A 57,671-nucleotide genomic window follows, 5' to 3' on the forward strand; every position below is an offset into this window, starting at 1 on the left:
TCGGCACGGTCCGAACCCTGAAGGGTCTTCCCCGCCCGGGGTCAGTCATGCAGGGGGAGTTGGACGACCAGAAGCTTTCCGGCCATGGTCACTCCGCCGTCCATGGCGATGGCGAGCCCGTCCGCGTACACGTGCGGACCGTTCACCACCGGACCCGAGCCGTTCTCGCCGTCCTCCGTCCCGACCTCGCCGAGGAGATACGGGATGGGGCTGTGACCATGGACGACGCGCTGTCCGCCGTACGTCGCCATCAGCTCGCGCACCGCGTCGGCGCCGCCCTCGTCGCGGAAGGCGAACCGCTTGGTGAGCTTGCGGAAGAGGTCCCAGCACTCGTCGGCGTCGTTGCGCGTGAGGATGGCGGTGATGGTGTCGTTGACGTCCTCGATGGTGGAGCCGTAGTCGAGGTAGGCCGTCGTGTCGGAGTGCATCAGCAGATGCCCGTCCTCCTCGACGACCGCGTCGAGCCGCGACATCCACTGGAGGTGCACGTCCTGGAGGCGGTCCATATCGCTCTTCTGGCCGCCGTTGAGCAGCCAGGCGGCCTGGAACGTGGCGGTGCCGGCACCGGAGTTGACGGGGGTGTCCGCGAACCGCTTGGCGCCGATGAGCAGCAGCTCGTGGTTGCCCATCAGGGCCTTGCAGTAGCCGCCCGCCGCCGCCGCCTCGGCGGAGAGCCGCATGACGAGGTCGATGACGCCGATGCCGTCCGGACCGCGGTCGGTGAAGTCGCCCAGGAACCAGAGCCGGGCGTTGCCCGCGGCCCAGTTGCCCTCGGCGTCGATGAGGCCCTGGGCGGCGAGGGCGGCCACCAGCTCGTCGAGATAGCCGTGGACGTCGCCCACGACGAAGAGCGGGCCGCGCCCCTCCTCGGTGACGGGGCGGGGTTCGGGGACGGTCTGCATCTTGACGGTGTCGCCGCGGTTGATGACGGGGAGGTCGCGCTCGGTGGGCGTGTACCCCTCCGGGGGCTCGTCGGCGACGGCCGCGTTGCCGGGGTGCGGCAGGTGGGGCGGGGCGGGCGCGTGGGGCGGGGCGGGGGTGTGCGGCGGCACGGGGGCGTGCGGTGCCGGAGGCGGTGGCGCGTGCTGCGCCGGGGCGGGCGCGTGCTGCTCCGGCGTACGCGGGGGCAGCGACGGGTGCGGCGTAGCGCCGGGCGTCTGCGGTGGTACGGGCGTCTGCGCGTACGGCGGAACCCGGAAGTCACGCAACGTCGCCGTCCGCACCACGGGTTCCTGACCGGCCCCCTGTGTCATCGACCCCTCCACCACCGTCGCGCCGCCGCACACCTGACGGGCCCTGCCTGGTAGAGGTGGTCCGCGGTGTCGTGCGCCCATCATAGGAATGCGGATCGATCTGTGTGACGCACCAGGGGTGGTGAATCCGGGCGCACGTACGGTTCACCGGCCTATTAGTCCGAAAAGAGATGATCAGTCCCCGCTGGGGGAACGCGGCGCGGAGACCGTGGTGCGCGGCGGACGGCGTTGCGAGGACGTCCGGACGATGAGCTCGGTCGGTATCACCTGCTCCACCGGCCCGTCGTGCTCGACCCCTTCGATGGCGTCGATGAGGAGCTGGACGACGGCCGTGCCGATGCGGCGGGGCTTGAGCGAGAGCGTCGTGATGGGCGGTTCGGTGGCCGCGTACACGGTGGACTCGCTGCAGCAGACCAGCAGCAGGTCCTCCGGGACGCGCAGACCGTAGCGGCGGGCGGCCGCGAGGAGATCGGTCCCGTTGGGGTCGAAGAGCCCGTAGACCGCGTCGGGGCGGTCCGGGCGGGCGAGCAGCCGGTCGGCGGCGACCGCGCCCGCGCAGGGGTCGTGCGCCGGGTAGGACTCGTAGACGGGGTCCTGGCCGACGCGCTCGCACCAGTGCAGATAGGCCGTGGTGGAGAGCCGGGTGTAGGTGTCGGTGGTGGTGCCGGTCAGCAGGCCGATACGGCGGGCTCCGGCGGCGGCGAGGTGGTCGAGGAGGTCGAGCACGGCGGCCCGGTGGTCGTTGTCGACCCAGGCGGTGACGGGGAGCGTCCCGGCCGGGCGGCCGTCCGAGACGACGGGCAGCCCCTGGCGGACGAGTTCGGTGACGACCGGGTCCTGGTCGGAGGGGTCGATGACGACGGTCCCGTCGAGCGCGACGTTCGACCAGACGTCGTGGCGGGAGGTGGCGGGGAGGATCACGAGGGCGTAGCCCCGGGCGAGCGCCGCCGAGGTCGCGGCTCTCGCCATCTCCGCGAAGTACGCGAATTCGGTGAAGGTGAAAGGTTCATCCCCGTACGTGGTCACGGTCAGGCCGATCAGGCCCGACTTGCCGGTACGGAGGGTTCGGGCCGCTGCGGAAGGGCGGTAGCCCAAGCGCTCTGCGACCTCGCGGACATGGCTGCGGGTGGCGTCCGGGAGCCTGCCCTTGCCGTTGAGCGCGTCGGAGACGGTCGTGATCGAGACGCCGGCCGCGGCGGCCACGTCACGGATCCCCGCCCGTCCTGGCCGGCCGCTGCGCCGGGGGGTCTCCGTCCGGCTCACCTGGTGCTTCCCTGCTGCTGTCATGGCGAGCCGATAGTAGGGCTCCGGGGCATGGTCGGTCCGGTCGCATATGCACGCATCGACAGGCACGTTTCTGCATGGTCACATGCCGTCAAATAACTTGTAAAACAAGGGCGTTGGATGCTTGGACATTAGTGTGTCATGTGTTGGCGGCTGACGGCCTGCTGAATGGTCGATGTCTCGAAGAGGTCTCAACTCACCACTTCGGGGGACGCGCGCCACGGCGTGAGACACGGGCGTGCGCCAGAACGCGAAACGCTCCCCCCGGGGCGGCTCCGTGGGACGGGCCGCCCCCAGCACCGCGCGAGATTCCTCGCCCCGGCCATTCGCAGCGGCGCTCAATCCTCATAAGGTGAGCAGTATTGATGTGTACGGACGGTCGAGACCGATGTCTGCGGATGCCTACGGACGGTCGAGACTGATGTGTACGGATGGTCGAGGAGGACCTGCGGTGAGCGAGACGAGCCCCAAGCTGCGCGCCGAGCTGGACGGCGTTCCCGCCTATGTGCCGGGCAAGCCCGCCGCGGCCGGCGGACCGGTCGCCTACAAGCTGTCCTCCAACGAGAACCCCTATCCGCCGCTGCCGGGGGTCCTGGAGTCGGCGCTCGCCGCGGCGCACAGCTTCAACCGCTACCCGGACATGGCGTGCACCGGGCTGATGAACGAGTTGTCAGACCGGTTCGCCGTGCCGCTCTCGCACCTGGCCACCGGAACCGGATCGGTCGGCGTGGCCCAGCAGCTGCTTCAGGCCACCTCGGGCCCGGGCGACGAGGTCATCTACGCCTGGCGGTCCTTCGAGGCGTACCCGATCATCACGCAGGTGAGCGGCGCGACCTCCGTGAAGGTGCCGCTGACCGCCGGTGAGGTGCACGACCTCGACGCGATGGCCGCCGCGATCACCGACCGGACCCGGCTGATCTTCGTCTGCAACCCGAACAACCCCACCGGGACCGTGGTGCGCCGGGCCGAGCTGGAACGCTTCCTGGACCGGGTGCCGAGCGATGTGCTCGTCGTGCTCGACGAGGCGTACAAGGAGTTCATCCGCGACGCCGAGGTGCCCGACGGCATCGAGGTCTACCGGGACCGGCCCAATGTGGCGGTGCTGCGGACCTTCTCCAAGGCGTACGGCCTGGCGGGGCTGCGGGTCGGGTTCGCGGTGGCCCACGAGCCGGTGGCCGCGGCGCTGCGCAAGACCGCCGTGCCCTTCGGCGTCAGCCAGCTCGCGCAGGACGCGGCGGTCGCCTCCCTGCGCGCCGAGGACGAGCTGCTGGGCCGGGTCGGCTCGCTGGTCGCCGAGCGGAGCCGGGTGAGCGAGGAGCTGGTGCGGCAGGGCTGGACCGTTCCGGAGTCGCACGCCAACTTCGTCTGGCTGCGCCTCGGTGAGCGGACCCTCGACTTCGCCGCCGCCTGCGAGCGGGCCGGTGTGGTGGTGCGCCCCTTCAAGGGGGAGGGCGTACGGGTCTCGATCGGGGAGAGCGAGGGCAACGACCTCTTCCTGAAGGCGGCGGAGGCGTTCCGCGCCGAGCGGTAGGCGGCCGGTACGCCGCGCCCCGGCGGCTGTGCGGCCGGGTGGCCCCGGACTCTCGTTCTACGAGGTCCGGGGCCCTTTGCGTGGGGCCCGCGGCCTCCTGCGCGGGCCCCTGGCCGAAAAGGGGTACCCCCGGCGAACGGCCCGAAAGCGTGTGCGCCATAATTTGCTTGTGAATGTGAACGCGTTCACAAGCGTGCCCCGTTTGGTCCCGTGATCAGTGGGATTAATGGGGCGGAGTGCCGGTGTCACCACGGCGACGTGGTGCGACCACGGCGACGTAAGGAGAAAGACGACGTGGACCTCGCTCTGGCGCCCGAGACCCTGGCGCGATGGCAGTTCGGCATCACCACCGTCTACCACTTCCTCTTCGTCCCGCTGACGATCTCGCTCGCCGCGCTCACCGCCGGCCTGCAGACCGCCTGGGTGCGGACGAACAACGAGAAGTACCTCAGGGCGACCAAGTTCTGGGGCAAGCTGTTCCTGATCAACATCGCCATGGGCGTCGTGACGGGCATCGTCCAGGAGTTCCAGTTCGGCATGAACTGGTCCGACTACTCGCGCTTCGTCGGTGACGTCTTCGGCGCTCCGCTCGCCTTCGAGGCGCTGATCGCCTTCTTCTTCGAGTCCACCTTCATCGGACTGTGGATCTTCGGCTGGGACCGGCTCCCGAAGAAGATCCACCTGGCCTGCATGTGGATGGTCTCGCTCGGCACGATCCTCTCCGCCTACTTCATCCTGGCGGCCAACTCCTGGATGCAGCACCCGGTCGGCTACCGCATCAACGAGGAACGCGGCCGCGCCGAGCTCACCGACTTCTGGAAGGTGCTCACCCAGGACACCGCGGTGACCCAGTTCTTCCACACCATCACGGCGGCCTTCCTGGTCGGCGGGGCCTTCATGGTCGGCATCGCCGCCTTCCACCTCGCGCGCAAGAGGCACATCCCGGTGATGCGGACCTCGCTGCGGCTGGGCCTGGTCACGGTCGTCGTCGCCGGAATGCTCACCGCCGTCAGCGGCGACAGCCTGGCCAAGGTGATGTTCAAGCAGCAGCCGATGAAGATGGCCGCCGCCGAGGCGCTGTGGGACGGCCAGGAACGCGCGCCGTTCTCGATCTTCGCGTACGGGGATGTCAGCGAGGGCCACAACTCCGTCGAGATCTCCCTCCCCGGGGTGCTCTCCTTCCTCGCCGACAACGACCCGAACTCCTACGTCCCGGGCATCAACGACATCAACAAGGCCCAGGAGGAGAAGTACGGCCCCGGCGACTACCGGCCCAACATCCCGGTCGCGTTCTGGAGCTTCCGCTGGATGATCGGCTTCGGGATGGCCTCCTTCGGCCTCGGCCTCCTGGGGCTCTGGCTGACCCGGAAGAAGTTCCTGCTGCCACCGGCTCTGCGGACCGGCGAGGACGAGGTGCCGAACCTGGTCCTCTTCCGGAACAAGGCGCTGAGCCCGAAGTTCACCAAGCTCTACTGGCTCACCGCGCTCTGGACCCTGCTCTTCCCGCTCATCGCCAACTCCTGGGGCTGGATCTTCACCGAGATGGGCCGCCAGCCGTGGGTGGTCTACGGGGTGCTCCAGACCCGCGACGGGGTCTCCCCCGGTGTATCGCAGGGCGAGATCCTCACCTCGATGATCCTCTTCACCCTGGTGTACGCGGTGCTCGCGGTCATCGAGGTCAAGCTGCTCGTGAAGTACATCAAGGCCGGGCCGCCGGAGCTCACCGAGTCCGACCTCAACCCGCCCACCCGGATCAACGGCCACGACGACGAAGACGCCGACCGGCCCATGGCCTTCTCGTACTGAGCGCACAGGAGCTGAGAGATGGAACTCCACGACGTCTGGTTCGTGCTCATCGCCGTCCTCTGGATCGGCTACTTCTTCCTGGAGGGATTCGACTTCGGCATCGGGGTCCTCACCAAGCTGCTCGCCCGAGACCGCAAGGAGCGGCGCGTTCTGATCAACACGATCGGGCCCGTCTGGGACGGCAATGAGGTCTGGCTGCTCAGCGCGGGCGGCGCGACCTTCGCGGCCTTCCCCGAGTGGTACGCCACCCTGTTCTCCGGCTTCTACCTGCCGCTGCTGATCATCCTGTTCTGCCTGATCGTGCGCGGGGTCGCCTTCGAGTACCGGGCCAAGCGGAACGAGGAGCGGTGGCAGACCAACTGGGAGACCGCGATCTTCTGGACCTCGCTCATCCCCGCGGTGCTGTGGGGTGTGGCGTTCGGGAACATCGTGCGCGGCGTGAAGATCGACGCCGACATGGAGTACGTCGGCACCTTCTTCGACCTGCTGAACCCGTACGCGCTCCTCGGCGGGCTCGTCACGCTCTTCCTCTTCACCTTCCACGGCGCGGTGTTCGCGGCGCTCAAGACGGCCGGGGACATCCGGGTCCGGGCGCGCTCCCTGGCGCTCAAGCTGGGACTGGGCACGGCGGTGCTCGCCCTGGGATTCCTGCTCTGGACCCAGGTCGTCAGCGGTGACCGCTGGAGCCTGGCGGCGATGATCGTGGCGGTGGTGGCCCTGGTGGCCGCGATCGGGGCCATCGCCAAGGGGCGCGAGGGCTGGTCGTTCGCGTTCTCGGGGCTGACGATCGTGGCGGCGGTGGGGATGCTCTTCCTGACGCTGTTCCCGAACGTCATGCCGTCCTCGCTGAACGACGCGTGGAACCTCACGGTCACCAACGCCTCCTCGACCCCGTACACGCTCAAGATCATGACCTGGTGCGCCGGCATCGCCACGCCGATGGTGCTGCTGTACCAGGGCTGGACGTACTGGGTGTTCCGCAAGCGGATCGGCACCCAGCACATCGCGGACGCGCACTGACCCGTACCGGCCCCGCCGGGCCGTGTTTCACGTGAAACACGGCCCGGGTCCCTTCGTTGACCTTGCTGATCCCGACGATCCCGCTGCTGGGGGATGTTTCACGTGAAACCGATCGACCCGCGCCTGCTGCGGTACGCCCGCGCCACCCGCTTCTTCCTCGCGGCCGTGGTGGCTCTCGGCCTGGTCGGGGCCGCGCTCGTGATCGCCCAGGCGATGCTCATCGCCGAGATCGTGGTGGGCGGTTTCGAGGACGGGCTTACGGTCGCCGAGCTCCGTACCCCGCTGATCCTGCTCGCCGCCGTCGCCCTCGGCCGCGCCCTGGTCGCCTGGCTCACCGAGCTGGCGGCCCACCGGGCGAGCGCGGCGGTCAAGTCGGAGCTGCGCGGCCGACTCCTGGAGCGGGCCGCGCACCTGGGTCCCGGCTGGCTGAGCGGGCAGCGCACCGGCTCCCTGGTGGCGCTGGCGACGCGCGGGGTCGACGCGCTCGACGACTACTTCGCGCGCTACCTCCCGCAGCTCGGGCTCGCGGTCGTCGTGCCGGTGGCGGTGCTGGCCAGGATCGTCACCGAGGACTGGGTCTCGGCGGCGATCATCGTGGTCACCCTGCCGCTCATCCCCCTCTTCATGGTCCTGATCGGCTGGGCCACCCAGTCCCGGATGGACCGGCAGTGGCAGCTGCTCTCCCGGCTCTCCGGCCACTTCCTGGACGTCGTCGCCGGGCTGCCGACGCTCAAGGTCTTCGGCCGGGCGAAGGCCCAGGCCGAGTCGATCCGGACCATCACCTCGCAGTACCGCCGGGCCACCCTGCGCACCCTGCGGATCGCCTTCCTCTCCTCGTTCGCCCTGGAACTCCTCGCCACGCTGTCGGTCGCCCTCGTCGCCGTCACCATCGGGATGCGGCTCGTGCACGGGGAACTCGACCTCTACACCGGGCTGGTGGTCCTGATCCTGGCCCCGGAGGCGTATCTGCCGATCCGGCAGGTCGGGGCGCAGTACCACGCGGCGGCGGAGGGGCTCTCGGCCGCCGAGGAGATCTTCGCGGTCCTGGAGACCGAGCCCCGCGCCACCGGCGTCGAGGACGTCCCGGACTCGACGCGCCTCGAACTGGCGGCGGTGACCGTACGCCACGAGGGCCGCGCCGACCCGTCGCTGGACGCCGTCTCGCTCACCGTCGAGCCGGGGGAGACCGTCGCCCTGGTCGGCCCGAGCGGCGTCGGCAAGTCCACCCTGCTGAACGTGGTCCTCGGGTTCGCCGTACCCGACGAGGGGCACGTCAGGGTCGGCGGCCGGGACCTCGCGGACCTGGACCTGGAACGCTGGCGGAGCCGGATCGCCTGGGTCCCGCAGCGCCCCCACCTCTTCGCGGGCACGATCGCGGAGAACGTACGCCTCGCCCGGCCCGACGCCGACGACGAGGCGGTGGTGGCGGCGCTGCGGGACGCGGGGGCGTACGACTTCGTCGCGGAGCTGCCGGACGGGGTGCGGACCCCGCTGGGTGAGGACGGCGCGGGGCTCTCCGCGGGCCAGCGCCAGCGCCTCGCCCTGGCCCGCGCGTTCCTGGCCGACCGGCCGCTGCTCCTGCTGGACGAGCCGACCGCGAGCCTGGACGGGGAGACGGAGGCGGGGATCGTCGAGGCCGTACGGAGACTGGCGGCGGGCCGGACCGTGCTGCTGGTGGTCCACCGCCCCGCACTGCTCGCGGTCGCGGACCGGGTGGTGACGCTGGAGCCGCGACGGGCGGAGGCCGATGTGCCGGGGCCGGTCGCCGATGTGCCGGCATCGGTCAGGGCGGCCGTGGCCCCGGGCCCACCCGTCCCGCAGCCCCCGGCCGGCGGCGAGCCCCTGGACGCGCGCCGCCCCGGGGACGTACTGGAGGCCGAGGACGCGCCGGGAGCCGTGACGCCGCTGCGGGAGACCGGTGCCCGCTCCGGCCGGGTCCTCGCCCGGGTCCGTGCGGCGGCGGGGGCGCAGCGCGGGCAATTGGCCCTGGGGCTGCTGCTGGGCAGCCTCGCGGTCGGGTCGGCCGTGGGACTCATGGCCGTCTCCGGCTGGCTGATCTCCCGCGCCTCCGAACAGCCGCCGGTGCTCTATCTGATGATGGCCGTCACCGCGACGCGCGCCTTCGGCATCGGCCGGGCGGTCTTCCGGTACGCGGAACGCCTCGTCTCGCACGACGCCGTGCTGAAGCTGCTGGCCGAACTCCGGGTCGCGGTGTACCGGGGCCTCGAACGCGTCGCGCCCGCCGGTCTGCGCACGGTGCGCCGGGGCGATCTGCTCTCCCGGCTCGTGGCCGACGTGGACGCGCTCCAGGACTACTGGCTGCGCTGGCTGCTGCCGGTCGGCACCGCGCTCACGGTCTCCGTGGCCGCCGCCGGGTTCACCGGCTGGCTGCTGCCCGAAGCGGGCCTGATCCTGGCGGCCGGGCTGCTGGTCGCCGGGGTCGGCGTACCGCTGGTCACCGGCGCGTGCGCCCGCCGCACGGAACGCCGGCTGGCCCCCGCGCGCGCCGCCCTGGCCACCCGGGTCACCGACCTCCTCGGCGGCACGGCCGAGCTGACCGTCGCCGGCGCGCTCCCCGCGCGGCAGACGCACATGCGCGCCGCCGACGCGCTGCTCACCCGGATCGCCTCCCGAGCGGCCACCGCGACGGCCTTGGGCGGCGGGCTCTCCGCCCTGGTCTGCGGGCTCACGGTGGTGGCCGCCGCGCTCGTCGCCGTGCCCGCGGTGAACGACGGCCAGCTGGCCGGGGTCGCGCTCGCGGTGGTGGTGCTGACCCCGCTCGCCGCCTTCGAGGCCGTCGCCGGACTGCCGCTCGCGGTGCAGTACCGCCAGCGGGTACGGCGGAGCGCGGAGCGGGTGTACGAGGTGCTCGACGCCCCCGTACCCGTACGGGAGCCCGCGACTCCGGCCGATCCGCCCGCATCCCCGTTCCCGCTGGAGGCACGGGGGCTGAGGGCCCGCTACCCGGGCGCGCACCACGACGCCCTGGAGTCGCTCGACCTGACGCTGACGCCCGGCCGCCGCGTCGCGGTCGTCGGCCCCTCCGGCTCCGGCAAGACCACGCTCGCCCAGGTCCTGCTCCGCTTCCTGGACGCCTCGTCGGGGACGTACAGCCTCGGCGGTGTGGACGCGACGGCGCTGGACGGCGACACGGTGCGGCGCAGCGTGGGCCTGTGCGCCCAGGACGCCCATGTCTTCGACAGCTCGATCCGCGAGAATCTGCGCCTCGCCCGTACCGGAGCCACCGACGCGGAACTGGACGACGCGCTCGCCCGGGCCCGCCTGCTGGACTGGGTCCGCTCCCTGCCCGAGGGGCTCGACACCCCGGTGGGCGAGCACGGCGCACGGCTCTCCGGCGGCCAGCGCCAGCGGCTGGCCCTGGCGCGGGCGCTCCTCGCCGACTTCCCCGTACTCGTTCTCGACGAGCCCGCCGAACACCTCGACCTGGCGACCGCCGACGCGCTGACCGCCGATCTGCTGGCGGCGACCGAGGGGCGGACGACCGTGCTGATCACCCACCGGCTGGCCGGAGTCGAAGCGGTCGACGAGGTGCTGGTGCTGGACGCGGGCCGGGTCGTACAGCGCGGACCGTACGCGGAGCTCGCCGCCGAGGACGGTCCGCTGCGCCGGATGCTGGAGCGGGAGAAGGAGACGGTGGGGGCGGGGGTGGGGTGAGGGAGCGCCCGCACGGGTGAGGGAGCGCCCGCATTGGGGCGCATTCCCGACTTTCCTCCCCCATCGGTACTAACTACTCTCGGGTCATGGCAGAGCCGGACCCGCAGGACTCACTCGACGCCGCGACGCGGGCCACCCACAGCCTTCAGGGCCTGTCCACCGAGGTCACCGCACGGGTTCCGCAGCTTCTGGAAGCGATGCGTTCGATCGGCACGGGACTGGAGCTGCACTCCACGCTGGAGCGGATCTGCGCGACCGCGGCCGAACTCGCGCACGCCCGGTACGCGGCGATCGGCGTCGTCGACGAGACGGGCGAGGGACTCGCCGACTTCGTCGCCCACGGTGTTCCGGAGGAGGTCGCCCGGGAGATCGGGCGCAGACCCGATGGACACCGGGGCCTGCTGGGCGCGCTGATCCATGACCCCGACCCCGTACGGCTGGCCGATCTGACCGTGGACCCCCGGTTCGCCGGATTCCCGCCGGGACACCCCCGGATGCGGACCTTCCTGGGAGTGCCGATCCGGGTCCAGGGGGAGGTCTTCGGCAACCTCTATCTGACCGGGAAGCAGGACGCGGCCGAGTTCAGCGAGGACGACCTGCACATGGTGCGGGTGCTGGCCACGGAGGCCGGGATCGCCATCGGCAACGCCCGTCTGTACGAGGCGGCGCGGCAGCGGGAGCGCTGGATCGACGGGTCGGTGGCGGTGACGACCGCTCTCCTGTCGGGCGGGGACGCCGACGAAGCGCTCTCCGTCGTCGCCGAACAGGCCCGCCGCCTGGCCGACTCCGCCGCCGGGGTCGTGCTGCTGCCCGCCGACGGGGGCGGCCTGGAGATCGTCGCCGTCTCCGCCGACGACTCCTCGGCCCTGCTGGGGGTGATCATCCCGGCCCGGAGCCCGGTGGTGGCGAAGCTGCTGGCCGGCGAGGCGGTGTTCATCGACGACTCCGCCACCGACAGCCGCATGGTCACCGGGCCGGCCCGCCTGTTCGGCCCGAGCATGCTGCTGCCGCTGCACAGCGGCGGCCGGGTGCTCGGCGCGCTGGCCACACCCCGGGCGCGGGGCGCGCGCCCGTTCACCGGCACCGAGCGGACGCTCGCCGCCCAGTTCGCCTCGCAGGCCGCTCTCGCGTTGATGATGGCGCAGGCGCAGCGGGACCGGGAGCGGCTCGCGGTGTACGAGGACCGCGACCGGATCGCCCGCGACCTCCACGACCTCGTCATCCAGCGCCTGTTCGCCACCGGGATGATGCTGGAGAGCGCCCAGCGGCGGTCGGTGGTCCCGGAGGTGCGGACGGGGGTGGGCCGCGCGGTCGACGAGCTGGACGTGACCATCCAGGAGATCCGTACGGCCATTTTCGCGCTCCAGCAGGAACCGGCCGAGGCCCCTTCGGGGCTCCGCACCCGTGTCCTGCGGGAGATCAACATGGCGGCGGTCCCGCTCGGCTTCAAGCCCTCGCACCGCTTCGTGGGCGCGGTCGACTCGCTCGTCGGCGAGCTGACCGGCAAGAACCTCGTCGCGGCGCTGCGCGAGGCGCTCTCCAACGCCTTCCGGCACGCCGGGGCCGGCGTGATCGACGTGGTCGTCGACGCCACGGCGACCCTGCCGGACGGCCGGGCGGCGGTGCGCCTGTCGGTCGCGGACGACGGGGTGGGCATCCCGGAGGGCGGCCGCCGCAGCGGTCTGCGCAACCTGGCCCGCCGGGCCGAGTCACTGGGCGGGGCGAGCTGGTTCGGCCCGGGGATCGGGGAGGACGGCGGGGGTACGACGGTGGTGTGGGAGGCGCCGCTGTGACCGGGGTGCGGGCGGGGGTGTGACCGGAGGCGTGCGGGGTGCGGTGGGTTCGGGCGGGGGTGGGGCCGGGGGTGCGCGGGATGCTGCGGGTTCGGGTGACGTTGTGGCCGGGGTTCTGTGCGCGGCGGGGTTCGGGCGGCGCCGGCACGGCGTCCGGGGAGGGGCTCAGCGGGTGGCGCGTGACCGGGTGGGCTGAACGATGATCAGCGGGTAACGATGATCAGCGGGTGGCGAGGATCCGCTCGATGACCACGGCCACACCGTCCTCCTCGTTGGTGACGGTCCGCCCGGAGGCGGCGGCCAGCGCGGCGGGGTGGGCGTTGCCCATCGCGTACGAGGCGCCCGCCCAGCCGAGCATCTCGACGTCGTTGGGCATGTCGCCGAAGGCGACCACCTCGGCGGCCGAGATGCCGCGCTCGGCGCAACAGGCGGCGAGGGTAGTGGCCTTGGAGACCCCGAGCCCGCTGACCTCCAGGAGGGCGGACGGGCTGGACCGGGTGACGGAGGCCCGGTCCCCGGCCGTCGTACGGGCCAGTGCGAGGAAGGCGTCGGGGGGCATCTCGGTGTGGTGGGCGAGGAGTTTCAGTACGGGGGCTCCCTCACCCGGGACGTCCTCGTACAGCAGCTTCTCGGCGACGGCGACCGCTGCGCCCGGGTCCAGGTGGAAGGGCGGGTAGGACGGTTCGTAGTTGATGCCGGTGGTCAGCTCGATGGCGAAGGAGGTGCCGGGGGCGGCGTCGCGCAGGGTGTGCACGACGTGCAGGGCGTCCTCACGGTCCAGCGGCCGTACGGTGAGCAGCTCGCGGTCGGCCCGCAGATCGGTGACCACGGCCCCGTTGGCGCAGATCGCCAGCCCGTGGCCCTGCACATGATCGCTGACGACGTCCATCCAGCGAGCCGGCCTGCCGGTCACGAAGAAGACCTCGATCCCGGCCTCCTCGGCCGCGACGAGGGCGGCGACGGTCCGCGCGGACAAGGTCTTGTCGTCGCGCAGCAGGGTGCCGTCGAGGTCGGTCGCGATCAGCCGGGTCACGGCGGGCAGAGGCGCATCGGTAGCTGAGGTCACCCCGCCATTCTCGCCCACCGGAGTGCACGTGCGTGCGGAGGGGCGCACATCTGAGTGGGTCGCGCCCCTGATCTGCGGAACATTCCTCAGGCATATGCCAAGGGGTTTGAGGTGCTGCGGGCCAATCCTTCCGCAGGCACCGGGGGGAGGCGCGAAAGGTTCCGGCACGCCCACGTGCCCGAGGAGCTCTCCGAGCGGGCGCCGCGCATCCGCGCGATGGCCGAGCCGGCGCGGGAGGCCCACGTCCTGTTCGGCAACCGCCGCGGTGACGCCGCCGTCCGTGCCGCCGAGGCGGTGCGGCGGTTGCCCGGCCTCTCGTAGGGTCGTCCTCATGCGACTGAGCACTGTGATTCTGCCGATCGACCGCTGGCACGACGGAGGCCGCGACAAGTGGCGGCGTGCCGAGGAGCTGGGTTTCCACACCGCCTACACCTACGACCATCTGTCCTGGCGGAGCTTCCGGGACCGGACGTGGTTCGGGGCGATTCCCACGCTCACCGCCGCCGCGACGGCCACCCGGCGGTTGCGGCTGGGGACGCTGGTCACCTCGCCCAACTTCCGGCACCCGGTGACCCTCGCCAAGGAGCTGATCTCCCTGGACGATGTCTCCGGCGGCCGGGTCACCCTCGGCATCGGCGCCGGGGGCAGCGGGTTCGACGCCACCGCGCTGGGGCAGGAGGCGTGGACCCCGCGTGAGCGTGCCGACCGGTTCGGGGAGTTCGTGCCGCTCCTCGACCGGCTGCTCACCGAGGGCGCGGTGACCCAGGAGGGAACGCACTACTCCGCCGTGGAGGCCCGCAACATCCCCGGCTGCGTCCAGCGTCCCCGGGTGCCCTTCGCGGTCGCCGCGACCGGGCCGCGCGGGCTGAGGCTCGCCGCTCGCCACGGACAGGCGTGGGTGACCACGGGCGACCCGAAGCTGTACGCGGAGGGGACGCCGGAGCAGTCGGTGGCCGCGCTGCGGGGCCAGAGCGAGAGGCTCGTCGCCGCCTGCGAGGAGGTCGGCCGGGACGCGGCCGAGCTGGAGCGGATCCTGCTCACCGGCTTCACGCCCGATCGCAACGCCCCGCTGGAGTCGGTGGACGCCTTCGTCGACTTCGCGGGCCGGCACGCGGAGCTGGGGTTCACCGAGATCGTCGTCCACGACCCGATCCCGGACTCCGACTTCGCCATCGATCCGGCCGTCTACGAGCGCATCGCGACCGAGGCGCTCGCCCAGCTGGCCTGAGCCTTCCCGGTCCTTCGCGTGCCGTCTCAGTCGCGCGGGCGCAGGAACTGGGGCGGTACGGAGTCGGCGAGCCAGACCCCGTTGGCGCTGACCCGGAAGACATGGCCGGCTCGGTGCATGGCGCCCGCGTCCACCGTGAGGACCAGGGGGCGGCCGCGTCGGGCGCCGACCCGGGTGGCCGTCTCGCGGTCGGGGGACAGGTGGACGTGGTGGCGGGTCATGGGGCGCAGGCCCTCCGCCCGGATCGCGTCCATCGCCCCGGCGACCGTGCCGTGGTACAGGTACGCGGGCGGCTGTGCGGGCGGCAGGTCCAGGTCGACGGTGACGGTGTGGCCCTGGTTGGCCCGGATGCGGTCGCCGGCCACCGTGAAGCGGCGCTTGTCGTTGACGGCCACGACGTGATCGAGCTCGGCGCGGGTGATGGGGAAGCCGTGCCGGGCCGCCGCGCTCAGCAGGGTCTCGACGGTCACCCAGCCGTTGTCGTCGAGGGTGACGCCGATGCGGTCCGGCTGATGCCGCAGATGTTGCGAGAGGTACTTGGACACCCTGACGGTGCGACGTTCGTCCATCGCGCCAGAGTGCCCGTAGGGAGTCGGCCGGTGCATCCGTATTTCGTCCGGGTTTTTTTCGGTTCTGACCCTGCCGAGGTTTGATCCACAGCCAACTTGACTTATCCACAGGGTATTTGGCGACTCTGTGGACAACTAGTGGGCAGTTTAGGGCTTTTTGTCAATGGCTGGGCTTTTTGAGGGGTTTGCGGCGAGTGTGTCCAATGTTCTTGCCTGAACCTCGCGTTCGGCCGCCGCCGTCACGAACGCCGCCACCTGGTCCGCGCCAACCAGATCTTCCACGGCTCGCGTTGTCCGGGAGGGGAGCAGCACCGGACGGGTGTCGCTGCCCTCGATGGCCTCCTCCTGCGAACCGAGGTGGTGATGCAGGTGCCGGGTGGCGAACATCCTCATGGCTCGCGCCAGTTCGGCATCGACCGTCTGCTGGGCGAGGGGTCGCAGGCGGCGCACCATGGACGCCGCCTCCGCCGCGTCGGAGTCGGTCGGCGGGCTGTGGCCGAGGTAGCGGGCGAAGACATGCTCGGTGGTGAACTCCAGGAAGCGGGACGCTATGTGCTCCACCTGTCCGCGAAGTTCTTTGAGGTGGCCGGAGATTGCCAGGAGCGGGACGCCAGCAGCGTGCAACTCCACCGCCACCGCTAGCTCTTGCGGGCTCGGTACGAGGAACTCGTCGGCCCTCCCCGGGACGCGCTCCAGCACGCCGAGCTCCACCGCCTCGGCGATCGCCTCCTCGTCCTGCGCACCGCCGAACCTGGCGTCCAGCTCCTCGCGGGTGATCCGGTCGGCCTCCTCGTCGGTCCAGGGCCCGTGCACCTCGGCGACCAGGCCGAGCACTCCGCCCAGTCCCCGCCCCGCGTCCCACGCCTCCAACAGCTCCTTGATGCTGGCCAGGGTGTAGCCCCGGTCGAGCAGGTCCGCGATCTGGAGCAGGCGGGCCAGGTGCGCCTCCCCGTACACATTGGCCCGCCCGCGCCGCTCGGGCGTCGGCAGCAGCCCCCGGTCCTGGTACGCCCGGATCGTGCGCACCGTCGCCCCGCTGGCATGGGCCAGGTCCTCGATCCGGTACTCGACGGCGCTCGGGCCCTCCGCCACCGGGGCGATGGAAGCGGACCTGGGCCCCGGCCGGGTCCCGGCCCCCGGTCCCGCGCCGGTCCCGCTCACAGCGGCGGCTTCAGCCGGGCGACGGACCGCAGCATCCCGGGGCTGACGCGCGAGAGCAGCCGGGCGCCCCGTGCCTCCGGAGTCACCGGCACCACGGCCTGGTTGCGTATGACGGCCTTGAGGATGGCCTCGGCGACCTTCTCCGGCGGGTAGTTGCGCCGCCCGTAGAGCCGGGTGGTCCGCTTCCGCAGCCGCTGCTCCTCCGCCGTGTCGGTCCCGGCGAAGCGGGTGGTGGCGGTGATGTTGGTGTTGACGATGCCGGGGCAGATGGCGCTCACCCCGATCGACTTCTCCGCCAGCTCGGCCCGCAGGCATTCGCTGAGCATCAGCACGGCCGCCTTCGACGTGCTGTACGCGGGCAGGGCGCGTGAGGGCTGGAAGGCCGCGGCGGAGGCGGTGTTGACGATATGGCCGCCCTGGCCACGGTCGGCCATCTGCTTGCCGAAGATCCGGCAGCCGTGGATGACACCCCAGAGGTTGACGTCGAGGACCTTCCTCCACTCCTCGCTCGTGGTCTCCAGGAAGGAGCCGGAGAGGCCGATCCCGGCGTTGTTGACCAGGACGTCGACGATGCCGTATTCGGCGGCGACCCGGTCGGCGAGCTTCTCCATCGCCGTCTCGTCGCTGACGTCGACCGCTTCGCCCCAGGCCGCCGGCGCCCCGACCAGCCGGGCCAGCTCCGCCGTCCTGGCGGCCCCCTCCGCGTCACGGTCCACGGCCACCACACGGGCGCCCGCCTCGGCGAAGGCGAAGGCCGTGGCCCGCCCGATACCGGAGGCCGCACCCGTCACCAGGACCAGCTGACCGCCGAACCGCTCCGCGTACGGCCCCTTCGCCGCCTGCTGCTGGGGCGCCGGACCCTCCTGGCCGTCCGCCTCGTTGGCGGCGGCGAACTCACCGATCCACGCGGCCAGCTGATCGGGCCGGGTGCGCGGCACCCAGTGCTTGGCCGGCAGCGACCGGCGCACCAGGCGGGGGACCCACTGCTCCAGGTCGTCGTAGAGCCGCTCGGAGAGGAAGGAGTCGCCGGTCGGCGTGATGAGCTGGACCGGTGCGTGGGCGTAGGCGTCGGCCCTCGGCCGGCCCAGCCGGGCACGGACGTTGTCGCGGTAGAGCCAGGCCCCGTGCGCCGCGTCGTCGGGCAGGGAGGCGGTCGGGTAGTCGCCCGCGGGGACCTTCTCCAGTCGCTCCAGGATCCGGGGCCACCGCTTGCCGAGCGGCCCGCGCCAGGCCAGCTCCGGCAGCACCGGCGTGTGCAGCATGTACACATACCAGGACTTGGCGCCCTGGCCGAGCAGTTGGCCGACCCTGCGCGGGGTCGGCCGGGTCATCCGCTGCTTGATCCAGTGCCCGAAGTGGTCCAGGGACGGGCCGGACATCGAGGTGAAGGAGGCGATCCGGCCCTCGGTCCGCCCGACCGTGACGAACTCCCAGGACTGCACGGAACCCCAGTCGTGCCCGACCACATGCACCGGCCGGTCCGGGCTGACGGCGTCGATCACCGCGAGGAAGTCGTCGGTCAGCTTCTCCAGCGTGAAGCCGCCGCGCAGCGGTTTGGGCGCGGTCGATTCGCCGTGGCCCCGGACGTCGTACAGCACCACGTGCCAGTCGTCGGCCAGCTTCAGGGCGACCTGGGTCCAGACCTCCTTGCTGTCCGGGTACCCGTGGACCAGCACCACCGTGGGCCGGTCCCCGTCGCCCAGCTCGGCGACGCACAGCTCGACGCCACCCGTACGTACCCTGCGCTCGCGCGCTCCCGGCAGATTCACGCCGCCACCCTCTCCTCGGCCCAGCGCCGCACATGCGGCAGATCGTCGTCCAGCCAGAAGGCGCTCTGCTCGGGGTCCCTGGAGTCGGTGACGACGAGGATCTCCTCGAACTTCGCGCCCGTACCCCGGAATCCGAGGTGCGGTTCGACCGCCCACAGCCCGGGCCGCGGGGGATGGTCGGAGAAGCGGTACGGACTCCACAGCGGGGACCAGCCGTCCCGGTGGCCGTGCACCGCGTCGCTCACCAGCCCCTTGAGGGACTGCGTGCCGAACCCGAACACCTGCGGCGACCAACGCCGTTCGGCCACGCGGTCCACCTTGTGGGCGATCACGCCGAAGGGGTAGGCGCGGTGCCTGTTCGCGTATCCCTGGGCGGTCATGAGGTGTTCGACGTCCTCATAGATCTCGCGGAGCGAACGGCGCTCGCGCACCTCCCGCAGGATCAGCTCACGGTGCGCCTCAAGGTCCGCGAGCAGCTTGTCGTGCAGCGGGTTGAGGCCCAGGCAGCCCGAATAGCCGATGTCAGCGGTGAAGCCCTTGTAGACCGGGGCCATGTCCAGGATGAACGGCATGCCCGGCTCCAGCTTCCGGTTGGTCGGGAAGAACTGGAGCGGCACCTTGAACCCGGCGAAAGCGGTCCGGTCGCCGAACCAGGCGAACGGGAGATGGAACCAGTCCCGCACTCCCCGCTCCCGCAGCCACACCCGCTGCATCCGGGCCGCCTCGCGCTCGGTCACCCCTGACCTGAGCTGACCGGCGACGGCCTCGGCGCAGGCGTAGGCGAGGCGCTGCACTTCCCTGAACCCCCGCAGTTCCGGGGCGTTTTCGTCCTGCGCTGCCGAGGTCATGCCACCGTCCGTCCCCTGTCGTGTGCGGTACGTGCCCGTAACCTGACACTGATGAATGTGACAATGTCCAGCGGCTACGTCAAGGGGTGTGCACGGCCTGTGGACAACTCCGGGCCGGGCGGTTCCTCCCGCGCCCGGAGTCCGGGGCTCCTCCTTCGCGGGGCCCCCCTACGGGGCCGTACGCCTGGAGTCTGATGCCGATCCAGCCGTCAGGGCTGACGATCCCTGTGGCCCGCGCCACTACCGTCGTCCCTGTGACTGCCGTTATCGCTACCGAAGCCCTGAGCAAGCGGTTCCCCCGGGTGACCGCGCTCGACCGGCTCACGTTGGACATCGGACCAGGTGTGACCGGTCTGGTGGGGTCCAACGGAGCCGGCAAGTCCACGCTGATCAAGATCCTCCTGGGGCTCTCCCCCGCCACCGAGGGCCGGGCCGCGGTGCTCGGGCTCGATGTGTCGACGAGCGGCGCCGCCATCCGGGAACAGGTGGGCTACATGCCGGAGCACGACTGCCTGCCCCCCGATGTGTCGGCGACCGAATTTGTCGTGCACATGGCTCGAATGTCCGGGCTGCCGCCCACCGCGGCCCGCGAGCGCACCGCCGACACCCTGCGCCACGTCGGCCTCTACGAGGAGCGCTACCGCCCCATCGGCGGCTACTCGACCGGCATGAAGCAGCGGGTGAAGCTGGCCCAGGCCCTGGTCCACGACCCCCGGCTGGTGCTCCTCGACGAGCCGACCAACGGCCTCGACCCGGTCGGCCGCGACGAGATGCTCGGCCTGATCCGCCGCATCCACACCGACTTCGGCATCTCCGTCCTGGTGACCTCGCACCTCCTGGGCGAGCTGGAACGCACCTGCGACCACGTCGTCGTCATCGACGGCGGCGCCCTGCTGCGCTCCAGCTCCACCAGCGACTTCACCCAGATCACCACCACCCTCGCCGTGGAGGTGACCGACAGCGACACCCATCCCGACGGCACCGACGCCCTGCGCCGGACCCTGACCGAGGCCGGGGTCGCGCTGATCGGCCACGACGGACTCGACGCACAGGGGCTGCCGGGCGCGGGCCACATCCTGCTCGTCGAGGCCACCGGCGAGGAGACGTACGACCTGGTCCGCGACAGCGTCGCCGGGCTCGGTCTCGGCCTGATCCGCATGGAGCAGCGCCGCCACCACATCGCCGAGGTCTTCCGTACCGAACAGGAGGGGGCGCGCACCGCCTCCGGGGGCGTACAGCAGGCCACCACCACCGCCGTCCCGGTCCAGACCGCCACCGCCGGGGCCGGTGCCGGAGCCGAGGCCGCCACCGCCACCGCCGAGGCCGGTGCCGTACAGCAGGCCGCGACAGCCGGGGCGCCGCAGCAGACCGGGGCCGTACAGCAGAAGGGAAGCGGTCGCGATGAGCACTGAGACCAGCACCGCGGCCGGGCGCGACACCTCCCGGATCCACAACATCGGCTACCGCTCCTACGACGGCAGGCGGCTCGGCCGGGCCTACGCCCGCCGCTCGCTCTACTCGCAGACCCTCCGGGGCTCCTTCGGACTCGGCCGTTCCGCCAAGTCCAAGGTGCTTCCCATGCTCCTGTTCGGCGTGATGGCCCTGGTCGCGGCGATCCTGGTGGCCGTCTCCATGGCCGCGCCGGACGCCACGAAGCTGGTGGTCAAGTACACCTCGTACGCGATCTACCTCCAGGCGGTCATCGGCCTGTTCATCGCCGCGCAGGCCCCGCAGGCGGTCTCCAGGGACCTCCGCTTCAAGAGCGTCCCTCTCTACTTCTCGCGGCCGATCGAACGGGCCGACTACGTCGTCGCCAAGTTCGCCGCCATGGCCTCCGCGCTCTTCATCCTGACCGGCGCGCCGTTGCTCATCCTCTACGCGGGCTCCCTGCTCGCGAAGTTCGACTTCCTCGACCAGACCAAGTGGTTCGGCCAGGGGCTGGTGTCGGTGGCGCTGCTGTCCGTGCTGTTCGCCGGGCTCGGCCTGGTGATGGCCGCGCTGACCCCGCGCCGCGGCTTCGGCGTCGCCGCGGTGATCGCGCTGCTGACGATCTCCTACGGCGCCGTCTCCACGATCCAGGCCATCGCCTGGGAGACCGGTTCGACGGGGGCCGTGGAGTGGCTGGGCCTCTTCTCGCCGATCACCCTGATCGACGGCGTACAGACCGCGTTCCTCGGCGCCACCACCGCCTTCCCCGGAGGGGAAGGCCCGGGGGCCGGGACCGGCGTGGTCTACCTGTTCGTTGTTCTCGCGCTCGTCGCCGGCTCGTACGCCGTCCTGATGCGCCGCTACCGGAGGGTCGGGCTGTGACCACCATCGAGATCGACCACACCTCGCGCTGGTTCGGCAATGTGGTCGCCGTCAACGACGTCTCCATGACCGTGGGCCCCGGCGTCACCGGACTGCTCGGCCCGAACGGCGCCGGAAAGTCCACGCTCATCAACATGATGGGCGGATTCCTCGCCCCCTCGACGGGAAAGGTCACGCTCGACGGGCGGACGATCTGGCGCAACGAGAGCGTCTACAAGGAGATCGGCATCGTCCCGGAGCGGGAGGGGATGTACGACTTCCTGACCGGCAAGGAGTTCGTCGTCGCCAACGCCGAACTCCAGGGCCTGGGGGCGGCCCAGGCGCAGAAGGCGCTGGCCACGGTCCAGATGGAGTACGCGCAGGACCGCAAGATCTCCACGTACAGCAAGGGCATGCGCCAGCGCGTGAAGATGGCGTCCGCGCTGGTCCACGAGCCGTCCGTGCTGCTGCTGGACGAGCCGTTCAACGGGATGGACCCGCGGCAGCGGATGCAGCTGATGGAGCTGCTGCGGCGGATGGGGGCCGAGGGCCGTACGGTCCTGTTCTCCTCCCACATCCTCGAAGAGGTCGAGCAGCTGGCCTCGCACATCGAGGTGATCGTGGCGGGGCGGCACGCGGCCTCCGGCGACTTCCGGAAGATCCGCCGGCTGATGACGGACCGGCCGCACCGCTATCTGGTCCGCTCCAGCGACGACCGGGCCCTGGCGGCCGCGCTCATCGCCGACCCGTCGACGGCGGGCATCGAGGTCGACCTCACGGAGAAGGCCCTGCGCGTCCAGGCCGTCGACTTCGGGCGGTTCACCGAACTGCTGCCGAAGGTCGCCCGGGAACAGGGCATCCGGCTGCTGACCGTCTCCCCGTCCGACGAGTCCCTCGAATCGGTCTTTTCCTACCTCGTAGCGGCCTGAGTAGTGGCCTGAAAGGAGCTGTGCACCGTCATGTACGACCCCACAGTCGCCCGGCTCACCTACCGGGCCCTGCTCGGCCGGCGCCGGGCCGCCATCCTGTTCGTCCTTCCCGCGTTGCTGCTGGCCATCGCGGTGGCGGTCCGCACGTTCGCCGGAGTCGACGACCAGGTCGCCTCCAGCGTCCTCGGCGGGTTCGCCATCGCCACGATGGTGCCGCTGATCGGGGTGATCGCCGGGACCGGGGCGATCGGCCCCGAGATCGACGACGGCTCGATCGTCTACCTGCTGGCCAAGCCGGTGAAGCGGCCCACGATCATCTTCACCAAGCTGATCGTCGCCATCGCGGTGACCATGGCCTTCTCCGCGCTGCCCACCCTGATCGCGGGCCTGATCCTGAACGGCAACGGGCAGCAGATCGCCGTCGCCTACACGATCGCGGCGCTGGTCGCCTCGATCGCGTACAGCGCGTTGTTCCTGCTCCTGGGCACCATCAGCCGCCACGCGGTGGTCATCGGACTGGTGTACGCGCTGGTCTGGGAGGCCCTCTTCGGCAGCCTGGTGCCGGGCGCGCGGACGCTCAGCGTCCAGCAGTGGTCCCTGGCCGTCGCCGAGAAGGTGGCCGGTCAGGGGATGGTCACCTCGGACGTGGGCCTGCCGCTCGCGACGATCCTGCTGGTCGGCGTCACGGTGGCCGCCACCTGGTACGCGGGCCAGAAGCTGCGCGCGCTGAAGCTGGCCGGCGAGGAGTGAGCCCGGGCTGAGGCCCCGGACAGCTTGTACGACGACCCCCGCCCCGGAAGAAACCAGGGGCGGGGGTCGTCGTATGAGCCGTCGCCCTGGGGGCTGTCGTCGTATGAGCCGGTGATCCGGACGGATGTGCGCGTAACCGTACGTTTATCGGGTCGTTGGTCAGGGTGCGTGGAGGCAACTGGAATCCGTGGCGTCGTAGCGTTCGTGAAATCGGGGAGTGCCGGACCCGGGTGAGGCAGAGCCCACCGGTCCGGTCATCGAGTGAGTGGCAACCGTGAGCGTCCTCCACCCCCGCAGCCCGGGGTAGGGGCCGTCCCTTGTCATTCCCTCGTACGGAAGGCATGCCCATGCCCACGGAAGTCGCCCTGCTCGAATCACGCGCGCTGCGCGTCGAGCAGATGGGGCGCGTCGACATCCTCGACAAGGTCAAGAGCCTTGTCATGCTCCCGGACGGAATTCACGTTCGCACAGAGGGCGTGGCACGTTACTTCGAAGTATCCACAGCCTCGGTCAGAAGGCTCACAGATCGCCATCAGGAGGAGTTCGCCGAAAACGGGATGCGTCTGCTGCGTGGCGCTGACCTGCGATCCTTCCATAGCGACATGATGTCGCTATGGAAGGGTGAGGGGGTGGAAAGTTATCCACAGGCGGCCACGCAGCTCCGGCTTTTCACCCGCCGAACCGTCCTCAACGTCGCCATGCTTCTTCGCGATAGCGACATCGCCCGATGCGTCCGTACGTATCTTCTCGACGCGGAGGATTCGCTGCGGGCACGGTACGACTCGCTCGATCTGCGGGTCACCCGTATCGAGAGCTGCCTCGCCGACGTCGGCAGTGCGCTCCAGGAGCTCGGGCCGGTGCTCGGCCGGATGTCGGAGCGGCTGGACAGCCTGGACCGGAAGGTGGAGGCGATGCAGCAGGTGGTCGGCGCGATGAGCGTGCGGCTGTCGGATCTGGCGCAGGACATCGTGCGGATGGACGCCCGGTTCGACGCGCGCATGGACGCCTTCGCGCATCAGATGAAGGACCTGCGCCGCCGCACCGGGCGTCGCTGAGACCTGAGAAGGCCCTGCCCGCCGCCGCTGGAATCCAGCGGCGGCGGGCAGGACCGAAGGCCGGCGGGAGGACTCGCGTCAGTGCGGTGCGGGGAGGGAACCCGAGCGGAGCAGCTCCTCCAGGACCACCGCGATGCCGTCGTGGTCGTTGGACGCCGTGATCTCGTGCGCCACGGCTTTCAGGGCGTCATGGGCGTTGGCCATGGCCACGCCGTGCTGCGCCCAGCCGAACATGGGGATGTCGTTCGGCATATCGCCGAAGGCGATGGTGTCGGCCGCCTTCACGCCGAGCCGGCGGGCGGCCAGCGAGAGGCCGGTCGCCTTGCTCAGGCCGAGCGGCAGGATCTCCACTATCCCCGGGCCCGCCATGACCACGTCGACCAGGTTGCCCACGGCCGCCCGGGCCGCGGTGGCCAGGGCGTCGTCGTCGAGCTCCGGGTGCTGGAGGTAGACCTTGTTGAGCGGGGCGGCCCACATCTCGGCGGGATCGTCCACGAAGACGTACGGGAGCGGCCCCTCGTGCACCTGGTAGCCGGGGCCGACCAGCACCTCGCCCTCCAGGCCGTCACGGCTGGCCGCCAGCGCCAGCGGGCCGACCTCCGCCTCGACCTTGGACAGCGCGAGCCCGGCGAGCTGCCGGTCCAGGGTCAGCGAGGTCAGTAGCCGGTGCTCGCCCGCGTGGTAGACCTGCGCGCCCTGGCCGCAGACGGCGAGACCGTCGTAACCGAGGTCGTCCAGGACGTAACGGGTCCACGGGACCGAGCGCCCGGTGACGACGATGTGCGCGGCGCCGACCGAAGCGGCGGCGGTCAGTGCCTCGCGCGTGCGCTCGGAGACCGTGCCGTCCGCGCGCAGCAGCGTGCCGTCGAGGTCGGTCGCGACGAGCTTGTAGGGGAAGGTCACTTGGCGACCGGTTCCAGGATCTCGCGCCCGCCCAGGTACGGACGGAGCACCTCGGGCACCCGGACCGAACCGTCGGGCAGCTGGTGGTTCTCCAGGAGCGCCACGATCGTGCGCGGTACGGCGCAGAGGGTGCCGTTCAGCGTGGCCAGCGGCCGGACCTTCTTGTCCTCGCGCATCCGGACGGAGAGGCGGCGGGCCTGGAAGCTGTCGCAGTTCGACGCGGAGGTCAGTTCGCGGTACTTGCCCTGCGTCGGGATCCACGCCTCGCAGTCGAACTTGCGCGAGGCCGAAGCGCCGAGATCGCCGGACGCGACGTCGATGACCTGGAAGGGCAGTTCGAGGCCGGTGAGCCACTGCCTCTCCCACTCCAGGAGCCTGCGGTGCTCGGCCTCGGCGTCAGCCGGGTCGACGTACGAGAACATCTCGACCTTGTCGAACTGGTGCACGCGGAAGATCCCGCGGGTGTCCTTGCCGTACGTCCCTGCCTCGCGGCGGAAGCACGGGGAGAAGCCGGCATAACGCAGGGGCAGCTTGTCCGCGTCGATGATCTCGTCCATGTGGTACGCGGCGAGCGGCACCTCCGAGGTGCCGACCAGGTAGTAGTCGTCCTTCTCCAGGTGGTACACGTTCTCCGCGGCCTGGCCGAGGAAGCCGGTGCCCTCCATGGCGCGCGGGCGGACCAGCGCGGGGGTCAGCATCGGGACGAAGCCCGCCTCGGTGGCCTGGGCGATCGCCGCGTTGACGAGGGCGAGCTCCAGGAGGGCGCCGACGCCCGTCAGGTAGTAGAACCGCGAGCCGGAGACCTTGGCCCCGCGCTCCATGTCGATCGCGCCGAGCGCCTCGCCGAGCTCCAGGTGGTCCTTGGGCTCGAAGCCCTCGGCGCCGAAGTCCCGGATGGTCCCGTGCGTCTCCAGGACGACGAAGTCCTCCTCGCCGCCGACCGGCACGTCCTCGTGGACGATGTTGCCGAGCTGGAGGAGCAGGCGCTTGGCCTCGGCGTCGGCGTCGATCTGGGCGGCGTCGGCCGCCTTGACGTCGGCCTTGAGCTGATCGGCCTTCTTGAGGAGCTCGGCGCGCTCCTCGGGGGTGGCCTTGGGGATCAGCTTGCCGAGCTGCTTCTGCTCGGAGCGGAGTTCGTCGAAGCGGACGCCGGACGACCTGCGCAGCTCGTCGGCGGAGAGCAGGGCGTCGACGAGCGCGACGTCCTCTCCGCGGGTGCGCTGGGAGGCGCGAACACGGTCGGGGTCCTCACGGAGCAGGCGAAGGTCAATCACCGCTCCAGGCTACCGGTGCGCAGTTCCCGTACTCGAACCGCTATTGCCGAGCGTGTCACTTTGACCGAATTGCCGGAATTGATATTCCTGGTGGTGAATCGCGAGGTGGGGTGCGGGATGTGGAGTGCGGGGTGCGTTGAGTCGGGTGTCGGCGTACGTCAATAAGGGCGGCCGACTCCCCTGAACCGGGCAGAAGGCGCGGCTTCTCTTGACGTACCGACCTTGGCTGGAGGGGGAGTTGAAGGGGGTCGCCTTCGATGGTTGTCCACAGGAGGGGGTCTTTCGGAATAGTTATCCACAGGCTGTGAAGAAGTTCTGTGGATGTCGGAACGAAATGTTCCGGAAGGTGGACGAAGGCCCCTCGATCCCCCTGGATTCCTCGCTGAAACCTGCTCTCGCACGCTCATTCGGGTGGCAATTCGTCGCAATCGGGAGTTGATCAAGGGAATTCGGGGTACGTGCGGGGGCTCATGGCGACTCAACCCCCTGTGGATGCATCCGAGGATCCTGCGTTGATTTGTCGACGATGTCGCATTGCGGTGTCGACTTGTCCCCAGGTCGAGAAGCGATCCTGTGGATAACTCTGTGGGCGACTGACTGTCTGTAAGTAGGATCACAGCGCAGCGCACGCAGCGCACGCAGCGCACGCAGCGCACGCAGCGCACGCAGCGCACGCAGCGCACGCAGCGCACGCAGCGCACGCAGCGCATGCAGCGCACAGAGTGGCCCGGGAGGCCGGGCCGTCGCCGGGCGGTGGTCGAACCCTGACCGGACGCCGTCAGAGTCGCCCGTCCTGGCTGCGCGCCAGCCAGTCGGAGGCTTCGGTGAAGGCGCTGTCCGAGGTACCCGCCCGCGGCGGCCGGATCTCGTCGGGCGAGACGCCCGCCCGTGGGTACGAACCGAGGAACCGGACCTTCGGGCAGATCCGCTTCAGCCCCATCAGGGCCTCCCCCACCCGCCGGTCCGCGATGTGCCCCTCCGCGTCCACGGCGAAGCAGTAATTGCCGATGCCCTCGCCGGTCGGGCGCGACTGGATCAGCATCAGGTTGACGCCGCGCACCGCGAACTCCTGGAGCAGCTCCAGCAGCGCGCCCGGGTGGTCGTCGCCGAGCCAGATCGCGACGGACGTCTTGTCGGCCCCGGTCGGGGCGGACGGCCGGGCGGGGCGGCCCACGAGGACGAAGCGGGTCTGGGCGTTCTCGGCGTCGTGGATCTCCGTCACCAGCGGTTCGAGGCCGTAGGTGGCCGCGGCGAACTCGCCGGCGAACGCGGCGTCGTAGCGCCCCTCCTGGACCAGCCGGGCGCCGTCAGCGTTCGACGCGGCCGACTCCCACACGGCCTGCGGGAGGTGGGCCGCCATCCAGTTGCGCACCTGGGGCTGGGCGGCCGGGTGCGCGGTGACCGTCTTGACGTCCGACAGCTTGGTGCCGGGCCGTACGAGCAGCGCGAAGGTGATGGAGAGCAGCACCTCGCGGTAGATCATCAGCGGTTCGCCGCTGGTCAGCGCGTCGAGCGTGGCCGTGATGCCGCCCTCGACGGAGTTCTCGATCGGTACGAGAGCCGCCGCCGCCTCCCCGTTGCGCACGGCGTCCAGGGCCGCCGGTACGGAGACCATCGGGGCGAGCTCGCGGGTGGCTGCTTCCGGGAGCGTGCGGAGGGCGACCTCGGTGAAGGTGCCTTCGGGACCGAGATAGGCGTAGCGCGTGGCTGACATACGCTCACCCTATTGCGCCGTACGACGGGGGCCCGGCCGTTCCGGAATGTGGTCGGACCGGGGCGCGCGGGCCTCAGGACTCCAGCAGCCGCTGCCCCACGTACTCGCCCTCCGCCGCCCCGCCCGGCACCGCGAACAGGCCGCTCGCCTCGTGCCGGATGAACGGCGACAGCGCGTCGCCCCGGTCGAGCTTGCGCTGCACGGGCACGAAGCCCTTGAACGGATCCGCCTGCCAGCAGACGAAGAGCAGCCCCGCGTCCGGAGTGCCGTCCTGCGAGATCCCGTCGTGGTACGAGAACGGGCGCCGCAGCATGGCGGCCCCGCCGTTCTTCTCGGGGGAGGAGATCCGGGCGTGGGCGTTGTCGGGGATCACGAGCCTGCCGTCCGGGCCCGCCTTGTCGAGGTCCATCTCCGTGGTCTCGCTCCCGCCGCTCAGCGGGGCCCCGTCCGCCTTGCGCCGCCCGATGACCCGCTCCTGGCGGTCCACCGGCAGCTTCTCCCAGTCGTCCAGCAGCATCCTGATCCGGCGGACGACGGCGTACGAACCGCCCTCCAGCCACTCCTGCGGGGCGCCGGGGGAGGCGGGCACGAAGATCCGCCGGTCGAAGTCCTCGTCGGCCGGCTTCGGGTTGCCGGTCCCGTCGATCTGGCCCATCAGGTTGCGGGCGGTCATCGGCCGGGCCGTGGCCCCGGGGGTGCGGTTGAAGCCGTTCATCTGCCACCGCACCCGTACCGTCCCCGCGCCCTCCTTCTGGACGGCCCGCAGCGCGTGGAAGGCGACGAGCGCGTCGTCGGCCCCGATCTGCACCCACAGGTCGCCGTCCGAGCGCTGGGCGTCGAGCTGGTCGGAGGAGAACGGGGGCAGCGGGTCCAGCGCGGCGGGCAGCCGGGAGGTCAGTCCCGTACGCGCGAAGAACGTACGGCCGAAGCCGAAGGTGATCGTGAGGGAGGAGGGGCCCGCGTCCAGCGCGACCCCGGTGTCATGGCCGGGCCCGTCCGCCGAGCCCGCCGCCGGGCGGCCCGCCATCAGCTCCCGGGCCACCGCCGACCAGCGCCGCATCAGGGCCGCGGCCTGCTTGCGCCCCGCGCCCGACACCAGGTCGAAGGCGACGAGATGGCCCCGGGCCTGAAGCGGAGTGGTGATTCCCGGTTGATGTTTCCCGTGAAACATCGCCTCGGTGGAACCGACGCTCGTCAGGGCGGCCGGCGCGTCGGAGCGGGTCGCCGCATACCCGGCCGCCCCGCCCGCCGCGCCCAGCACCAGCCCGGTGGCGCCCGCCGCACCGACACCGCCCAGCAGCCGCCGCCGCGAGACGCCGGGGGCGGAGGGGGCAGGGATGGCAGAGGTGTCGGGACTGTCGGGGGTACCGGTGTTCGGGGAGGGGGCCGTGCCGGCCCCGTCCCGGTCCTGCTTCCTGGTCTTGCTCACGTACTCAGCCGATCTTCACGTTCTCGTCGATGGTGACCTGGTCGATGTCCGACGTCCGTACCGTCACATCGACCTTCCACTCCCCCGCCATCGGGATCTGGACGCCGCTCGCCGACCAGTGCCCCTCGGCGAGGCGTTCCGGCGCGACCGGCAGCGGGCCGATCTCCTGCGCCTCCAGGGTGAGGGCGACTTTCAGCTCGGGGACGTCCATCGGCTTGCCGTCGCTGCCGTCGACCCAGACGTGCAGCTCGTTGGCGCCGGTGCGCCCGGGGTCGATGTCGATCCGGACGGTGCCCTTGCCGTTTTGGCCGCCGGTGTCGAACGGCATGCTCAGGTTGACGGGTCCGGAGGCGGCGGGGGCGCTCGACGCGGCGGACGCGCCCGCGGCCTCCTCCTCCGTACGGCCCGGCTCGGTCGCCGTCAGCATGGTGGTGACGGCCAGCAGGACCACGGCGATCGCCGCCTCGGCCAGGACCGAGCGGCGCAGCCCGGACCGCTCCGGGTCGGCGTCCCGTATCCGCTTCTTCTTCGTCGCGGTCAGGACGGCCTGCTGACGGGCCAGCTGGGCGGCGCGGGCCGGGTCGATCCCGGCGGCGGTCTCCACCGGTTCAGCCGCGTCGTTCTCTTCCTCTTCTGCGGTCGCGGACTCTTCTACGGTCACGGACTCTTCTGCGGTTGCGGACTCCTCTACGGTCACGGAAGCGGCGGCCGTGTCCGTCAGCCGCCCCGTCCACCGCCGCGAGAACCACGCGACGGCGAGCAGGACCGCGATCAGCGCCACCTTGATGATCAGCAGCTGCCCGTACCGCGTACCCGTCAGCGCCGACCAGGAGCCGACCTGCCGCCAGGACTGGTAGATCCCGGTCGCCGCGAGGACGAGGACGCTGCCGAACGCGACCCGGGAGAACCGCCGTACGGCATCGCTCCCGATGTCCGGCGTCCGGTACAGCGCGACCAGGAGCGCGACGAGACCGCCGAGCCAGGCGGCGACGGCCAGCAGGTGTGCCACGTCCACCGGCATGGCGATCCCCGCCTGGATACCGGTGGAGGCGTGCTCGGACATGGCCCAGGTGGCGGCGATGCCCGCCGCGACCACCCCGCCGCCGACAGCCAGGCCGAAGGTCAGGTCCTTCTTCTCGACCGGGTCCTCGCGCCGGGCGTACGTGCCGAACAGGACGGCGATGAAGAGGGCCGCCGCGCCGAGCAGCAGCAGCCGCGAGACGAGGGCCGCGCCCGGCTTGGTGTCCAGGACGGACTGGAGCCCGTCGAGGTCGAAGGCGTCGGCGAACTTCCCGCTCCCGGTGTACGGGTTGCGCAGCAGCAGCATGACCAGGGTCGCCGCGGTCAGGGTGATCCAGCCGCGCACCACGAGCCGCTGCATCGGCCGGGCGGCCGCACCGCGCTGCCAGCAGCCGAGGACGAACGCCGAGCCGCCCACGAGCAGGATGAACCCGGCGTACGCCGCGTACCGCGTGATGTCGTAGACGACGCCGACCGGGCCGCCGCCCACTTCGTCGGAGGGCAGCGCGACCGTGGTCCTGGACGGCGCGCCGATGGAGAACGTGAAGGCGCCGGAGATGGGGTGGCTGTCGGCGGAGACCGCCTGCCAGGCCACGGTGTAGGTGCCGTCCGGCAGGCCGGCGTGGAGCTGGACGCCGTACCGGACGGTGGAGCCCTCGGTCAGGTCGCGCGGCGCGGCCTTGGTGTCGGCGCGCTGGCCGCTGGGGTCGAGGACCCGGATCGAGTCGTCGCCCACGGCGATCGCCTCGGAGAAGCTGAGGGTGACCTCCCTGGGCGCGGTGGCCACCACCGCCCCGTCCTGCGGGTCGCTCCCGGTGAGGGCGGCGTGCGCGGACGCCGGGCCCGCGCCGGCCAGCAGCAGCCCGAACACCAGGCCGGCCAGGGCGGCGACGAGCGCGGCGGCGGCGACGGGCCGCCGTATCGGGGACGCTCCGGGGCGCGGGGCGGTGGCAGTCGTCACGGGTCAGTCCCTCACTGCTTCTTCGGGTTGTGGGTGGTTTCCTTCACCGGCAGGTCGACCGTGATGGGGTCGGCCTTCTCGAAGTGCAGCTCGACGGAGACCTTCTCGCCCTGCTTGGGCTTCTGCTTGAGCTTCATGAACATGATGTGGTTGCCACCGCGTTCGAGATCGAGCTCGCCGTTCGCGGGGACCTCGAACGACGAGACCTCGCGCATCTTCTGGTCCTTGGTCTCGTGGATCGTGACGTCGTCGGAGAGCGGGCTGGTCACCGAGGTGAGCCGGTCGGCGGTGGACCCGCTGTTCTGTACGACGAGGAAGCCGGCGGCCATGTCGCTGACGGGCTGCGGCAGATACGCGCCGACGACCTTCAGTTCGGGCTTGCCGCTGTCCGTGGAGCACCCCGTCAGCGCCAGTCCCGTGGTGAGGGCGATGACGCCGGCGAGGGTCGTGCGGCGCTTCACGGCTTCTCCCCCTCGATCAGCTTGGGGAGGTCCTTGGCGTACTCCTCGGCGGTGGTGTTCTCGCCGTACAGCACGTACCCGGCGTCCGTCTTCGGGGAGAAGGCGACGACCTGGGCCCCGTGCATCGAGACGACGGTGCCGTCCTTCTGCTTCTCCGGCGCGTCGATGCCGATGCCGATCTGGCGCGCCCCCGCCTGGATGGTGGCGAAGTCGCCGGTGAGGCCGGTGAACGTGGGGTCCTGGGCCTTGAGCCACTTGCCGAGCGAGGCGGGGGTGTCGCGCTCGGGGTCGGTGGTGACGAAGACGACCTGGAGCTTGTCCCGGTCCTTCTCGGGCAGGTCCCGCTTGGCGATGGAGATGTTGCTCATGGTCAGCGGGCAGACGTCGGGGCACTTGGTGTAGCCGAAGTAGATGAGCGTCGGCTTGCCCTTGGTCGCCTCGCGGAGGTCGTACTCCTTGCCCTCCGTGTCGGTGAGGACGAGGTTCGGCTTGGTGAACGGGCTGTCGAGAACGGTCGCGGCCTTGGTCTTCGGCGAGGCGTCGACGTCGGCGACGGACGAGGTGCCCGCCTTGCCGTCGCCGGTGCCGCAGGCGGAGAGGGCCAGCGCGGCCGCGGCGGCGAACGCCACGGCCGTCACTGCTTTTGCGTTGCGCATGAAAGGGGTGTCCTGAGTGTGGTGCGGGTGGAGGAACCGGCAGGCCGAGCCGTACGTCGACGGCCGGACCGGCAAGGTCGGAGCTGTCCCGTGACGGCCGGACCCGGCAAGGTCGCGGCTGTCCCGTGACCGCCGGACCCGGCAGACCCGGCCGTACGTCGACGGCTGGACCCGGCAGGGTCGGGCCGTCCCGTCGACGGCCGGACCCCGGTGGATCAGGCCGTACGGCGGCGGCCGGCGAGCACGCCGAACGTGACGCCCGCGATGCCCACGACGATGCCGATGATGCCCAGGGTGCGGGCCGTGGTGTCGCTGGAGGAGGACGACGCGGCGTGGGTCTCCTTCTTGTCGCCCTCGGCCGACGCGGCCTTGTCGTCGGCCTTGTGCTCGTCGGCCTTGTCGTCGTCGGTCTTGTGGTCGTCGCTCTTGTCGGCCGCGCCGCCGCCGTGGTGGTCGTCGGTCGCGGCGGACAGCTTCAGGACCGGGGCGGGGCTGTCGGGCTCCTCGTCGCCCTTGGGCTCCTCGATCCAGCGGACGACTTCCTTGTTGTCGTACGTCTGGATGGCCTTGAAGACCAGCTGGTCGGCGTCCTCGGGAAGCTGCCCCACGGAGACCGGGAACTGCTGGAAGTAGCCGGGCGCGATCTCGGAGCCGTCCGCGGTCCAGGTCACCTTGGTGACGGCCTCGGTGATCTTCCGGCCGTGCACCTCCAGGGGCTTGTCGAGCTTGCCCTTGGTGATGTCGATCTTCCAGCCCGGAACGGCCTGCGGGGTCACGGAGGAGAGCGGGTGGGCGGCCGGGAAGTTCACCTCGAGCTTGACCGTGGACGCCTGGTCGCGCTCGTTGGGGACCTTGAAGTTGAGGGTGGCGTAACCGCCCTTGGCGGCCTCCCCCTCCGGCTGGACGCTGACGTGCGCGGCGGCGGGACCGGCGAGCAGCAGGACGGCGGACGCGGCGACGCCGGCGGCGACGGCGACACGGGAGGTGGTGCGGGAGGCGTTACGGGGGGTGCTGCGGGAGACGTTGACGGCGTTCATGGCAGGAATCACTCCACAGATGCAGATGAAGAGGAACACGGTGTTCCGGCGCGCGGATGCGCGACGGCGGCACGACACCTCGTCCGGCCCATGAGGAATCCGGGCAGGCCCGCGCAGGAGCCGTCCATGAAGGGCCGCCCGTGGTGGACGGCGGTGCCAGGGGTACGGCGGTGGGCGCAGGTGTCGCGTCAGGCTGCGAGGGCGTACGGGGCCGGAGGCCCGCGCCTGATCACCGCGTGCTGTAGAGGGTCCCCGGCGGCCGGTTCCGGGTCGTCGTCGGCCGTACGCGGGGGGCGCGGGCCCCACACGAGCTGCTCGCGCGCTCCGGCGCGCAGGGCGCGTACGTGCGCGAGCGCGGCGCGCAGGGAGCGCAACCGGGTCCCGGCCGCCAGCTCCTGGGCGCCGTACGCCGAGAGGCGCGCCAGCCGGAAGAGGGCGGCCTCGCCGCGCCGCAGCAGCCAGCCGGCGGCGAGCGCGGCCAGCAGGTGCGCCAGGAACATCGGTGCTCCCGGCAGCAGCGCGACCACGGCGGCGTACGCCGAACCCGCACCGGATCCGCCGTCCGGGGCCGCCGCGGCGGTGGCCGTTCCCGCCGAGTGGGCGGCCGACGCGAGGTGGCCGTGGCCCTGCGAGAGCGTCGAGGGGTCTATGCCGGCCGTGGTGACGATGCGGTGGGCGTCGGAGGCGTCGATCTGCCCCTGCCCGGCACCGCACACGAGCCCGGCGGCGAAGCGGATCAGGGGGTTCTCACCGCTGCTCGCGGGCGCGGAGGCGGCGATCGCCCCGGCGCTGCCGTGGCTGCCGTACGCGAAGAGGACGTGCAGCGCGAGCTGCCCGCCCGCCAGCGCGCCGGCGATCGACGGCAGGGAGCGTTCCCGTCCGGCGAGGGCGGCGGCGACGGCGAGGACGCCGAGGAAGCCGACGAGCAGGGTCCACGCGGGAACGGCCGCACCGGCGGCGAACGTATGTCCCGCCGCGGACAGCACGACGCAGACCGCGGTGAACACCGCGGCCCTCATGAGCCGCAGACCGGCTCCGGCGTGTGCGACAGGCGTGGACATGGCCGGGACATCATCGCACTGCGCACCCGCACGCGGTACGGCAGGTCCGCAACATCAGCTTCCGTCCCCTTGCGTGCTTGTTGTCGCTGTTCGCGGGGGATGTTCGGGCTGTGGGCGTGCCGATTCCGGTAACCGCCCGCGGTCCTGCCCGGGCCTGCCGGGGTGATCTCCAGGGCTGCCATACACCGGTAGGCGGAATAACCGCATCCGCCGAATGAGGGCTCTCACGGCCGATCCGTGCTTACGAAGGGCGATGTGCGGCAATACGTATCGGTACGTCGAGCCGCAGCCAGGAGGCTGGAGCATGAGCATCTGGTGGTCACTCCATTTGCGGCGCGAAGCTGCGAGCGTTCCGCTCGCCCGTCGTTTTCTGCTCGGCACCATGGAAACCGCGGGGGTGGATCCGGACGTCTCCTTCGACCTGTCGGTCGCGCTCACCGAAGCGTGTGCGAACGCCGTCGAGCACGGCGGCGACCAGACGGGCCCGGGGGAGCACGAGGACGCCGGACCCGACAGGCCCCCGGCGGAGTCCGGGCAGTACCGGGTCACGGCGTATCTGGACGGCGAGAAATGCCGTATCGAGGTCGCCGACTCCGGGCCGGGCTTTCCCGCCCGGCGCGCGCTTCGCCCAGCCGCGCACACCGAATACGCGGAGCACATCGAGCACGTCGAGCAGATCGAGCGCGTCGAACGTTCCGGACAGCACGAGCAGATCGAGCACGTCGAACGTTCCGGACAGCACGAGCACATCGAGTGCGACGAACGTTCCGGACGACACGAGCACATCGAGTGCGACGAACGTTCCGGACGACACGAGCACATCGAGCACGTCGAGCGCTCCGGACGACACGAGCGCTTCGAGCACGTGGAACGGGCCCAGCCCCCGGAGCCCGCGGGCGCTCAGCCCTCGTTCGCCGCGTACATCCCCTGCGTCGCCGAGAGCGGCCGCGGGCTGGACCTCATCGAACAGCTCGCCGACCACGTCCAGTTCGGCAACCGGCCGGGCCGGGGCGCGGTGGTGAGCTTCGACAAGGTCCTGAAATGGCGGGAGGGCGCGCTGCTCATGGTGTGAGCAACGCGCCCTGTCGCAAGGGTCGAGGAGGAGGGTCAGCCCTTCAGCCGCGCCATCCAGGCTTCGACCTCGTCGGCCTGGCGGGGCAGCTTGTCGGACAGGTTCCGGTTGCCGTCCTCGGTGACGAGGATGTCGTCCTCGATCCGGACGCCGATGCCCCGGTACTCCTCGGGCACGGTCAGGTCGTCGGCCTGGAAGTACAGCCCCGGCTCCACGGTCAGGCAGACGCCCGGCTCCAGGGTGCCCTGGACGTACGCCTCGGTGCGCGCGACGGCGCAGTCGTGGACGTCCAGGCCGAGCATGTGACCGGTGCCGTGCAGGGTCCAGCGGCGCTGGAGGCCCAGCTCCAGGACCTTGTCGACGGACAGGTCGCCGAGCAGGCCCCACTCGACGAGCTTCTCGGCCAGCACGCGCTGCGACGCGTCGTGGAAGTCGCGGTAGGAGGCTCCGGGCTTCACGGCGGCGATGCCCGCCTCCTGGGCCTCGTACACCGCGTCGTAGATCTTGCGCTGGAGCGGCGAGAACGTGCCGTTGATCGGCAGGGTGCGCGTCACGTCGGCGGTGTAGAGGTCGTTGGTCTCCACGCCGGCGTCCAGGAGCAGCAGGTCGCCGGTGCGGACGGCGCCGTCGTTGCGGACCCAGTGCAGGGTGGTGGCGTGCGGACCGGCGGCGCAGATGGAGCCGTAACCGATGTCGTTGCCCTCGATGCGGGCACGCAGGAAGAACGTTCCCTCGATGAAGCGCTCGCTGGTCGCCTCCGCCTTGTCCAGGCTCTTCACGACGTCCTCGAAGCCGCGCGCGGTGGCGTCGCACGCCTTCTGCAGCTCGGCGATCTCGAAGGCGTCCTTCACGAGGCGGGCCTCGGAGAGGTGGACGCGCAGTTCCTCGTCGCGCTCGGCGGTGACCTTGTCGGTGAGGGCGGCCTCGATGGACGCGTCGTGGCCGCGCACGTTGCGCACCGGGCCGGTGGCCGCGGTCAGCGCGGCCGCCACCTCGCGGACGTCCTTGGCGGGGATGCCCAGCCGCTGCTCCGCCTCCGTGAGGGAGTGCCGGCGGCCGACCCACAGCTCGCCCTGGCCGTCCAGCCAGAACTCGCCGTTCTCCCGGTTGGAGCGGGGCAGCAGGTAGACGGTGGCCTCGTGGCCGCTGTCGCCGGTCGGCTCCAGGACGAGGACGCCGTCCTGGGTCTGGTCGCCGGTGAGGTACGCGTACTCGGTGGAGGCGCGGAAGGCGTACTCGGTGTCGTTGGAGCGGGTCTTGAGGTTGCCCGCGGGAATGACCAGGCGCTCGCCGGGGAAGCGGGCGGAGAGCGCGGCGCGCCGGGCGGCGGTGTGCTCGGCCTGGGCGATCGGTTCGAGGTCGTGCAGCTCGGTGTCGGCCCAGCCCGACTTCATGTTCTCGGCAAGCTCGTCGGAGACGCCCGGGTACAGGCCGTTCTTCCGCTGCTTGATCGGCTCTGCTGCCTCGTTCTCTTCGGTCTCCTGCTCCGGGGTCTCCGGGATGAGCTCCTCAGACACGATTTCGTCTCCTTGATACGACACTGGACCACCACCCATCGTACGGGCGTACGGAAGGGGGCCCAGGGCCGAAGGACCTCTTACCCGGGAGGTCCCGGCCGCCTTACCCGGAAGGTCGCGGTCGACCTACCCGGAAGGTCCCGGTCGACGTGCTCGGGCTCAGTCGAAGTGCGCCGCGAGGATCACCACGTCCTCGGTGGAGTCGCTCCCGTCGAGCCCCTCGGGCAGCATCGTGCGCAGTACGTGATCGGCGACGGCGGCCGGATCGTGCCGGTGCGCCTTCGGTACCGAAGCGGCCGCCGAGTGCAGTCGGGCGAAGGCGCGGTCCATGGCGTCGCCGGTGCGGCGCAGCAGGCCGTCCGTGTAGAGAAGCACCGTTTCGCCTGGTGCGGGGCTGAACTCCACGCTCGGCGCCTCCCAGCAGGCGAGCATCCCCAGCGGGGCGGAGAGGGTGGTCTCGACGAACTCGCAGCGCCGCTCGCCGATTACCAGCGGCGGGGCGTGCCCGGCGCCGGCGAGGACCACCTTGCGGGCGGCGGGTTCGCAGTAGGCGAAGAGGGCGGTGGCGGTCCGCGCGGGCTCGGTCAGCCGGAGCAGCAGTTCGAGATCGGAGAGTACGGCGACGGGGTCTTCGCCCTCCATCACGGCGTACGCCCGCAGGCTCGCGCGCAGCCGGCCCATGGCGGCCATCGCGCTCGGCCCCGACCCGCCCACCGAGCCGACCGCGAGCCCGAGCGCGTGGTCGGGCAGCGGCAGCGCGTCGAACCAGTCGCCGCCGCCCCTGGGCCCGCTCCGTCGCCGCGCGGCCAGCCGTACGCCGGGGATCCGGGGCAGCCGGCTGGGGAGCAGCTCCTCCGCGACGGTGGCGACGTCGGCGCGGGCCCGCTCCAGCTCGATCAGGCGGGCCAGGTGCTCGGTGGCGTACCGGGCATACAGTCCGACCAGGTGGCGCTGCTTCTCCGAGGGCTCCGCGGGCTCGTCGTAGAGCCAGGCGGCGGCGCCGAGCCGTCCGGCCGCCTCGGTGGCGAGGGGCAGGGCGTAACTGGCCGCGTAGCCGAGCCGGGTGGCGACCTCGCGGTGGCGGGGGTCCAGGTTCTCGTCGCCGAGCAGGTCGGGGCTGGCGACGGGGGAGCGGGCGTCCGGCAGCCCGTCGAGGATGCGGCCCAGGGGAGTGGCGGCGCGCTCCACGGTCTCCAGGTGCCCGAGGTCGGCGTGGGCGAGCCCGAGGCCGAGGGTGGTGGAGGGGCCCGCACCGCCCGGCGGTTCCAGGACGAGGAGGCCGCGGCGGGCGCCGACGAGGGCGGCTCCGGCGTGCAGCAGCTCGTCCAGGGCGGCGTCCAGGGTGGCGGTCCCGGCCAGCCGCTCGGTCAGTTCGTGCAGCGTCGTGAGGTCCGAGACCCAGCCCGCCAACCGGTCCTGGATGAAGGCTCCGGGCGCTGCCGGTACCTGGGCCAGAGGAGCGGCAGTGTGCGTTGAAACCGGAACCTCTGGATCGATTCCAGCCACTTTCGGCAGGTGTGGGGCGCTCATGGCAGCCAGCTTTCCGACCGGTTCGATTCGTCGAATAGCATCGCAAACCCCCATGTGATTCTGCGCCGCTATCAATGCATCCACATCTACACGCAGAAGTAACCTGATGTCCAGCATTGTCCCCTGGAGGCTCGCTGGATTCGCGTTCTTCCAGTGTTAGTCAACTTGGCCGAAAAATGCACCCTCCGGCAGCAATTTGCGGTCGACTGGGGCTGCTCGACAACGGGGTGTCCGGGATGAAATCCCCGGGGCAGCGTCATCCCGGGCAGGCTGGGTACGTAAACGATGATGCTCAGGGCAGCGGTTCCGGGGCCGAAGCGCACGGTCGGACGCACGGGAGCAGATGTTCCGGGGCGGACGTGATCGCCCAGGAACCCGACAGCGGGTCCGGGCGTCCTCGTCCGTGACGGTTGCGGCGCGTGACGGTCGTGGTTCCGCCTCACGCCGGGTTGCGAACCCGGCTCCATGGTGCTCGGTTCGGTCAGTACGGTCCGGTCAGTTCGGTTCGATCAGCTCGGCGCGGCGCGGCCAGTGCGACTCCGGCAGGTCAGTCGGACCCTGATCGCTTCGGCTCGACGCGGTTCGGCGCAGTTCGACGCGGCTCGGTTCGGTTCTGCGCGGCTCGGTTCGACGTCGTTTCGTTCGGCTTTGCTCGGTTCACTCGGATTCTGCTCGGCTCCACCCCAGATCTGCTCCACTCGGATCGGTTCCACTCGGCTCGGCTCACGTTCGGTACCGAAGGCACGCCCGTACCCCGTACCGCAGCACCTGATGAGCACGTACGCACAGAGAAGAGACGCGCACGCGGTGTCAATCCACGCGTCGCGTCATGTGGACTCGGCGTTCAACGGAAAGGAACGAGCGCTCATGCGCGAGATCCTCGGAAGGCGACGCAGGCTCCGGCTCCGGCGCAAGGAGGGGGCCGCCCGGCTCGACGCGGCCCTGACCTGCGCCACCGTATGGCAGTGGCCCGTGCTCCCCGGAGCCGGGACCGCGCCGGCCGCCCTGCGCGAGGTGGCCGGCTGCGCCTGCCTCGACCCCGACTGCGCCGTACCCGGCGCGCACCCCTTCGACCCCGGTCTCCTGGCGGCCACCACGGACGGGCGCATGGTGCGCTGGTGGTGGACCGACCGCCCGACCGCCCCGGTGATGCTGGCGACGGGCGGCCGGGCCCCCTGCGCGGTGAGCCTGCCCGCCGCGGCCGGGTCGAGAGCGCTGGCCGACCTCGACCGGATGGGCCTGCGGCTGGGCCCCGTCGTGGCGACGCCCACCCGGTGGTCGCTGCTGGTCGCCCCGTACACGCTGGAGCGGCTCGGTGAGCTGCTGTACGCGAAGGACTGGGTGCCCAGCTCGCTCCGGTTCCACGGGGAGGGCGGCTATCTCGTCCTGCCGCCGTCCGAGATCGGCGCGGGCCGGGTGCACTGGGAACGGGAACCCGTACCGGCTCCGCCCGCCGCCTCCGCCCCGGCCCCGGTCTTCCGCCGGGGAGCGAAGGGCGGCGCTCCGGCCCCGGCCTCACCGTGGCTGCCGGACGTGGAGGCGGTCCTGGACGCCTTGGTGGAGGCGAGCACCAACGCCCCGGACGGCGGCAGCCGGCTCGCGTACTGACGCTCCCCTCGAGCAGGGGCGGACGGCTCGGCTCACTCGTACGGGTGTGAGCCGGGCCGGATCCGCGCTGAACGGGTGCCGGGCGCGCCTTTGCGCGTGCCGCGTCGCTATCGTCGCTCTCGATCACTCACCTCGCGCGCGCCACCCGCGCAATCGGGACGTCAGCAAGGCACAAGTCGGCACGTCGGCACGTCAGCGTCGGCAAGGCAGCGAGTCGGCACGTCAGCAAGGGGGCCGCCATGAATCTCCGCATGATCGGTCTCACGGCTGCCGTCGCTTTCGCGTGCCTGATTCCGATCGTTGCTTCCGCAGATACCGCTGGTACCCCGGATGCCGTATCGGCTGGAGAGGAATCTCCGGACAGGTCATCAGAAAGCCATGAAAAAAAGCTTTCTGATGACCTGTCCGGAGATGGGAATGATTCTTTTCCTCCGCTTTCCCTGAAATCGCCTTCGAAAAGAAACTCCGACAACGGGTCAGGCGGGTCCGACAGGTCAGGCGGGTCCGGCGGTGCCGCCCGGTGCGGGCCGGAGCTGGTCTCGCCGGAGGGCGTCGAGGCGCAGACCTGTGTCATGACCGGCGGCGGCGAGACCTGGGCGCGCGCCTACTACCGCAACACCTCCGGGAAGGAACTCCGCTCCGTGCTCACGCTGATGGGCCCGGGCGGGCGGACCGTGGAGCTGCACTGCGCGCTGGCCGACCATGACGAGCCGGGCAGTTGCGAGACGCCCAGGTCCCCTTCGGCGGGCGATCCCCCGGCCTATGCGGCGGTGGCGGAGTACGCGGGCGCGGGGCCGGCGGAGGAGGCGCCGCTGCTGCTGCGCGCGGGATCCGAGCGGGCTCCCCGCGCATCGGACTGAGCCCCGAAGCCGTGGAGGAGCCCGGGGTACGGGGGCGCTGCGGTGAGGGGGGGCTCCGGGCCGTGAGTGGTGCGGGTCGGAGCCGTAAAAGAAGGCGCCCGGTCGCTGGCGACGGGGGATGCACCAGCGACCGGGCTTCTAGAACGGTAACAAGAGATCTGCCGTTCGCAAATTCGATCTCCCCTGTGGGGATGGCGATTTACTTGTCAGTACGGCGGATTGTGACGCGAGTCACCGCGCAGGTGCGGGCCCTCCCCGGCGCGGGTGCGGGCGGCACCTGGCGCGGGTGCGGGCGGCACCCGATACGGCTGCGGACCGTACCCGATCCAGGTGCGGACGGCACCCGAGGCGGGGGCGGACCGTACCCGGCGCGGGGGGTGGGCGTCGCTCCGGTCGGTCAGCTCAGCGTCACCTGGCGGTTGGTGAGACCGCTGCGGGCGCGGCGCTCCTCCGGGGTCAGCGGGGCGTCGGACGCGAGCGCCGTCGCCAGCCGCTCGGTGAACGCGACCGCGGGCTTCTCGCACGCTTCGGCGCCCATCGACGTCGGCAGGTCCCAGACGGGGACGACGAGTCCGTGCGCCCGGAACGAGCCGACCAGCCGGGTGTCGTCGCCGAGCGAGGAGGCGCCGGCGGCGTGCAGCCGGGCGAGCGCGTCGAGGAGCTGCTCCTCGGGGTGCGGCATGACCCAGCGCAGGTGGTTCTTCTCCGGGGTCTCGCACCAGTACGCGGCGTCGACGCCGGAGAGCAGCGTCGTCGGGATCGCGGCGGCGTTCGCGCGCTCCAGGGAGGCGGACACCTCGGGGGTGGCGTTCTCCGCGTCGGGCACCCAGAACTCGAACCCCGAGTGGACGACGGGCTCGAACGCGGCGTCCGGGTCGAGCAGGTCCTGGAGGCGCGGCCCATCGGCCGGCACGCGGCGGGCGGTGACCGGGGAGCCGGGCTCGATCTCCAGCGCGCGCTGGAGCGTGTCCGCGAGGTCGCGGCTGAGGTCGCCGGAGGGGGTGTCGTTCTGCAGGGCGAGCAGGACGGAACCGTCGTCGCGGCGCAGGGCCGGCCACGCCATCGGCAGGACCGTCGCGAGCGACACGGACGGAACTCCCTGGGGCAGCCCGCCCTTCAGCGTCAGCTCCACCGTGGCGGCGGGCACCAGCTCGCGCAGGGCGACCCAGTCGCACTCGCCGGCCAGTCCCTCGAACGGGCGGTGCACGAGCTCGGTCACGGCCTGGGCGGCGGCGCGTCCGTGACATGCCTTGTAGCGACGGCCCGAGCCGCACGGACAGGGCTCGCGGGCCCCGACGACCGGGACCTCACCGTCCTTCAGCTGCTGCTTCCCGGCCTTGGTCTGGGGGCGCTTCTTGGCCATGGTGGGCATTCTCCCGATTGCGACAGTGCGGTCTCGGCGCGAGCCTAGCCGCCCGGGACGGCACCGCCGCACGCACGCCCGCTCACCGTGCCCCGGCGGACGTGAGGCACCGAAGGGCTTCTGCCCATGCCGGGTCGGTCTCGGCCCGTGCCGGGTCGGTCTCCGCCTACGCCGGGGTGATCGCGGCCCATGCAGGGTCGGTCTCCGCCCACCCTGTGGCGGTCGGGGCCCATCCCGGGTCGGTCTCCACCCACGGCGGGGCGGTTTCGGCCCGCACCTGTCCCGGTCTCAGCCCACGTCATCGAGTACGTCGGAGAAATCCAGCCCTTCGAATCCGGTCGGCCGCACGCCGGCCCGACGCCCCAACTCCTTGACGCCGCGCCCGTCCGCGCCGAGCCTGTCCGCACCGCGGCCGTCCGCACCCAGCCTGTCCGCGCTCCGGCCGTCCGTGCCCGGTCCGCTCCCGCCGAGCCCGGGTGGCTTCTGCGAGGAGACGTGGGCCCAGACGGTGACTTCGCCCGACGAGTCGTCCCGTACGCCCCACTCCTGTGCCAGGGCGCTGATGATGTTGAGCCCCCGGCCGCCGCGCGCCGTCACCGAGGGGGTGGCGGGAACGGGTCGGGTCGGGCCGCCGCCGTCCGTGACCTCCACGGTCAGGCCGCCGCCCGTGTCCACGCGCCACGCGGCGCGGATGTCGCCGTCGCCGACATCGGTGTGCCGTCCCAGCGGTCTGCCGTGCCGGCAGGCGTTGCTGAGAAGTTCGGAAAGAATGAGAACGGCGTCGTCCACGACCGCGTCCGACACCCCGTTGCTGCGCAACTGCTCACGCATCCGGTGCCGGGCCTGCCCCACGCCGGCAGGACCATGGGGAACGGCCATGCTCGACGACGCAGGCACCTCTTGTGCCACCACCAACGCCACCCCCGAGACCTCCTTTGCCCCCACGCCACGGGTTGGATGCCCCACTGAGCTGCACCGGAAACCGGCCATCGCAGGGCCGGTGACGCATTCGTGACGACTGAACGCGCGCTGAATGCGCCGGTGTACTCCCCGTCACGGCGGCGATCGGGTGGTCGTTACGTGCTAAATGCGGCCCAGTTGGGACAGAACCTGCTTCGGGCGGTTGGTGATGATCGCCTCGACGCCGAGTTCGGCGCAGAGCTCCACGTCGGCCGGCTCGTTCACGGTCCACACGTGGACCCGGTGGCCCGCCCGGTGCAGCCGCTCGATGTACCCGGGGTGGCTGCGCACGATCCGCATGCCGGGGCCGGCGATCCGGGAACCGGCGGGGAGGCGTCCGTCGCGCAGCCGGGGCGAGACGAACTGCATCAGGTAGACCGTGGGGAGGGCGGGCGCGGCGGCCTGGACGCGGTGGAGGGACCGGCCGGAGAAGCTCATGATGCGGATGGGCGAGGGCTCGTCGGCCGGCGGATCGGCCAGGCCGAAGCGCTTCAGCAGGTGCAGGAGCCGCTCCTCGACCTGCCCGGCCCAGCGGGTGGGGTGCTTCGTCTCGATGGCCAGTTGCAGCGGCCGCCCGGCGGCCCGTACCTCGGTGAAGAGCTCCAGGAGACGTTCCAGCGTGAGTACGGAGGTGAGCTCGCCCGGCACCGGATCCCAGTCGGGCGACTCCTCGCGGTCCTTCCAGGAGCCGAAGTCGAGGGCGGCGAGGTCGGCGAGCTCCAGGGCGGAGACGGCGCCGCGTCCGTTCGACGTACGGTTCACCCGGCGGTCGTGCACGCAGACGAGGTGGCCGTCCGCGGTCAGCCGGACGTCGCACTCCAGGGCGTCGGCGCCGTCCTCGATGGCCTTGCGGTAAGCGGCCAGGGTGTGTTCGGGGGCGTCGTCGGACGCTCCGCGGTGGGCGACGACCTGGATCGAGGTCTGCGGGCTGCGCTGCCGTGCGTGGGTCACCCGGGCCATGGTGTCACCGCCTCGGGGGGAGGCGAACACATGTCACCCTGGAGGTCTGTTTTGTCTGATGTAAAGATTGGTGTGCGGATGCACAGGTCCTGCTTACAGTGGCCAGACGTGCTGTGGGAAAAGCTGACCGCAGACACGTGCACAGCGGATCTCTTGCCGAATGCCGACTGGATGCCGAGTGGAACCGAGGAGTAAAGAGCTGTGAGCACCGAGAACGAGGGCACCGAGGACAACGCGGTACCGGCCGTGCCGTCCGTTCCGCCCGCACCTCCCGTGCCGGCCACCACTCCCGAATCGACGCCTGACGACGCCCCCGTCCCCGGCGCAACCACCCCCGCGCGCCCGGCGGCCGATGCGGCGGAGAGCGCGGGGAGCGCGCCCGAGGCCACGCCGACCGCGCCGACCGCGCCCACTCCGGCGCACGCGGACGCGCCCCGGCACACCCCCACGCACCAGGGCTCCCCGACGTACGCCGGCGGCCACCAGGACCGCCCGGCCTACCCGGGCCCGCCCGCGCCCCACCCCCACACCCCTCACCCCGAACCTCACACACCCCCTTCGGCCCAAGCGCACCAGCACCCGCAGCAGCCCCACCACTCCCCGTACGGTGCGGCGCCCGAGCCCCCGCCCGGCGCGGCCTCCTGGCCCCCGCCCCCGCCCGCCGTCCCCTCGTACGCGGGTGGCGGCGCAGCCCACACGCCGGGCGGCGGAGCCGGCGACGGGAGCGGCGGCGGCCCGGTCTGGGGCGCCCCGGTCCCGCCGCACGGCTCCGAGCCCGCCCCCGCGAAGCGTCGGGGCGCCAGTGGGCTGGTCGCGGCCGTGGCGGCGGCGGCGCTGGTCGCGGGCGGCATCGGCGGCGCGCTCGGCTTCTGGGCGGCCGACCGCAACGACAACGGTTCCTCCGGCGGTTCGACCACGATCTCGGCGTCGGACACCCCCAGGGACCTCAAGCGGCCCGCGGGCACCGTGGCCGGGGTCGCGGCGAAGGCGCTCCCCAGCGTGGTCACGATCGATGCGCAGGGCGGCGACGGCGAGGGCGGCACGGGCACCGGCTTCGTGTACGACAAGGAGGGCCACATCCTCACGAACAACCACGTGGTGGCCTCCGCGGCGGAATCCGGAGAACTGTCGGCGACCTTCTCCGACGGCAAGAAGTACGCGGCCGAGGTGGTCGGCCGGGCCCAGGGCTACGACGTCGCCGTACTGAAGCTGAAGAACCCGCCGTCCGGCCTGGCCCCCCTCCCGCTCGGCAACTCGGAGAGCGTGGCGGTCGGCGACTCGACGATCGCGATCGGCGCGCCCTTCGGCCTGTCCAACACGGTCACCACGGGCATCATCAGCGCGAAGAACCGCCCGGTCGCCTCCGGGGACGGCTCCAGCAGCAAGAACTCGTACATGAGCGCTCTACAGACCGACGCCTCGATCAACCCGGGCAACTCCGGAGGCCCGCTGTTGGACGCGACGGGCGCGGTCATCGGCATCAACTCCGCGATCCAGTCGACGGGCGGTGGCCTCGGCCAGTCCCAGGCGGGCTCGATCGGCCTCGGCTTCGCCATCCCGATCAACCAGGCGAAGAACGTCGCCGAGCAGTTGATCAAGACGGGCAAGCCGGTCTACCCGGTGATCGGCGCGACGGTGTCGATGGCGGAGAAGACGGGCGGCGCCGCGATCTCCCCCGAGGGCGCGGACGGCAACTCCGCCGTCACCCCGAACGGCCCGGCGGCCAAGGCGGGCCTGAAGGCGGGCGACGTGATCACGAAGTTCAACGACACCGTGATCGACAGCGGCCCGACCCTGATCGGCGAGATCTGGACCCGCAAGCCCGGCGAGAAGGTGACCATCACCTACGAGCGCGACGGCAAGACGGCAACGGCCGAAGTCACCCTGGGCCAGCGCGAGGGCGACAGCTGACCGGCTAGGCTGTCCCAAGCGTCGAACCGGCCCGACAGGGCCCTGACGGCCCATCGGCCGTCACGGCCTTCGGACCGCCGACGCGGGGTGGGTTGCCCGAGCGGCCTAAGGGAACGGTCTTGAAAACCGTCGTCGCAGCGATGTGACCGTGGGTTCAAATCCCACACCCACCGCCAGGTGAGAGAAGCAGCAGGTCAGAGGGCGGGTCTCCGGAACGGGGGCCCGCCCTCTGCGTTCACCTTGTCTCACCTCGCGCCCCTGGTTCCCGGTGCCATCCAGGGCGTGTGGGCCATACGCGGGCCAGGATCGGCCCTACTCCTCGGCGTGAAGCCCCAGCTCAACGAGCCGATTGGCCGCCGCCGACCCACCCTTGAGGAGCTTGGCGTAGAACCGGTAGAGCACGGCGAGGCTGTGGCCGGCGCGGTAGGCGGCCTCCACCGGGTCCATGCCGGACTTGATCCACAGCGAGATCGCGGCATGCCGCAGGGAGTACGGGACCTCCGCCAGCGCGGTCCGAAGCTCCTGCTCCCTGAGCACCGCCTTCCGCGCCTCGCTCCAGACCTCGGGGTACTCGTTCGACGTCAGACGACCGCCACGCACCGCCCGAAACAGCCGGCCGTCCGGTGCAACGCCGAAGCGCGCGATGTGGGCGCGGACCATGCGCACGTATATCGGCGGGACGGGAACGGCCCGTACTGCCTTCCGTGCCCGGTGCTTCAGGCCGCGCTCGTCGTGGGACTTCCCGCTGTCGGCCCAGCCGCCCCCGACTTCCGGGTGGCTCTCCGACACCAGCACTTCACCCCACGCCTCCGGCTCGCTTTCCGGCGGCAGGATGAAGTCCGACTCCTTGAGCGCCGCGGCTTCGCCGGGGCGCGTCGCCACGTAGTAGACGGCCCCGTAGAACGCCTCCAGTTGCTCACCGCGTGTTCTCTGCGCGGCCACGGCGGCGAGCAGAGCGCGAGCGAGTCGAGGGCCGGGCACCCACCGGAAATCGACCTCGTCCGAGGTCTGGGGAGCAGCCCAGTCCACCGACAGGAACGGGTGGCGGGTGAGGAGGGCCCGTTCCTCAACCGCGTACCGGAAGGCGTTGCTCAGCACCATGCGCTTCCGATTGGCGGTGTTCTCCGCCGCAGGCTTCCCATTCAGAAGCCGGGAAAGGGCCGTGAGCGCCGCTCGCACGTGCTCCGGCTTCGCGGCTTCGTCCACCCTCATTGAATGCTGTCCAACCCACTCCAGTGCCTTCCGGACTTCGGCGGGAGGTTCTTGGGCTTCGGCGCGCGAGACGAGCTGACCCTTCGGACCTTCCACGGCTCGGAACGCCCACTGGTACAGAGCGGCACGGAGTACGCGGGCATCAGGTCGGGCACCGTGGCCGGTTGTGAAGACGGGTGTTACGACGGCAAGCGATTCCGCGATGCTCGCACGATGTTTGGCCGCCGCTGTGGGCCACTTCATCAGCGCGTACGCCTTGGCGTGTTCGAACCATGTCGGCATTGCGAGGGCGGCAAGCTCCTTCTTGGGAAGACCGGTCTCCTCGTCGAACTGCTGGCCCGCTCGCAGGGCAGCCATGAGCTGAGAGCGGCGACCATCGGCCTGCGGTTTGAGGGTGAAGCTCTTCGAGTGCCCCTCGGCCCCCACACGCCAGCGGAGTTCCCAGGGCTTCGGCCGGCCTTTGCGCTGCCGGATGGACCAGATGACGACATCGAAGGTGAGCATGTGTCTCCATGAAGAGAGGGCCCGCCGTAGCGGGCCCTCTCAGGTCAGGTCGGTGTGGACTCAGGCGGCTTCCTCGTACCGGGCGAGCCAGGCGTCAAGGTCGGCACGGCGTACGCGCACCTGGTGGTTCGGAAGCTTGATGAGCTTGGGTGCGAGGCCCCGCGCGCGAAGTCGGTAGAACGCGGCGCGAGACATGTTGAGTTCGTCGAGGACTTCGGGGAGCTTGAGCATCTGGGGGCGGGCCATCGTGTGGGCTCCTTCGAGACGTCTGGCCGCCACAGAAACCACGTAATACACAGAAACCCTGTTTGAATGGTCTGACCTGGGGTTTTGATGGTGGGGGTGGGCTGCCACAGAAAGCGCGGGAAGTTCCACAGAAATAAGGGGCCGGTGGGCGGCTGGTATTTGTGTGGTTCTTCTGCGAGTTTCTGTGGCAGCCGTCCCGGGACCGTGTGGGGCGGTGTTGTCGCAGGTCAGGGGGGTGTCGGGATATTTCTGTGATTCTGTGGTTTCTGTGGCGGGGTTCAGGCGGTGGGTTCGCTGAGCTGGGGGTGGGTGAGGTAGCGCGGGGAGGGTGGCCGGCCGCGTCCTCCGGTCTTGGCGACGGGTTGGGCGCGGACGTAGCCGTGGTCTTCCAACAGGTCCAGGGCGGGGTCGAGGTCCGCGACGGTGGGGAACTCGGCCCGGGAGAGCTTGGTCATGACTTCGCGTTTGCTGACCTCGGCCCACTGGTTGGCCCGGAGCAGGTCCAGGACGGTGCGGGCGCGGTTGGCGGTGTGGTTGGCTCCCATGAGGTCGAAGACGGCGAGGGCGTGGCCGGTGAAGTAGTCCGCGAGCTTGATGGCGTCGCGCATGGTGTCGGCGGTGACGGGCTGGGTGTGCCCGTTGTCCGTGTGCGCGGCCAGGTGGAGCAGCCCGGCCAGTCGGGCGGTCGCGCCGCCCAGCTTCGCGGCCCAGTTCCGGATGTGCCCGAGGTCCCCACCCCGCTTACGCAGCCGCGGTTCCTGCCGACGCTCGTAGGCGGCCAGCGTCTCGTTGGCGTCGGGGGTGAGCTGGAGTACGGCCGGGTCGGTCCAGCCCGCCAGAGACATCACCAGGGAGGTGACGCGCTCCTCGTACAGGTCTGCCACGTCCTCGGCCATGGGCTCGGGGGTGACTTCCCGATAGCCCACCAGGTCCTCGGGGAGGGAGTACAGAAACCTGCCCAACAGGCCCCTGTCCCCTGCCCCCTTGATACGGCTGATGTCCTCCAGGACGGAGGGCTGAACGGTCTGGCCCATGGTGAGTGCGGGGGAGTCGATGAACTCCTCACGCCCCCTACGGTCCACCCGCAGGCGGTCCCCTGCGTGGCCCTTGAGGAAGGGCTCCATGTTGGGGGTGCCGGAGTAGCGCCCGGCGATGATGTCGAAGATCCCGCCCTCGGCCGACATCACCGACAACCGCCCGCCCTGCTCGGCCAGTAGTAAGGAACGTGCTCTAGCCGTCGCGGGGGCCGACGTCGTCGTAACCACAATGCTGGCTGTAGCTGATGCGCTGGGCCCCTCCCAGAGGCAGGCTTGACTTAGCGAATGCGAGGCGTGCCGTCAAGCGGTCGGCCCCTCGTGACATCCACGGATGACATCAACATCGGCTTACAGCGGCTGCTTCAGTCTTCCGAGACAGGACTGAAACGGCTGGACGAAGCGGGTTAGATGGCAGCTCACAAGTCCGGCTTCAGCGGACCGACCGACCTGGGAAGGGAGAAGCCGGGGTTCCTTCCTTCCTGACCACGTCAACTCAAAGATGGGCGCGGCCTCGCAATGAGGACGCGCCCGTCTAAAATTTTGGGATGCGGGGTACTTCTACCCCATTTCCATTTCACGCCTCTTCCTTACGCGATCCATCGCAAAGCGAATAAACGTAACAATCAATACCTTATGACCAAAGGAGGGAACAAGCGCCCCGACCGTAATCCAGAATGTCCCCCACCACCCACTATCCCCGTCGGCATCGATTACGGGCAGCCAGAAAAAGTTGGCTGCGATCACCCACAACCACTTGCCAGTCTCAATGGGGAATCTCCCCACCCTAAGCTCGAAAAAAATTACTATCGACATGGTGAACATGAAAAGATAGAGGTTGGATACCCACAACCATGCAGGCATATCCGATGAGCCTTCGACGAAACGAATTTGATAGGGCCATACCCACATCATGAGCATGATTAGAAGCATCATCGGCAGAGCCGCAGCAAGGTTTCTACCTATTTCCTTAAGTCGGTCCTCATGCTTGAGTGCGATGTTCGCCAATTCCTCAAATAGGGGATTCGGAGCGGTTGCTGGGTCCACCCCCCCGTCTCGCACGAATCGCCTCACTGAGGGCTTCTTCGTCAGTCGCTGCCCGAATGCGCATTCTTTCTTCGCCAGCATAGTCTGCGACTTCCGCATAGAACTGCTCGATTGTTTCCGGGTTAAGAGGGGAAGAGTTCGCCACTTGCACCCATCCCGGGCTTTCCTCTACAGACTTTAACTGCTCAGTGAGGTTAACCCAAAACAACTCCCGCTTTTTCATGTCATATACGACACCAAGAATGGGAATGCGACTTTGCCGCCACTCGTCGAAGTGGTCGTCAACGGGAACGGCGTACCCATTCACTCGCTTGTACTTCTTGCCACTCTTCACCTGAATGGCGATCCAATAAGGCGTTCTCTTGCCACCGCGCGTGAAGTTTACGATCATGTCCTCGCCGTGATCGTTCCCACCGTCGATCTCCTGGACAATGTGCTCATGATCCTCAAGCAGCGTCCGTAGAGCGTTGACGCCTGCCCTCTCGATCTTGCGGCTCGGACGAACAGTCGACACTGGCCCCCCTGAAGTTGAGTCAGCGTCAGGGTAGTGGTAGGCACAGACACTTAGGGATGGATGCGCTGCCCAGCCACACTATGACCTGGTGCATTGGTGGCGCTCGTTGTCCTGGTCTCTGTTCAGTACGCCACTGGCCGCCATCGTTCGCTCCCGTACGCGCACCACCTCTGACCTGACGCTTGAATCCTCGCGGACACCTCTGAACGACCACTCACACAGTTGGAAAGCGTGGGGATTGAACGAATGAAGGCCCGGACAGATGGTCCGGGCTCGGAGCACTGGACTCACGCGTGGTGTGCCAGGTGTCCGGCTGTCTGGTTGAAGCGTTGACCAGCGAGAACAGTCCGGACAGCTTCAGAGGGGTGTCCAGGCTGTCCGGTTAAAGCGGAGCCAGCCTGGGGAGGCTGCGTCATCAGAGATCTGCGGGAGGGGCGGAGCGTGCGAAGTCGACCTGAGGACATCGAGCACGAGGACGAGATCGTTTGGACCGAGGACGTCGGCTCATTCGACTACGTCCGGGAGACCTTAGTGGACGGTGTTGGCACTCGGCGGCGTCCCGTCTCATGGCGTGGCCAGGTAGGACGCCGAGTCGGCTACGCGGTTCTCAAGACCAACGCTCCTAGTGACCGTGATGCGCCGGGCATGTTCACGCGGCGTGTGTTCTGGGTGAAGGAGCACGACCGGTCCGAGCAGCTGGACGGGGCTTACAGCTCCGGAGCACCATCGGAAGCGGTCGACCCTCGAACGGTGGCCCCACGGGTCTGTGGGGAGCTGACAGAGCGAGCATGGGGTGGACCTCTTTCTCTAGACTCCGCTCCGCCCAAGGAGCGAGCGGCCCCGAAGCAAGCACAGAGTGCTCGCCCCTCACGGATGGCGGCAGAGGCAAGTTCGCCCGAGGCGCCGGCCGCCATAGAGCAGGGCGTCAAAGAAGCCTTTGCCGACTGGCTACACATCCGCGATGTGAGCGTCCCCGAGACACTCGGCGCGGCTGCTGAGAAAGCCTTCTCTCGTTGGCTCTGGGGGAACTCTAAAGAACTGACAGAGGCGATCGCTGCGGCCATTGCCAAGCGAGTCTCGCTTGCGGAGACGCCATCCCCTGCGGCTACCGAAGAGCCCCGCAAACAGAAGTAGCGCTGCCATGCTCAGCGGGGCCGCCCTTCTATCTGCTGCCGGTCATGAGCACCGAGCCGTCTCAGTTTCCGTCTCATTCAGCCCCGTTCATGGGCGGCCGGAGGTGTCCGCGCGCAGCGTTGGCGGACGTCTGTGAACGGGTTCGTACGGACTCGGATCACGCCCTGAGCAGCATGAACAGACCTCGAAAGCGAGTGTGGCGTAGCCCGATTCCCTGGAGTCAAATCCCGCCGCCTCCATCGGTAGTCCGAGGTTCCGACTCATCTGAGTCGGAACCTCGCTTTGCCCTCCGTCTCAGATAGCCGGCGCTCGCTTCCCGCGAGATATCCCGGCAGACCGACCATTAAGCGCTCAGTGCCAGGCGTAAGCTGATTCAGCCCCCGATCTGACGGGTCGCCATTAGCCTGCCGCCCTCTCCGCCCTTCTTTCCACGATGGCACGAGCCCTTTTATGCAGATATAGCGGAAACTCGTGATCCGTCAAGATCTCTCGCAAGTCAGAGTTTTCTTGGATGCGCTGCCAAACCACAGAAATGATTGCATTCTCATGCCAATGCAATTCAATGTTCCTGGTCATTCCGCCAACCACGCCATTGATCGACATGGACTTGCTATTAGCGCACTCTTCACCGAAAACTCTGAAGCAAGACGACAGGAGTATCTGATTTGGTGTGCGCGAGTCCAGGAGTGCGCGCTCCTCTTCCCCTGGGCGGTCAAGCGACGGGATGGTGATAGCCCAATAGACCGTTCGGCCCTGATGCACAAAATCCTCAACCGCTACGGCTCGCTCAAGATACCGCTCGATCTCGCATCTATCGAGGGGCGGAGTGCCGGGCCACGCGGTCCCTTGGCTAATAGCGAAAGACTCATCCACGAAAAAAGCGTGCCCGGGGATAAGGTGCCTCGACAAGGAGATTAGACCGGCGTGGGCCGAAATCTCAGCGCTGGCCAACCGGTCCAGAACCAACTGCATCGAGTCTCGATCGACGGAGGTCAGTTCGCTGACCACCGATGACAACCAGCGATCCGGAGCGAGGAAACGGGAAGCAAACTCGTTGGCCTCCCGCTCTTGCATACCGCTAACTGCAGCAGTCGCAAATTCGCTGCCGATGGAAATAGAATCGAGCGAACAGTCAAGAGTGCCCGAATGCCAAGCTAGCTCAATATGGGCAAGCTCATGGGCAAGGGTGAAGCGTTCCCGGAGTGGAGGTAGACCACTTCGAACAAAGACGCGTGGCGTTTCCTCGCCGAGCACCGTCACGGCATCACATTCGTGCGCCCAGTCAACATACTCGACCTGTGCTCGGGCCCTGAGGATCGCCTTGACGTCAACAGGTGGTTTTAGGTCGAACTTTTGGACCAGCGTCTTCGCCCTAGTACGGGCAGCTTTTAAAGACGGCCAGTTTTCTGAAGCCAAGTTAGGACGCCTTCAACTTCGTTAGCAGAGGCTGCGCGGGCAGCAAGCCGGAGCCCGTTGGCAGACTTAACCAATTCATCACTGATGGTGCGCCCGTGCCGATGGGCAGAGACGATATACCGCAACGTGGTCGGCTTCTCGACCCAAAGACGGTACTCGTCCCAGGTCATGCCCAACCACTCATGCAACTCAAGATCCGTGTCATCTGCGTCGTGCCAAGCATCGACGTAGGAGTCGATGTCATCGACACCCGCCACGCCCACGAGTGCGTCGTCGACGAATGTAGTATCAGACATCGATCCTCCTTCCCCTGACGGCGGGCTTGATCATTTCTCGTGTAACGGGATGAGCTACACCGAGATGGCGTCCTCGCTTATTGAACACCTCAACCTCACCCCCATGTTCCCCGTCCCAGGTGTAGATGCGCTCCCCATCAGGGGAGTACCAGCGCTTGGATGGGGAGACGAAGCGAGATTTGAGGCCGTGCAAGAAGCAGTCGTCTGGCAAGTTTACCCAGGGCACAGCAGTGATGCTAGCTCCCTTGGTTCTCGGGGGCACCCGGTTTGCCTGCATCAAGGCCAAGATGCGAGCTCAGCAGCCGTGCTGCGGGGGCCAGCTGCTAGCGCCTCTTGTCCTGTTTTTTGTTCAGTCCGCTCGTGTCCGCAGTGGTTCACCGTCGTGCGCCGACACTGGCTGAGCTGCCGAACGATCGCTCATGGACACTCCTGAACAGCCACGCGCACAGTTGGAGAGCATGTTGGTGATGTAGCGCCGACGACCAGTCGCGTCGCCAGGCGTGGGCCATGTGTGGGCCCGGCGATAAGCCTGGCGAGCCGCATCGAAGATAAGCGCAGGTCGGCGCGCTGGTAGTTGGCTAGGCTGCCCGGTCTTGAAAACCGTCGTCGCAGCGATGTGACCGTGGGTTCAAATCCCACACCCACCGCCAGGTGAGAGAAGCAGCAGGTCAGAGGGCGGGTCTCCGGAACGGGGGCCCGCCCTTCGCGCTCACCGAAGCCGGTAAGGCTCACTGAAGCCGATGAGGCTCACCGAAGCCGGTAGGGCTCACCGAAGCCGATGAGAGGGCGTCGTGCGTCACGGGCGTTCAGGGTGTGGGCCAGACCTGGAACAGGTAGTGCTCCGCGATGGGGTCGTCGCCTTCGAGGACGTAAGACTGGTTTTCGGCCACCGAGAACCGGAATGGGCTGTGGGTCATGTGAGTCCTCATCAGGGTTCCAGGAGGCATAAGACCCCGTGAACGGGGTGTGCGCTTGGAGGTTAGTCGGGTCCGGCCGCATAGGTCGCCGCCTTCCTTGACCTGTAGGCGGCGTCTGGCGAATTCAGTCCCTTCCGGGGCTTGATATGGGCTTGATCAGGTCCTGGGCGAGCCCAAGACTGACCCCGTCACATTGAGTACCGATCGGGGAGAACGAGTGCGTCTCGCAAAGAAGATCTCAGCAGCGGCTATCGCGACGGTGGCGGTTCTCGGAGTGGGTCTGGCTTCCGCTGCCCCGGCATCCGCCGCTGCTGGTCCGAAGGGGTGCAAGAGCTATCGCGACAGCAACTCCGTGAAGGGGTACGCGGCATGCACCGGAGGCGCCGGATACGTTCGCGTCATCGTCACGTGCAGGGATTACCGCGGAAATGATTCGAAGCACCGGGGCTCGTGGGTCGCGGCCGATTCATCGGCTGAATCCGTCTACAGCTGTGGAGGCAAAACGGCCTGGGTCGTAGCCACCGCGCACGAAACGGTGATTGTCATCGGCTGATCGGGCGACCCATGCCCGTCTTCCTGATTTCGCTCAGCTGCTGACCGGAAACGGGTTTCGCCGTACCGGACTCGCAGAAGAACGGATCTGGGACAGAGGAACTACGCCTCCCCATTCCTGCCGAGGCGACGGGAACGTGAAAACCGCCGTCGCAGCGATTCCGAGGCCGGCTGGGAGAGGAAAGCTGGGTTGGCTAGGGTGCGTGGGTCCCGGGTGCTCGCAAGTTCAGGGCAGGGGCCGGTGGTCACGCTGGCGAGCGTCCGCCCGGTGGGCGGGGCCGTCGTGAGGCGGGTGACCGCCGGTGCCCGTCCCGGGAGCCGGCGGGGGTTGTCACGGTCGAGACGGGGGGCGGTGCTGCGGGCCTTCGGTAGCCGGGGTCTTTCGTAGCGCCCCCAGCACCACCGGCATGTCCTTCTTCCGCGTCACGATCAGCACCGGTACGCCTCCGTCCTCGCACTCCAGCACCACCGCCCGGCCTCTGAAGTCGGGGCGGCCCGGCGGGTCCGTCAGGTAGGGCGGGCGGAGGCGGACGGGGGTCAGGGTGCTCGGGGTCTCCTTGCGGTGCGCGAGGCCCGTGGGGGCGAGGGCGGTCACCAGGGAGCCGGGGGCGGCGATCAGGAAGCTGATGCTGTTCGCCCCGCTCGCGTACGGGACGTCGCCCAGGATGACGCCGTCGATGCGCTTCTCCCCGGTCGGCACGGACGGCTCCATGGCGATGGTGTCGTCGCCGCGCCCTCGCCGCCACAGGATGGGCGCGACCACCGCGCAGCCCGCCAGGATCACCAGGGCGCCGAGCCCGAGGAGTCGCAGCGCGCCGCCGATGTCGCGGGTCGGCCAGGGGGCCGCCGCGCCGACGAGGGCCAGGCATATTCCGCCGGTGAGGGTGAGGGTGACCTGCCAGCTGTAGGCCCTGGGCGAGCGCCGGCTGATCCAGGACCCCATGAGTGCGCTCGCCGCGAACGCCACTCCGTACGTTCCGAGCCCGAGAGCGAAGGCGAGCGGCATCCGGTAGGCACCCTGTACGTCGGCCTTCGTGTACCGGCGGGCCGACTCGAAGTCGACGTACCGGATCTGACCACGCCAGTAGGTGACCTCGACCCGTGCCCCCGGGTTGGCCACGGGGTGTTCCCTCGGGGTGCCGGACAGGCGGGTGCGGGTGTACGTGCCGTCGTTCTCCGTGATGTAGAGCCAGTAATGGGGTGACTTGCCCCCCGTGCCTTCGGTTCTGTCGATCACCGCCGTGACGGTCCGCAGGCAGTCGCCTCCGTCGTCACCGGTGTCGTTACCGCCGTCGTCACCGGTGTCGTCACGGGACGAGGGGCACACCGCCGCCTCCTTGAAAGCGCGTTCCTCGGCCTGTGCGCCCGGCGTGGTGGCCAGGAGCAGCCAGGTCGCGATCAGTACGCATACGGTGCCGACCGCCAGGCAGACGTACAGCATCCTGCGGATCTTCGGGCTGGACGGAACGCTCTGCTTCGGGGTCACCTCCGCATTCTGCGGCGGTGGGAGCGGAAGCGGTATGGGTGTTGCCTGCACTCAGCGGGGTTGCTCGTTGCCGGGAACTGGCAACCGAGGGTCGCCAACTGAGGGTCGGCAACCGAGGATCGGCAGCAGAGGGCCGGCAGCGGGGGGTCGCCGACCGAGGGTCGGCAGCCGAAAACGCGCGGGCTGAGTCACCCCGTCCCCGTCCCCGTCCCCGCCGTCAGCCGTCCCGTCCCCGCCGTCAGCTGTCCCGTCCCCGCGTCAGCCGTTCCGCCGACGCGATCGTCGCGCGCGCCTCCCGTTCGGTCAGGCCGGTGCGTACCGCGGCGTCGGTGAGGGCGTCGGCCAGGGCGTCGCCGAAGCCGTGTTCGTAGGCGCGGCAGGCGGCCCAGAACAGGCGGGTGTTGCGCTGGCCCTCGTGGGCCGCCAGGACGAACTGGATCAGGCCCTCGCCCCGGCGGCCCGGAGCCTGCGATGCGCCCGTGCTTGTGCCCGTTCCCGTTCCCGTGCCCGCGCCGCCGGCGTTCGTGGCCGGGCGCGGGGGAGGGGTGAGCAGGCGCAGGAGGGCGCGGGGGCAGGGGGCCGGGGTGAGGTGGGCGGTGCCGGGGGCGAGGCGGTAGCGGCCGTGGGCGGTGACCGAGCCGGGGCCGACCAGGTAGCCGCCGCTGCCGCGGATGTCGATGCCCGGGGCGAGGCGGCCGGCCGAGTTGGGGACCGTGGCGTCGGCGGGGCCGGTGAGCCAGAGGTGGCGGCCGCCGCTCGGGGTGAGCACGGTGACCGTGGGCGGGATCGTGAACAGGTGCTGGAGGGCCAGCTGCCGGAGGGCCCCCACCGAATCGTTGCCGTGGGCGGTGTCGACGTCCAGGTCGACGCCGATGAGCCGGTGCGGGGCGCGTCCGCAGGCGATGCCGTAACCCGTGGCCCGGGGCGCGGCGGCGAAGAGGGCGCGGACGGCCGCGGGGTCGGTGGTGGCGTCGTGCACCCCGTGACCGG

47 protein-coding genes, 1 tRNA gene and 1 pseudogene (1 of these 49 cut by a window edge) are annotated in these 57,671 nt (G+C 70.1%); 18 read left to right on the top strand and 31 right to left on the bottom strand.

From position 1 onward, the window contains the following. Positions 1-41 precede the first annotated feature (41 nt). Positions 42-1,268 (bottom strand): metallophosphoesterase, encoded by a 1,227-nt coding sequence (locus ACLJPL_RS17005; RefSeq protein ID WP_411081785.1) that lies wholly within the window; start codon positions 1,266-1,268, stop codon positions 42-44. A 159-nt stretch (positions 1,269-1,427) separates the two neighbouring features. After that, a complete protein-coding gene (locus tag ACLJPL_RS17010; protein ID WP_411081673.1) occupies positions 1,428-2,540 on the bottom strand; it encodes a LacI family DNA-binding transcriptional regulator in 1,113 nt (370 codons plus the stop codon). A gap of 448 nt (positions 2,541-2,988) precedes the next feature. On the opposite strand from ACLJPL_RS17010, the gene hisC reads away from it, so the two are divergent. From hisC to ACLJPL_RS17035, 5 genes are all read left to right on the top strand, one after another. Further along, a complete protein-coding gene (gene hisC / locus ACLJPL_RS17015; RefSeq protein ID WP_411081674.1) occupies positions 2,989-4,068 on the top strand; it encodes a histidinol-phosphate transaminase in 1,080 nt (359 codons plus the stop codon). A 294-nt stretch (positions 4,069-4,362) separates the two neighbouring features. After that, complete coding sequence (locus tag ACLJPL_RS17020; protein WP_411081675.1) at positions 4,363-5,874, top strand: cytochrome ubiquinol oxidase subunit I; 1,512 nt, start codon at positions 4,363-4,365, stop codon at positions 5,872-5,874. Positions 5,875-5,892: 18 nt separating this feature from the next. Continuing rightward, complete coding sequence (cydB, locus tag ACLJPL_RS17025) at positions 5,893-6,894, top strand: cytochrome d ubiquinol oxidase subunit II (RefSeq protein ID WP_411081676.1); 1,002 nt, start codon at positions 5,893-5,895, stop codon at positions 6,892-6,894. A gap of 102 nt (positions 6,895-6,996) precedes the next feature. Continuing rightward, complete coding sequence (gene cydD, locus ACLJPL_RS17030; protein WP_411081677.1) at positions 6,997-10,569, top strand: thiol reductant ABC exporter subunit CydD; 3,573 nt, start codon at positions 6,997-6,999, stop codon at positions 10,567-10,569. 86 nt (positions 10,570-10,655) lie between these two features. After that, on the top strand, positions 10,656-12,362 hold the full coding sequence (locus tag ACLJPL_RS17035) for a GAF domain-containing sensor histidine kinase (RefSeq protein WP_411081678.1): 1,707 nt from the start codon (positions 10,656-10,658) through the stop codon (positions 12,360-12,362). Between the two features lie 220 nt (positions 12,363-12,582). Here ACLJPL_RS17035 and ACLJPL_RS17040 read toward each other — a convergent pair whose 3' ends face one another. Next, positions 12,583-13,428, bottom strand: a complete 846-nt coding sequence (locus tag ACLJPL_RS17040; RefSeq protein WP_411081679.1) for a Cof-type HAD-IIB family hydrolase — start codon at positions 13,426-13,428, stop codon at positions 12,583-12,585. 174 nt (positions 13,429-13,602) lie between these two features. Between ACLJPL_RS17040 and ACLJPL_RS17045 the strand changes: the two genes are divergently transcribed. Then, a complete protein-coding gene (locus tag ACLJPL_RS17045) occupies positions 13,603-13,749 on the top strand; it encodes a hypothetical protein (protein WP_411081680.1) in 147 nt (48 codons plus the stop codon). 10 nt (positions 13,750-13,759) lie between these two features. After that, the gene (locus ACLJPL_RS17050) at positions 13,760-14,656 is read left to right on the top strand and encodes an LLM class flavin-dependent oxidoreductase (RefSeq protein ID WP_411081681.1); all 897 of its coding nucleotides are present in this window, start codon (positions 13,760-13,762) and stop codon (positions 14,654-14,656) included. A 26-nt stretch (positions 14,657-14,682) separates the two neighbouring features. Here the strand turns inward: ACLJPL_RS17050 and ACLJPL_RS17055 are convergent, their stop codons facing one another. From ACLJPL_RS17055 to ACLJPL_RS17070, 4 genes are all read right to left on the bottom strand, one after another. Continuing rightward, positions 14,683-15,225, bottom strand: a complete 543-nt coding sequence (locus tag ACLJPL_RS17055; protein ID WP_411081682.1) for an RNA 2'-phosphotransferase — start codon at positions 15,223-15,225, stop codon at positions 14,683-14,685. Positions 15,226-15,372: 147 nt separating this feature from the next. Then, positions 15,373-16,326: a MerR family transcriptional regulator gene (locus ACLJPL_RS17060; protein ID WP_411081786.1), complete on the bottom strand. Its 954-nt coding sequence runs from the start codon at positions 16,324-16,326 to the stop codon at positions 15,373-15,375. Between the two features lie 56 nt (positions 16,327-16,382). Continuing rightward, positions 16,383-18,155, bottom strand: a complete 1,773-nt coding sequence (locus tag ACLJPL_RS17065; RefSeq protein WP_411081683.1) for an SDR family oxidoreductase — start codon at positions 18,153-18,155, stop codon at positions 16,383-16,385. After that, positions 18,152-19,003, bottom strand: coding sequence for a M24 family metallopeptidase (locus ACLJPL_RS17070; RefSeq protein ID WP_411081684.1), 852 nt, complete (start codon positions 19,001-19,003; stop codon positions 18,152-18,154). Before ACLJPL_RS17070 ends, ACLJPL_RS17065 begins: the two co-directional genes overlap by 4 nt. A 302-nt stretch (positions 19,004-19,305) precedes the next feature. Between ACLJPL_RS17070 and ACLJPL_RS17075 the strand changes: the two genes are divergently transcribed. From ACLJPL_RS17075 to ACLJPL_RS17095, 5 genes are all read left to right on the top strand, one after another. Then, complete coding sequence (locus ACLJPL_RS17075; RefSeq protein WP_411081787.1) at positions 19,306-20,415, top strand: ABC transporter ATP-binding protein; 1,110 nt, start codon at positions 19,306-19,308, stop codon at positions 20,413-20,415. Then, complete coding sequence (locus ACLJPL_RS17080; protein ID WP_411081685.1) at positions 20,405-21,313, top strand: ABC transporter permease; 909 nt, start codon at positions 20,405-20,407, stop codon at positions 21,311-21,313. The genes ACLJPL_RS17075 and ACLJPL_RS17080 overlap by 11 nt, the downstream gene beginning before the upstream one ends. After that, on the top strand, positions 21,310-22,221 hold the full coding sequence (locus tag ACLJPL_RS17085) for an ABC transporter ATP-binding protein (protein ID WP_411081686.1): 912 nt from the start codon (positions 21,310-21,312) through the stop codon (positions 22,219-22,221). The genes ACLJPL_RS17080 and ACLJPL_RS17085 overlap by 4 nt, the downstream gene beginning before the upstream one ends. Positions 22,222-22,251: 30 nt before the next feature. After that, positions 22,252-22,971, top strand: a complete 720-nt coding sequence (locus tag ACLJPL_RS17090; protein WP_411081687.1) for an ABC transporter permease — start codon at positions 22,252-22,254, stop codon at positions 22,969-22,971. Positions 22,972-23,318: 347 nt separating this feature from the next. After that, on the top strand, positions 23,319-24,026 hold the full coding sequence (locus ACLJPL_RS17095) for a hypothetical protein (RefSeq protein WP_411081688.1): 708 nt from the start codon (positions 23,319-23,321) through the stop codon (positions 24,024-24,026). A gap of 78 nt (positions 24,027-24,104) precedes the next feature. Here the strand turns inward: ACLJPL_RS17095 and ACLJPL_RS17100 are convergent, their stop codons facing one another. The 9 genes from ACLJPL_RS17100 to ACLJPL_RS17140 all read right to left on the bottom strand — a co-directional run bounded on the left by ACLJPL_RS17100 (position 24,105) and on the right by ACLJPL_RS17140 (position 34,542). After that, positions 24,105-24,929 (bottom strand): HAD family hydrolase, encoded by an 825-nt coding sequence (locus tag ACLJPL_RS17100; RefSeq protein WP_411081689.1) that lies wholly within the window; start codon positions 24,927-24,929, stop codon positions 24,105-24,107. After that, complete coding sequence (gene serS / locus ACLJPL_RS17105) at positions 24,926-26,203, bottom strand: serine--tRNA ligase (RefSeq protein WP_411081690.1); 1,278 nt, start codon at positions 26,201-26,203, stop codon at positions 24,926-24,928. The genes ACLJPL_RS17100 and serS overlap by 4 nt, the downstream gene beginning before the upstream one ends. Positions 26,204-26,981: 778 nt before the next feature. Then, positions 26,982-27,917: a prephenate dehydratase gene (pheA, locus tag ACLJPL_RS17110; RefSeq protein ID WP_411081691.1), complete on the bottom strand. Its 936-nt coding sequence runs from the start codon at positions 27,915-27,917 to the stop codon at positions 26,982-26,984. A 73-nt stretch (positions 27,918-27,990) separates the two neighbouring features. Continuing rightward, a complete protein-coding gene (gene efeB / locus ACLJPL_RS17115) occupies positions 27,991-29,346 on the bottom strand; it encodes an iron uptake transporter deferrochelatase/peroxidase subunit (protein WP_411081692.1) in 1,356 nt (451 codons plus the stop codon). A 4-nt stretch (positions 29,347-29,350) separates the two neighbouring features. Then, positions 29,351-31,327, bottom strand: coding sequence for a copper resistance CopC/CopD family protein (locus tag ACLJPL_RS17120; protein WP_411081693.1), 1,977 nt, complete (start codon positions 31,325-31,327; stop codon positions 29,351-29,353). An 11-nt stretch (positions 31,328-31,338) separates the two neighbouring features. After that, positions 31,339-31,788, bottom strand: coding sequence for a copper chaperone PCu(A)C (locus tag ACLJPL_RS17125; protein ID WP_411081694.1), 450 nt, complete (start codon positions 31,786-31,788; stop codon positions 31,339-31,341). Beyond that, the gene (locus tag ACLJPL_RS17130) at positions 31,785-32,444 is read right to left on the bottom strand and encodes an SCO family protein (RefSeq protein ID WP_411081695.1); all 660 of its coding nucleotides are present in this window, start codon (positions 32,442-32,444) and stop codon (positions 31,785-31,787) included. The genes ACLJPL_RS17125 and ACLJPL_RS17130 overlap by 4 nt, the downstream gene beginning before the upstream one ends. 215 nt (positions 32,445-32,659) lie before the next feature. Next, positions 32,660-33,481, bottom strand: a complete 822-nt coding sequence (locus tag ACLJPL_RS17135; protein WP_411081696.1) for a YcnI family protein — start codon at positions 33,479-33,481, stop codon at positions 32,660-32,662. A gap of 188 nt (positions 33,482-33,669) precedes the next feature. Further along, entirely contained in the window at positions 33,670-34,542 is an 873-nt protein-coding gene (locus tag ACLJPL_RS17140) for a hypothetical protein (protein ID WP_411081697.1), read from the bottom strand. A gap of 304 nt (positions 34,543-34,846) precedes the next feature. Here ACLJPL_RS17140 and ACLJPL_RS17145 point away from each other — a divergent pair, with 304 nt between their 5' ends. After that, on the top strand, positions 34,847-35,614 hold the full coding sequence (locus ACLJPL_RS17145; RefSeq protein ID WP_411081698.1) for an ATP-binding protein: 768 nt from the start codon (positions 34,847-34,849) through the stop codon (positions 35,612-35,614). Between the two features lie 35 nt (positions 35,615-35,649). Here ACLJPL_RS17145 and ACLJPL_RS17150 read toward each other — a convergent pair whose 3' ends face one another. Both ACLJPL_RS17150 and ACLJPL_RS17155 read right to left on the bottom strand, forming a co-directional pair. Next, positions 35,650-37,131, bottom strand: a complete 1,482-nt coding sequence (locus ACLJPL_RS17150) for an aminopeptidase P family protein (RefSeq protein ID WP_411081699.1) — start codon at positions 37,129-37,131, stop codon at positions 35,650-35,652. Between the two features lie 159 nt (positions 37,132-37,290). After that, the gene (locus ACLJPL_RS17155; RefSeq protein ID WP_411081700.1) at positions 37,291-38,778 is read right to left on the bottom strand and encodes a PP2C family protein-serine/threonine phosphatase; all 1,488 of its coding nucleotides are present in this window, start codon (positions 38,776-38,778) and stop codon (positions 37,291-37,293) included. A gap of 750 nt (positions 38,779-39,528) precedes the next feature. Between ACLJPL_RS17155 and ACLJPL_RS17160 the strand changes: the two genes are divergently transcribed. Together ACLJPL_RS17160 and ACLJPL_RS17165 are read left to right on the top strand one after the other, a co-directional pair. Continuing rightward, complete coding sequence (locus ACLJPL_RS17160) at positions 39,529-40,269, top strand: bifunctional DNA primase/polymerase (RefSeq protein WP_411081701.1); 741 nt, start codon at positions 39,529-39,531, stop codon at positions 40,267-40,269. Between the two features lie 572 nt (positions 40,270-40,841). Further along, the gene (locus ACLJPL_RS17165; protein WP_411081702.1) at positions 40,842-41,129 is read left to right on the top strand and encodes a hypothetical protein; all 288 of its coding nucleotides are present in this window, start codon (positions 40,842-40,844) and stop codon (positions 41,127-41,129) included. A gap of 397 nt (positions 41,130-41,526) precedes the next feature. Here ACLJPL_RS17165 and ACLJPL_RS17170 read toward each other — a convergent pair whose 3' ends face one another. From ACLJPL_RS17170 to ACLJPL_RS17180, 3 genes are all read right to left on the bottom strand, one after another. After that, a complete protein-coding gene (locus ACLJPL_RS17170; protein ID WP_411081703.1) occupies positions 41,527-42,492 on the bottom strand; it encodes a DUF5926 family protein in 966 nt (321 codons plus the stop codon). Between the two features lie 288 nt (positions 42,493-42,780). Beyond that, the gene (locus tag ACLJPL_RS17175) at positions 42,781-43,323 is read right to left on the bottom strand and encodes an ATP-binding protein (RefSeq protein WP_411081788.1); all 543 of its coding nucleotides are present in this window, start codon (positions 43,321-43,323) and stop codon (positions 42,781-42,783) included. A gap of 252 nt (positions 43,324-43,575) precedes the next feature. Next, entirely contained in the window at positions 43,576-44,412 is an 837-nt protein-coding gene (locus ACLJPL_RS17180) for a glycerophosphodiester phosphodiesterase (protein WP_411081704.1), read from the bottom strand. Positions 44,413-44,613: 201 nt separating this feature from the next. On the opposite strand from ACLJPL_RS17180, the gene ACLJPL_RS17185 reads away from it, so the two are divergent. Beyond that, positions 44,614-46,323, top strand: a complete 1,710-nt coding sequence (locus tag ACLJPL_RS17185) for a S1C family serine protease (RefSeq protein ID WP_411081705.1) — start codon at positions 44,614-44,616, stop codon at positions 46,321-46,323. A gap of 86 nt (positions 46,324-46,409) precedes the next feature. Beyond that, a tRNA-Ser gene (locus tag ACLJPL_RS17190) sits at positions 46,410-46,499 on the top strand. A 136-nt stretch (positions 46,500-46,635) separates the two neighbouring features. On the opposite strand, the gene ACLJPL_RS17195 is transcribed toward ACLJPL_RS17190, so the two are convergent. The 5 genes and pseudogenes from ACLJPL_RS17195 to ACLJPL_RS17215 form a co-directional block, all read right to left on the bottom strand. Beyond that, a complete protein-coding gene (locus ACLJPL_RS17195; protein WP_411081706.1) occupies positions 46,636-48,039 on the bottom strand; it encodes a tyrosine-type recombinase/integrase in 1,404 nt (467 codons plus the stop codon). A 60-nt stretch (positions 48,040-48,099) separates the two neighbouring features. Next, the gene (locus ACLJPL_RS17200) at positions 48,100-48,285 is read right to left on the bottom strand and encodes a helix-turn-helix transcriptional regulator (protein ID WP_037878213.1); all 186 of its coding nucleotides are present in this window, start codon (positions 48,283-48,285) and stop codon (positions 48,100-48,102) included. Positions 48,286-48,563: 278 nt separating this feature from the next. Next, positions 48,564-49,508, bottom strand: a pseudogene (locus ACLJPL_RS17205) (YfjI family protein); the annotation flags it as partial. A 372-nt stretch (positions 49,509-49,880) separates the two neighbouring features. Next, the gene (locus ACLJPL_RS17210) at positions 49,881-50,366 is read right to left on the bottom strand and encodes a hypothetical protein (protein ID WP_411081798.1); all 486 of its coding nucleotides are present in this window, start codon (positions 50,364-50,366) and stop codon (positions 49,881-49,883) included. Then, positions 50,332-50,880: a DUF4365 domain-containing protein gene (locus ACLJPL_RS17215; protein ID WP_411081707.1), complete on the bottom strand. Its 549-nt coding sequence runs from the start codon at positions 50,878-50,880 to the stop codon at positions 50,332-50,334. The genes ACLJPL_RS17210 and ACLJPL_RS17215 overlap by 35 nt, the downstream gene beginning before the upstream one ends. 441 nt (positions 50,881-51,321) lie before the next feature. Between ACLJPL_RS17215 and ACLJPL_RS17220 the strand changes: the two genes are divergently transcribed. Then, positions 51,322-52,014 (top strand): DUF6009 family protein, encoded by a 693-nt coding sequence (locus ACLJPL_RS17220; protein WP_411081708.1) that lies wholly within the window; start codon positions 51,322-51,324, stop codon positions 52,012-52,014. A gap of 399 nt (positions 52,015-52,413) precedes the next feature. On the opposite strand, the gene ACLJPL_RS17225 is transcribed toward ACLJPL_RS17220, so the two are convergent. The 5 genes from ACLJPL_RS17225 to ACLJPL_RS17245 form a co-directional block, all read right to left on the bottom strand. Continuing rightward, on the bottom strand, positions 52,414-53,430 hold the full coding sequence (locus ACLJPL_RS17225) for an ImmA/IrrE family metallo-endopeptidase (protein ID WP_411081709.1): 1,017 nt from the start codon (positions 53,428-53,430) through the stop codon (positions 52,414-52,416). Continuing rightward, positions 53,403-53,726 carry a hypothetical protein gene (locus ACLJPL_RS17230; protein ID WP_275493311.1) on the bottom strand — a complete coding sequence of 108 codons (324 nt, stop codon included), beginning with the start codon at positions 53,724-53,726 and terminating at the stop codon, positions 53,403-53,405. Before ACLJPL_RS17230 ends, ACLJPL_RS17225 begins: the two co-directional genes overlap by 28 nt. Beyond that, positions 53,719-54,003, bottom strand: a complete 285-nt coding sequence (locus ACLJPL_RS17235) for a colicin E3/pyocin S6 family cytotoxin (RefSeq protein WP_411081789.1) — start codon at positions 54,001-54,003, stop codon at positions 53,719-53,721. Before ACLJPL_RS17235 ends, ACLJPL_RS17230 begins: the two co-directional genes overlap by 8 nt. 1,523 nt (positions 54,004-55,526) lie before the next feature. After that, positions 55,527-56,681 (bottom strand): hypothetical protein, encoded by a 1,155-nt coding sequence (locus tag ACLJPL_RS17240; protein WP_411081710.1) that lies wholly within the window; start codon positions 56,679-56,681, stop codon positions 55,527-55,529. 238 nt (positions 56,682-56,919) lie between these two features. Then, positions 56,920-57,671, bottom strand: partial view of a bifunctional DNA primase/polymerase gene (locus ACLJPL_RS17245; protein WP_411081711.1) — the 3' portion only. The gene runs 169 nt beyond the window's last position; 752 of the gene's 921 nt are visible here — the last part of the coding sequence; the start codon falls outside the window, past its right edge; its stop codon occupies positions 56,920-56,922.

Origin of the sequence: Streptomyces sp. cmx-18-6 (genome assembly GCF_046548915.1) — a bacterium.
GTDB lineage: Bacteria > Actinomycetota > Actinomycetes > Streptomycetales > Streptomycetaceae > Streptomyces.

Bases quoted from the DNA above. Each gene is read 5' to 3' on its own strand.
- ACLJPL_RS17235 (WP_411081789.1), bottom strand. From the start codon at position 54,003: ATGCAGGCAAACCGGGTGCCCCCGAGAACCAAGGGAGCTAGCATCACT.
- ACLJPL_RS17175 (WP_411081788.1), bottom strand. From the start codon at position 43,323: ATGCGTGAGCAGTTGCGCAGCAACGGGGTGTCGGACGCGGTCGTGGAC.
- ACLJPL_RS17050 (WP_411081681.1), top strand. From the start codon at position 13,760: ATGCGACTGAGCACTGTGATTCTGCCGATCGACCGCTGGCACGACGGA.
- pheA (WP_411081691.1), bottom strand. From the start codon at position 27,917: ATGTCAGCCACGCGCTACGCCTATCTCGGTCCCGAAGGCACCTTCACC.
- ACLJPL_RS17155 (WP_411081700.1), bottom strand. From the start codon at position 38,778: ATGCTGGACATCAGGTTACTTCTGCGTGTAGATGTGGATGCATTGATA.
- ACLJPL_RS17200 (WP_037878213.1), bottom strand. From the start codon at position 48,285: ATGGCCCGCCCCCAGATGCTCAAGCTCCCCGAAGTCCTCGACGAACTC.
- ACLJPL_RS17230 (WP_275493311.1), bottom strand. From the start codon at position 53,726: ATGTCTGATACTACATTCGTCGACGACGCACTCGTGGGCGTGGCGGGT.
- ACLJPL_RS17195 (WP_411081706.1), bottom strand. From the start codon at position 48,039: ATGCTCACCTTCGATGTCGTCATCTGGTCCATCCGGCAGCGCAAAGGC.
- ACLJPL_RS17035 (WP_411081678.1), top strand. From the start codon at position 10,656: ATGGCAGAGCCGGACCCGCAGGACTCACTCGACGCCGCGACGCGGGCC.
- ACLJPL_RS17145 (WP_411081698.1), top strand. From the start codon at position 34,847: ATGAGCATCTGGTGGTCACTCCATTTGCGGCGCGAAGCTGCGAGCGTT.
- ACLJPL_RS17095 (WP_411081688.1), top strand. From the start codon at position 23,319: ATGCCCACGGAAGTCGCCCTGCTCGAATCACGCGCGCTGCGCGTCGAG.
- ACLJPL_RS17080 (WP_411081685.1), top strand. From the start codon at position 20,405: ATGAGCACTGAGACCAGCACCGCGGCCGGGCGCGACACCTCCCGGATC.
- ACLJPL_RS17160 (WP_411081701.1), top strand. From the start codon at position 39,529: ATGCGCGAGATCCTCGGAAGGCGACGCAGGCTCCGGCTCCGGCGCAAG.
- ACLJPL_RS17055 (WP_411081682.1), bottom strand. From the start codon at position 15,225: ATGGACGAACGTCGCACCGTCAGGGTGTCCAAGTACCTCTCGCAACAT.
- ACLJPL_RS17130 (WP_411081695.1), bottom strand. From the start codon at position 32,444: ATGCGCAACGCAAAAGCAGTGACGGCCGTGGCGTTCGCCGCCGCGGCC.
- ACLJPL_RS17140 (WP_411081697.1), bottom strand. From the start codon at position 34,542: ATGTCCACGCCTGTCGCACACGCCGGAGCCGGTCTGCGGCTCATGAGG.
- ACLJPL_RS17010 (WP_411081673.1), bottom strand. From the start codon at position 2,540: ATGACAGCAGCAGGGAAGCACCAGGTGAGCCGGACGGAGACCCCCCGG.
- ACLJPL_RS17090 (WP_411081687.1), top strand. From the start codon at position 22,252: ATGTACGACCCCACAGTCGCCCGGCTCACCTACCGGGCCCTGCTCGGC.
- ACLJPL_RS17165 (WP_411081702.1), top strand. From the start codon at position 40,842: ATGACCGGCGGCGGCGAGACCTGGGCGCGCGCCTACTACCGCAACACC.
- ACLJPL_RS17180 (WP_411081704.1), bottom strand. From the start codon at position 44,412: ATGGCCCGGGTGACCCACGCACGGCAGCGCAGCCCGCAGACCTCGATC.
- ACLJPL_RS17135 (WP_411081696.1), bottom strand. From the start codon at position 33,481: ATGAACGCCGTCAACGTCTCCCGCAGCACCCCCCGTAACGCCTCCCGC.
- ACLJPL_RS17070 (WP_411081684.1), bottom strand. From the start codon at position 19,003: ATGACCTCGGCAGCGCAGGACGAAAACGCCCCGGAACTGCGGGGGTTC.
- cydB (WP_411081676.1), top strand. From the start codon at position 5,893: ATGGAACTCCACGACGTCTGGTTCGTGCTCATCGCCGTCCTCTGGATC.
- ACLJPL_RS17170 (WP_411081703.1), bottom strand. From the start codon at position 42,492: ATGGCCAAGAAGCGCCCCCAGACCAAGGCCGGGAAGCAGCAGCTGAAG.